Source organism: Bradyrhizobium canariense (assembly GCF_019402665.1).
Classification (GTDB): Bacteria; Pseudomonadota; Alphaproteobacteria; order Rhizobiales; family Xanthobacteraceae; genus Bradyrhizobium; species Bradyrhizobium canariense.
Window position 1 is genome coordinate 56,869 of the sequence record NZ_VSST01000001.1, and the last position, 53,757, is coordinate 110,625.

The following is a 53,757-nucleotide window of genomic DNA, read 5'->3' on the forward strand; positions in this document are numbered from 1 at the left end:
AGCATCGAACTGCCCGCCGCCGAGCGACAGGCCGATGCCGACGAAGAACAGCAACCCGAGCAGACAGCCGCCGAGGAGCTGGCCGCCCGCCGCGAACAGGATGACCTTTCCGGCCCGCACGATCTTCTTCAGGTCGATCTCCAGGCCAATCATGAACAGCATGAAGATCAGGCCGAGCTCGGAGATGACGCTGATCGATTCCTGCGACTTGACCCAGCCGGCGCCAAATGGACCAATGCAGAAGCCGGCGATAAGATAGGCCAGGATCAACGGTTGCCTGGAGAAGTGGGCAAGCAGGCCCAACATCCAGGCAAACAGGATACAGAGAGTGATGTCGCGAATGAGCTCGTGCATGCCAGATTGGTCCGTTTTGCCGCACCCTAGTGATCGAGTGCGGCGCGGCAAGCGAGCAATTCGTCACATGCGGATGGGGCTCGCCATTGCAATGCTGCTATGCCCCCTGGCCTGCTCCGTGCCCGCGTTCGCTCAATCCAAGGTCAATATCGAACAAAGCTTTGCCGATTCCCTCACCGCACTGCCGAAAGAAGAACTCGTCGTCTCCGGCGGGTTCTATGTGCCCGCCTATTCCAGCGTCGCAATGAGCCAGGGCAAGCTGCGCGTCGACTTCTCGGTGACCCTGAGCGTGCACAACGCCTCCGAGACGCAAGCACTGGTGGTCAAACGCATCGGCTATTTCGATACCTCAGGCAAGCAGGTCGAGAGCTATCTGAAGGCACCCGTCGCGTTGAAGCCCCTCGCCACCGTCTCGATCTTCATTCCGACCGACGACGTACGCGGCGGGACGGGAGCCAATTTCCTCGTCGATTGGGCCGCAACAAGCGAGATCGCCGAGCCTGCCGTCGAGGCCTTGATGGTTGGCGGCGTCGCCAATGCGCATTACGCTTTCATCAGCCAGGGCCGTCCGACCCGGACGGTCGGCAAGAAATAAGTAAGAAGCACGACTGACCTGCGCAAAGCCGGCAGCCTGACAAGAATAGAATGAGGAACGCTCCCATGACGTCCAGCTTCGATTTTGCGCCCCTGTTTCCCGCAGGGCTGCCGGCCCCCTCTGCGCGCTGGACGGGTCTCGCCAAATACAGTTTTGTCGGCGGCAACAACGACGCCGAGCAGCTGCCGCTCGATCATCTGATCGAGGCGGCCAACATGGCTCTGCAACGCGAAGGCCGCTCGCTCGCCACTTACGGGCTGGCACATGGTCCCCAGGGCTATCTGCCCTTGCGCGAATTCCTGGTGACGAAACTCAAGCGCGATGCCGGCATCAACTGCACGGTCGACGATCTCCTGATCGTCTCCGGCTCGCTGCAGGCGCTCGACCTCGTCAACGCCACGCTGCTGACGCGCGGCGATACCGTGATCTTCGAGCAGGATAGCTATCAGGGCTCGCTGACCCGTTTGGCGCGGCTCGGGGTCAATGTGGTTGGCATCCCCCTCGACAAGGACGGCATGCGCATGGACGTGCTGGCCACGATGCTTGCCGACCTCAAGGGCCGCGGCATCCGGCCGAAGTACATCTACACCATTCCGACCGTGCAGAACCCGACCGGCAGCATCATGCCGGAGGGCCGCCGCACGGAGCTGTTGCGGCTGTCGGCAGACTACGGCGTGCCCATCTTCGAAGACGATTGCTATGCCGATCTGGTCTGGTCAGGACAGCGGCCGCCGGCGATCCATGCGATGAGCCGGAACGGCGGCGTGATCCATATCGGCTCGTTCTCGAAGTCGATCGCGCCCGCGCTGCGCGTCGGCTTCATCGTCGCGCCCTGGGATGTGATGTCGCGGATGCTGGCGCTGAAGACGGACGCCGGCTCCGGCGCACTGGAGCAGATGGTGCTCGCCGCCTATTGCAAGCCGCATTTCTCGACCCACGTGCCGGCGCTGACGAAGGCACTGCGCACCAAGCTCGACACGCTGATGGAGGCCGTCAACGAGCAGTTCGGGACGGCCGCCGAATTCGAGGAGCCGAAGGGCGGCATCTTCCTTTGGGTGAAGCTGCCCGATCAGGTCGATACGCTGAAGCTGTATCAGGCCGCGCTTGCCGCCGGCGTATCGATCAATCCGGGGCCGGAATGGTCGACTGACAAAAACCACTCCAGATCGCGACTGCGGCTGTGCTTTGCGAGCCCCTCGCATCAGCAGATCCGCGAGGGCGTCGCCGTGCTGGCCGAGATCTGCCGCAAGGAGTTCGGCGTGCCGGCCCGCAGCGCCAATGTGGAGAAGCGGGCCTGAGCCTTCAGACGATCTGGGGCTGGCTGCCGTGGATCGCGGAGGCAAGCCGCAGCAGCAGCACGATCGAGACGTTGCCCTTGCCGGCCTCGATCTGGGCGATGTAGCGCTCGGAAATCCCGGAGCGGCGGGCCAGCTCCCGGCGCGACAGGACGCAGCGCATGCGTGAGGACTTCAAGCGGTCGCCCAGCTCGGCCAGAAACGCGGTCTCGGAATAAGGCGGCACGGCACAGCTCCCCGGCAGCACCTCGCCCGCGAAATCCCTGACTTGATTCAGCATCGGTCTATCCAATTTCGCCTTCGGGAACGCCATCCTACTCCGGAAGCGGCCGGCCTCATTGACGCGGATCAAATTCGCGCGCGAATGGCGGTCAGCGTGGACGATCGCGCGTGGGATGCTACACTTCGGAATTATTCGGAGGTGGGGCTTATCAGGACATGACGAGTTGTTTGAGCCGCTGGATTGCGGCAGCAGTGCTGTGGGTTGCGTTCACGCCCGCGGCCGGTGCCGAATCGCTTGCGACGACCGTCGAGCAATGGGGCCTGCTCGGCTCATGGGCGGTCGACTGCGCGGCCCGGCCCGACCGCGACAAGGGCGCGCTCTTGATTTACGAGATCCGGAAGGACGGAAGGGTGATGTACCGGCGCAATTTCGGCGAGGCCAAAGACGAAAACGAAGTGGTATCGGCGATGGTCAACGCCGACGGCCTGCTCGATGTGATGGTGTACTTCCCCTTGCTGCAGCAGACGCGCGAGTTTGGCCTGCTCCTTTCGAAGCAAGGCAGCTTGCGCGCGATCTACAATCGCAGCGAGCGCGGCGAGTACACGATCAGGGACGGCAAATACGTCGCGACCGGCGCGCCAACGCCTGCACAACAGCGCTGCGATTAACCCACCTGAACAGGCGTTCAGAATTCTCCTGCGATTCCTCCGGAACGTTCCCGCGAATGCGCCGTTTAGATTTGCATTCCATTGGAGGAGGACATCATGAAGAAGTTTGGTTATGTGCTTGCCGCTGTCGGCGCGCTCGCTGTTGCATTGCCGACGCTCGCCAGCGCGGAGACGGTGGTGATCAAGCGCGGAGGTCATCATCACGGCATGTATGGCGCCCGCGCCGAATACGGCATGCATCGCGATCACGGTTGGCATCGCGGCTGGCACAATCGCGACCGCGTCGTCGTGATCAAGCGTGGCCACCGTCACCATTGGGACTAATGCGCAACGCAATATGGAAATGGCCCCTCACGGGGCCATTTCTTTGCGTTCTTTCTTCCTTCTCCCCTTGTGGGAGAAGGTGGCGCGAAGCGCCGGATGAGGGGTATTCCTCGGCGAATTCAAATTGACAAATGTGCACGCGGAGAGAGACGGTGCGCTCAGCGACGACTCTCAGTCCCACGCCGGTGCGAAACCGGGATTGACGCAGCGTCTGTCCTTCGGCAGCGCGGCGATCTTGTTGCGGTCGGCATCGTCGAGCGTGATCTTCAGCGCGTCGAGATTGGCCTGCTGGCTCTCTCGCCGCGACGCCTTCGGTATCGCGGCGACACCGTCCTGGTCGAGCAGCCATTTCAGCGCGACCTGCGCAGCGGTTGCATTGTGCCTGGCGCCGATCTCGGCCAGCAACTCATCTGACGCGACGCGTCCCTGCGCCAGCGGGCAATAGGCGACCAGCGGGATCGACTTGGCGTTGAGATAGGCCAGCACCTTCGATTGATCGAGCATGGCGTGGTATTCGATCTGATTGCAGGCGATCGGTGCCTTGATGTCCTCGACCGCGATCTTCAGCAGCGCCGTCGTGAAGTTGGCGACGCCGATCGCCCGCGTCCGCCCCTCCTGCTTCAGCGTCATCAAGGTCTCGAACACCGCGCCCCAGTTCGCCGCCTTGGACGGCCAGTGCACGAGATAGAGATCGACATGGTCGAGCCGCAGCTTGTTCAGGCTGATGTCGAAGGCGCGGCGGATGGCGTCGGGGCTGAGGTTCTCGTGCCAGACCTTTGTCGTGACGTGCAGCTCGCCCCGCGGCAGCCGGGCCGCGGCGAGCGCCGCGCCGATCGATTCTTCGTTGCCGTACATCTCGGCGGTATCGATATGGCGATAGCCGATCGACAGCGCGCTCTCGACCGCCGCACGGCAGGCATCGCCCTGCATGCGGAAAGTCCCGAGGCCGAGCTTGGGCATGCTGATGCCCTGGGTCTTGAGATTATCCATGAAAAGGCTCCTGACATCGTTCAGCCCGCCGGAGACCAGCAGCGATGCTGCGTGAGCAGACTCTTCGGGGATGGAAAAGAGGTGGCGGGAACGGACAGCATAGCGCGGGAGGCGCACGGCGGCCAATCAAGATCGGGTTAGCGACCTAGGAATGCTGCGCCACCACGGCTGGACGCGCCTGCGGCTGCGGCACGATATCGACCGACCAGAGGTCCCGGTTCTCGATGTCCTTCAGCGTTACGGTCATGACGCCGGTCCGGCCATCGATGTCGACCTTGCCGAAGAACTGCAGTCCGAAACAGGGCGCGAGGTTTTCGCCCTGCGCCTCACTGCACCCGTTCTGGTACATCGCGACCGGACCAAAGGTATCGTCGAGTTTGCCCGGGCCCCAGGTGCCGGCATGCAAGGGTCCCGAGACGAACTCCCAGAACGGTTCGAACTCCTGGAATTGCGCCCTGTTCGGATCGTAGTAATGCGCGGCGGTGTAATGCATGTCGGCGGTGAGCCAGACGATGTTGCGAATTCCGGCGCGCTTGATGGACGCAAGAAGATCGGCGATCTCATGCTCGCGCCGGTCGGGCGGCCCACTCCCCAGCGCGACCGCATCGAGGCTGACCAGCCCGATCGGCAGGTCGGCCGCGATCACCTTCCAGGTCGCGCGCGAGGCCGCGAGCTCACGCTTCAGCCAGGCGAGCTGTTCGGCGCCCAGGATCCAGCCGCGGTGATCATCACCCTTGTTCCAGCTCTCGTCGCGATAGCTGCGCATGTCGATCATGAAGACGTCGAGCAGCGGACCATAGGCGATCTTGCGATAGACCCGCCCCTTTCGCGCGCCGATGTCGCGGATCGGCATGAAGTCGAAGAAGGCGCGGCGGGCACGCGCGACCAGGCGCGGGGTGCCGTCATCCTCATGGCCGGCGGCGTCATAGCTGCCGGTCGGCGACCAGTCGTTGGTGACTTCGTGATCGTCCCACTGCGCGAACATCGGCACCTGCGCGTGGAAGGCGCGGAAGTGCTCGTCGAGATGGTTGTATTTGTAATTGCCGCGGAACTGCGCCAGCGTGTGCGCGACCTGGGATTTCTCCTCGGTCATGACGTTGCGCCATATCTCGCCGTTCGGCAGCTTCTGCTCGGAGGGGATCGTGCAGTCGGCGTAGATGTGATCGCCGGAGTGGATGAAGAAGTCCGGGCGATTGTCGAGCATGGTGCGATAGCTGCGATAGCCGCCGCGCGATGTGTCGATGCCCCAGCCCTGCCCCGCGGTGTCGCCGGACCACAGGAACGAGATCGACCGGCCGGCAGCCGGCGCAGTGCGGAAGTGGCCGACGCGGCTTTCGCCGGCGATGCCGGTCGCGATGTCGTCGAAGCGCACACGATAGAAGATGTCCTGCCCGGGCGGCAGATCGTTCAGCAGCACTTTCGAGGTGAAGTCAGCATCGGGCGACGCATCGCGCGAAGCCGACGCAATGATCGTCTTGAAGCTCTCCACGGTCGAATAGTCCACCCGCATCCGCGCCGGCCGGTCGGCGCGCGCCCAGATCACCGCGGAGCCATCCGAGACGTCGCCGGACTGGATGCCGCCTGCGAGCTGCGGACGATCAGCGGCGCGGCTGAGATGTGGCGTTGCGAGCGCGGCAACGGTGAGGCTCGAGGTGGAACGGACCAGGAATTGCCGCCGGGTCCAGGCGCGCGAGGCGCGGAGCGCTACCATTCAGGAAACCTTCGTCGACTAGCGACGGAAGGTGCCTGCGTCGTTTGACCCCCGGCTTACGGTTTCTTGACCGCGGGCCTACGGTTTTACGACGTGCGGATGACGCTCGGAACTGACCTAATGCTTCCAGTTGCAGATGCCGCCGCTGCGGCACGGCCAGGTCTGGATGCGGGTGTCCATCGCCTGCGCGTCGAGCGGATTGCCGTGACGATGCGCGAGCTTGGTGCGCGCCGCGCCGCGCGGGTGCGCGGGCTTGGCGTGCGCAACCTTCGGCTCCGACACGCGCACGCGTTCGGCGGCGACCCTCTTCGGCACGTCGACCGGCTCGGCGCGCGCCTGCGCCTCGTTGCCGCCGCGCGCCTCCAGCGCGACCGGCGCGAACTGGGTTTCGGGCCCCAGCCGCTTCGGCGACAACACCGCCTTCGAAAGATCGAGGCCGAGATATTCGTCGGGCTTGTAGTCGTCAGCGCGCGCGACGCCGGCCCATGCGAGCACGAGGACAACGGCCATTGCAAAAGGAGCGCTCTTCATAATCACGGACGCCTCCTGAAATCGATTGTTAAGAGGTAATTTACCTCTATTTAGGAGGCGTCGCGCGCAATTCCAGCGGTCAACTGCCGCCGTGGTTAAGAAGTTTGGCGGTGTCAGGCGACCTTTCGCGGTGCACCCGTCTCTTCAAGAAACCCCATTAGACGGGTACGGATGATGGTTTCCGCCTCAGCCATGATCCTGTCGACGAGTTCCTTGCAAGTGGGGATGTCGTGGATGAGGCCTGCGACCATGCCGCAGCTCCACGCGCCCGCGTCCATCTGCCCGTCCAACATGATCCTGGGATAAACGCCCGCGACCTGGTCGTGGATGTCGTCGATCTTCAGCTTGTCGCCCTTCTCGCGTTCGATCTCGAGCAGGCGGTCGACATTGGCGTTCTTCAGCACGCGCTCGGTGTTGCGCAGGCTCCGCATGATCAGGCGGGTGTCGAGTTCGGTCGCGGCGACCAGCGCGTTCTTGACGTTCTGATGCACCGGCGCTTCCTTGGTGGCGATGAAGCGCGTGCCCATGTTCATGCCGGCCGCCCCCAGCGACAGCGCCGCGACGAGGCTGCGGCCGTCGGCCATGCCGCCGGACGCGACGAACGGAATCTTCAATTCCTCCGCCGCGCGCGGCAACAGGATCATGTTGGGAATGTCGTCCTCGCCGGGATGGCCGCCGCACTCAAAGCCGTCGACGCTGACGGCGTCGCATCCGATGCGCTCGGCCTTCAGCGAGTGGCGCACCGACGTGCATTTGTGGATGACCTTGATCCCGGCGGCCTTCAGCGCGGGCATGTAGGCTTCCGGGCTGCGGCCGGCGGTCTCCACGGACTTGATGCCGCCTTCGACGATGGCGGCAATGTATTCCGGATAAGGCGGCGCGGCGAAGGTCGGCAGGAAAGTGAGGTTCACGCCGAACGGCTTGTCGGTCATGTCGCGGCAACGCGCGATCTCTTTTGCCAGCAGCTCCGGCGTCTTCTGCGTGAGACCGGTGATGATGCCGAGCCCGCCGGCATTGGAGACGGCAGCCGCCAGCTCGGCAAAGCCGACGAAATGCATGCCGCCCTGAATGATGGGGTGCTCGATGCCGAACAGTTCGGTGATCGCGGTCTTCACTTAAATTACCTCCCGGGCTTTTGCTTGACGTTCGGACCAGTCTAGCCGGACTTTTGCGCCGCGGTCACCCTTCTCTCTCTCGCCATTTCTCGCCGAGCGGCTGTTGGCTCAATGCCCCCGCGCGGGGGCGCCCAGCTTGATCGGGCGCAGCACCGCGGCGGTCGGGATCATCAGCACCGCGATGACCGCGAGCGTCCAGAACACGTCGATATAAGCGAGCAAATCGACCTGCTGCTGCAAGGTGCGGCCGACCCAGGCGACCGCCTGCGCAGCCGCATCGCTCGCATTCGAGCCCTGAGCCTGGAAGAAGCGGGTCATCGTCTCGATAGCTTGCTGGTAGCCGAGGTCCGACGGCGCGGCGTGCTCGATCAGACGGCTCTGATGGAATTGCTGGCGCTGCGCCAGGATTGTCTGCGCCAGCGCAACGCCCATGGAGCCGCCGATATTGCGGGCGACGTTGATCAGCGCCGAGGCCTGGTTGGTCTTGTCCGGCGGCACGCCGTCATAGGACGCGGTCGTGACCGGCAGGAACAGGAAAGGCAGACCGAGCGCCAGGAAGATGCGCGACATCGCGGCGTAGCCGTAGGTGATGTCGCCGGTGAGGCCCGTGAGATGCCACATCGAGAACGCGACGATGGTGGCGCCGAGCATGATGAGGTATTTCGGCTGCACGCTGCTGACGAGACGGCCCACCACCGGCATCAGCACCAGGGTCGCGATTCCGCCCGGTGACAACGCAAGACCCGCCAGCATGGCGGTGTAGTTCAAATCGCTCTGGAGCAGTTGCGGCAAAAGCTGGGTCGTCGAGATCAGCACCGCGCCGGTCGCAAGCATGACCAGGAAGCAGGCGGCGAACTGGCGGCGGCCGAGCAGGCGGAGATCGACGATGGGATCCTCGCGCGTCAGCTCCCACGGGATCAGCGCAAGCAGTGACATGGCCGAAAGCACCGCGAAGAACACGATCATGTTCGAGCCGAACCAGTCGTTGCGCTGGCCTTCGTCGAGCACGTATTCGAGCGAGCCGAGCCCGATCGCGACCAGCAGGAAGCCGACATAGTCGACGCGCAGGCCCTTGCTCAGCAGCTTCTCCCTCTCCTCCTCCGCCCCCGAGGGCTCCTTGACTAGCGTGCCGACCAGGAACAGCGACAGCAATCCCATGGGGACGTTGATCAGGAACACCCAGTGCCAGGTGTAGGTGTCGGTGATCCAGCCGCCGAGCGTCGGACCGACCACGGGCGCGACCACGACGGCGACGCCATAGATTGCGAAAGCCTGGCCGCGCTTGTGCGGCGGGAAGGAGTCGGCGAGGATCGCCTGCTCGCTGGTCGCCATGCCGCCGCCGCCAAGGCCCTGAAGGATTCGAAACAGCACCAGCGCCTGCAAATTCCAGGCAAAGCCGCACAAGAGCGAGGAGATTGTGAAAACCGCAACGCAGATCATGTAGAAGCGCTTGCGGCCGATCACGGTCGACAGCCAGCCCGAGATCGACAGCACGATGGCGTTGGCGACGAGATAGCTGGTGATGACGTAGGTGCTCTCGTCGATGCCGACGGCAAGCCCACCGGCGATGTGGCGCAAGGCGACATTGGCAATGGTGGTGTCGAGCACCTCCATGAAGGTCGCGATCGAGACGACGAACGCAATGAGATAAGGATTATGACCGCCGGCCGCCGAGCGCTCCGGCGACCAGCCGCCCGCGGACGCGCCGCCTTGCGCCGTGTCGGTCATCGCACCCTGGTCCAGGGCACGACCGACATGCCGGGACCGACGGGCAAATCGGCCGGCCAGCTGTCGACCACGATCTTCACAGGCACGCGCTGCACCACCTTGACGTAATTTCCGGTGGCGTTCTCCGCGGGCAACAGGCTGAACGCAGTGCCGGAGCCCGGCTGCACCGACTCGACATGGCCGGTCAGCTTGCGCCCGGGATAGGCGTCGATGCGGATCTCGACCGGCTGGCCCGGCCGCATGTCGTTGAGCTGCGTCTCCTTGTAGTTGGCGACGATCCAGACCTCGTCAGGCACGAACATCATCAGGCTCTGTCCCGCTGTGACGAAAGTGCCCTTGGCGCCGCTGAGCTTGACGACGCGGCCGGACTGCGCCGCAACGACGCTGGTATATTGCAGGTTCAGCTTGGCCTGATCGACCTGCGCCTGCGACTGCTCGAGCTGCGCCCGGGCGCCCTCAAGCTGCGCTTGCAGCGTCTTGATGCCGACTTGCGCGGCCGTCACCGCGGTCTTCGCGCGCTCGGTGTTGGCCTGCTGCGCCTGAAGATCGGAGCGGGTCTGCTGCTGGCGCTGCACGGTGCCGGCGCCCTTCTCGACCAGATCCTGGGCGCGCGCGAATTCTTCCTGCGAGAACTGAAGCTGGGCCTGGGCCTGTTCGAGCTGCGCCTCCGCCTGCTTGATCTGCTCCTGCTGCGAAACGATCTGCGCCTGGACATTGGCGATGTTCGCCTTGGCGACCGCGACTTGCGCATTAGCCTGATCGATGGCGATCCGATAGTCGCGCTCGTCGATCTTGGCGAGAAGGTCCCCGGCGTTGACATGCTGGTTGTCCGTCACCGGGATGTCGGTCACGTAGCCGCCGACCTTGGAGGCCACGGAAAAGCTGCGCGCGGCGACGAAGGCATCGTCGGTGGATTCATAGTGGCGTATCTGGAGCCAATAGAGCAATCCGCCGATCAGAGCTGCGAGCAAGACGATGGCGCCAACGCTTGCCACCAGCCAATGCTCGCGAAGCCGATCTTGCAGCGACGGCGCCTTCGCCGGCTTCGAATCCTTGGCGTCGTGGGCCTGATCAGGAGATGTCTTCGGAGCTTCCTTCGCCCTCTGCGGCTGCTCCGCGGACGGTCCACGCTCCCGTGTCTGAGCATCCACGGTAAACACCTTTCTCGGGATTAAACTGGCGGCAGAGCCGCCAAAGCCGGCTCACGCGACGCGAGCCCAACTGCAACTCCTGATCATGGTTCCCCTTGTTGCGAGCACCATCGCGTTCGTGAACGCCCTGCCCAAAAGCGAGCGCGGCACACTGGATGCCGCGCTCGCCTCGATGACTCATGGGAACGGCACCGTGTCTCAGTGCGTCTTCGTCGCGTGCCATTTCTCGAGATCGGGCTTCACCTCGTCCGATCCCTGCTCCTTTTCCGGAGTGCCCTTCCAGGGCTTGTCCGTCTGCTTGTGCGAACCCCAGTCGCTCTGCTGCCGGGGATCGTCGTTAGGCCGTTCCTTGCTCATCGAGCTTCCTTTCGGTGGAAACGCTTACGCGAAGGGGACGCCATAATAGGAGTTGATGCCGCGAACCGCGGCGTCATCCCCCCAGTTCCAATCACTCCGCTCGCCATATTTCGGCGCGCCTTCCAGTTCCTTGGTGGTGATGCCCGTGACGTAACCGCCGAGCTCCGTGTCGTATTTCAGCGACTGCCAGGGCAGCGGATAATGGTCGTTGCCGAGGCCCAGAAATCCGCCGAAGCCGAGCACGGCGTAGGACACCTTGCCGCTGATCTTGTCGATCATCACGCGTTCGATCGAGCCGATTTTGTTGCGATCGGCGCCGTAGACCGATGTTCCCTCGACCTTGTCGCTGCCGATCAACCGACCCATCTCGTTTTGGTCCAGTTCACCCTGATTCAACATCTCAATTCTCCACTCAGCCAGTCTGGAGACAACCCAAAGAGGTGCGCGATCGTTCCGGCATGTTCCGTCAGACTTGAGGAACATCGCCGGAAACGGGCGGTTCTCTCAGCTTCAAATCCCGGAAACCAAATACCGGAAAACGAAGGGCGCCCTCGATGTCCCAGACCGTCTCAGACTTCATCGTTCAACGTCTGCATCAATGGGGCGTGCGCCACCTCTTTGGCTATCCCGGCGATGGCATCAACGGCGTATTCGGTGCGCTTCAGCGTGCTGAGGGCAAGATCGGCTTTGTCCAGGCGCGGCATGAGGAGATGGCCGCTTTCATGGCGAGCGCCTATGCGAAGTTCTCTGGCCAACTGGGGGTGTGTATCGCCACTTCGGGCCCCGGCGCCTCGCATCTGATCACCGGGCTCTACGATGCCCTGCTGGATCACCAGCCCGTGCTCGCGATCGTCGGTCAGCAGGCACGCAATGCGCTGGGCGGACACTATCAGCAGGAACTCGATCTCGTCTCGATGTTCAAGGATGTGGCTGGCGCCTACGTCATGCAGGCCTCCTCGCCGGCGCAAATCCGGCATCTGATCGATCGGTCGATCCGAATCGCGTTGGCCCGGCGCACGCCAACGGTGATCATCCTGCCCAACGATATCCAGGAGGAGCCGTACGAGGATCCGCCGCGCGCTCACGGCACCCTGCACTCTGGCGTCGGCTACAGCGCGCCAGGCATCAAGCCTCGTGACGCTGACCTCGACCGCGCCGCCGAGGTGCTCAACGCCGGCAAGAAGGTCGCGATGCTCATCGGCGCCGGCGCGCTCCACGCCACCGAAGAGGTGATCGCGGTCGCCGACCGCTTGTCCGCCGGCTGCGCCAAAGCGCTGCTCGGCAAGGCGGCGCTCCCCGACGATCTCCCCTGGGTCACCGGCTCGATCGGCCTGCTCGGCACCGAACCCAGCTACAACATGATGATGGAATGCGACACGCTGCTGATGGTCGGCTCGGGGTTCCCCTATGCCGAATTCCTGCCGAAGGAAGGCGCGGCGTGCGGCGTGCAGATCGACATCGACGCCAGCATGATGTCGATCCGCTTTCCCATGGAGGTCGGCCTGGTCGGCGACGCCGCCGAGACGCTGCGCGCCCTGCTGCCGCGACTGAAACCCAAGAGCGATGGCGCCTGGCGCCAGGGCATCGAAGACGACGTCGCGAAATGGTGGAAGACGCTGGATGATCGGGCCCATCAGCCCGCGGCACCGGTCAATCCGCAACTCGTCGCCTGGGAGCTGTCTCCGCGCCTGCCCGACCGCGCCATCGTCACCAGCGATTCCGGCTCCTGCGCCAACTGGTTCGCGCGCGACCTGAAGATGCGCCGCGGCATGACGACCTCGCTCTCAGGCGGCCTCGCCTCGATGGGTGCCGCGGTGCCCTATGCGCTCGCCGCGAAATACGCGCATTCCGACCGCCCGGTGATTGCCCTTGTCGGCGACGGCGCGATGCAAATGAACAACATGGCCGAACTGATCACCGCCGCGAAGTATTGGCGCGAGTGGAAGGATCCGCGCTTCATCGTCTGCGTCTTCAACAACGAAGACCTCAACCAGGTGACCTGGGAGCAGCGCGTCATCAACGGCGATCCGAAATTCGAGGCATCGCAGCGCATCCCGAACGTGTCCTATTCGCGCTTTGCCGAGCTGATCGGCCTCTCCGGCATCTATGTCGACAGCCCGCAGCTGCTGGGCTCGGCCTGGGACCAGGCGCTCGCGAGCGAGATGCCGGTGGTGCTGGAGGTCAAGACCGACCCCGAAGTGCCGCCGCTGCCGCCGCACATCACCTTGCAGCAGGCCAAGAACTTCTCTCTTGCGCTGATGAAGGGCGATCCCAACGAGAGCGGAGTGATCAAGGGCGCGGCGCGGCAGGTGTTGGAAAAAATCCTGCCTGGAAGTGAATGAGGTGAAGCATGAGCGATTTCCGCGATATCCAGCACGGCGTCAACGATCCCGTGGATGGCCTCGACGTGAAGCGGCAGATCAACGACAACCGGACGCCGCATGAACGGGCACAACGCCATGCAGACGTGCGTGCCGAGGCCACTGCCACGCCGACCGAGCCGTTCCTGCCCGAACGGCTTCGGCGCAAGCCGACGGATCCCATCAACCCACGGAGCGGGCGGAGACCGACGGATTAGCCGTTAGGAACTCCGGCCGCTGCAGCGTGTTGGTGGGCGCAATGCCGCGCGGCGAGAGGCTGCGCGCCCATTCGGAGGGATCGGACCATGAAACGAATGATTATCGCAGCTGCTTGCGTGCTGCTCGCAGGCCCCGCGCTCGCCCAGTCGCTGGGCGAGAAAACCGGCGTCAACTCGGCGCTCGGCGTCGCGCCTGCCACCGCCGACTTCGTCAAGGAAGTCGCCATCAGCGACATGTTCGAGATCGAATCGAGCAAACTTGCCGAGCAGAAGGGCAACGCACAGGAGAAGACCTTTGCGCAGCAGATGGTGACCGACCACACCAAGACCAGCAGCGAACTGAAGGGCCTCGTCACCGGCGGCAAGGTGCAGGCGACCCTTCCGACAGCGCTCGACAGCTCGCATCAGAGCAAGCTCGACAAGCTCAAGAGCGCGAATGGCAGGGACTTCAGCTCGGATTACAATTCGTACCAGGTCAGCGCCCACGAGGACGCGGTCTCGCTGTTCGAGCGTTACGCCAAGGGCGGCGACAATTCCGACCTGAAGGATTGGGCCGGCAAGACGCTGCCGGCGCTCAAGCACCATCTCGACATGGCCAAGGAGCTCGGCAAGGCGCCAAGCGTCGGCCAGACCAAGTAAACATCTTCCGAGGACGCCGGCTTGCGGGTCGGCGTCCTCTCGTTTTGCAACGATGCCTCTCTCCGCGCATTGAGATCGCGAGATCGCGGAGATCGTCATGACACATCACGACAAGGCTTCAGTATCCCGCCGGCACGTCGTCCAAGCGGCGAGCGCAACCATCGCTGCTGCTTCGCTGGCCTCTTCGACAGCGAAAGGAGACACGTCCATGGCCGAGCAGAAAATGGCCGAGCAGAACCTGGTCGATCCCGTCACCCGCTTTCCAAAGCCGCCGTTCAAGAAGCAATCGCAGCCCTGGCCTGGCCTCGCCGGCAAGATGGAGCCGCCCCCGGATCACGGCGAGACCAGCTACAAGGGCTCCGGCCGGCTCGCCGGCCGCAAAGCGCTGATCACCGGCGGCGATTCCGGTATGGGCCGCGCCGCTGCGATAGCCTATGCACGCGAAGGCGCCGACGTCGCCATCAACTATCTACCGGCGGAAGAACCGGATGCGCAGGACGTCATCGCGCTGATCAAGAAGGAAGGGCGTATCGGTCTCGCGATTCCCGGCGACCTTAAGGATGAGGCTTTCTGCAAGAAGCTGGTCGAGCAGGCCGTCCAAGATCTCGGCGGACTCGACATCGTCGTCTGCAACGCGGCGCGGCAGCAGACACGTGCGTCCATTCTCGACGTCTCCTCGGAAGACTTCGACGCGACCATGAAGACCAACATCTACGCGCCGTTCTGGATCATCAAGGCGGCGCTGCCGCATTTAAAGCCCGGCTCGTGCATCATTGGCACGACATCGGAGCAGGCTTACGATCCCTCGCCCGATCTCTATGACTACGCGCAAACGAAGGCGGCGACGATGAATTACGTGAAGTCGCTGGCGAAGCAGTTCGCCTCGAAGGGCATCCGGGTCAATGGCGTCGCACCGGGCCCGATCTGGACCCCCCTGCAGGTCTCCGGCGGCGCCACGATGGAGAAGCTCGAAAAATTCGGCGGCATGACGCCGCTCGGCCGTCCCGGCCAGCCCGCCGAACTGGCCTCCATTTACGTGCAGCTTGCCGCAGCCGACGCGAGCTATGCGACCGGCCAGGTGTATGGGTCCGCTGGTGGATCGGGACAGCCGTAAACGGCGCTTTGGCCCGGCCCCAGGCTGATGCCGCAAGGTAGGGTCCAGGAACCTTCTTTGTCTTCGGGCTTTACAAAACTGTCACAAAGGACATCACGCTTGCAGACCGATGGCATTGGTAGAGGTCAAACCCAGCCGGATCGATACCGCGATCGCGGATACGATCGCTGATCACACCAATTCAGGCGTCGAGCACACGGCGCAGACATTGACCTGGGCCGCTGACGAGCACGTGCTGCTCGCACTGGCCGCAATAGGGTGGCTCTATACTCATATTCGGCAGCCGCAACAGCGGCCCGTGGCAAACCACGTCCTGGCCGTGTCGCTCGCGACGGCCGCCCTGCCGCATATCCTGAAATCCGTGTTCGATCAGACCAGGCCAGACCGGCTGACCATACGCGGGCACGGGCATGGAGTACCCGTCTCAGGACGAGCGCGCGACGCGTTCCCGTCCGGTCACGCGGTCCATATGGGCGCTCTTGCCTCGGCGGCGGGCTTGCTGCCGAAGACGCCGCGCCGATTGCTGCGCACGGTTGCGATCGCGCTGTCACTGACACGGATCGCAGTGCTCGCGCACTGGGCAAGCGACGTGGTCGCAGGCTTTGCGCTTGGCGCGGCCGTAGAGAGACTCTTGCGGCCATGGACACTGACGCAATCGTTCCGCAAGCAAGTCAATCGGCGGGAAAAGCCGTGACCGAATATCTCGTGCGCTTCATCGCCGGTGGCATCATCGTCTCCGCCTTTGCGATCTTGGGCGATATGCTCAAACCCAAAAGCTTTGCGGGGTTACTCGGCGCGGCACCGTCGGTCGCACTGGCGACGCTCGGCATCGCCGTCGTCCAACACGGCCCGCAATATGCTGCGGCCGAAAGCTGGACGATGATCTATGGCGCGGTCGCGCTCGGCTGCTACAGCGTCGTCGTCTGCCATCTGCTGATCAGATACCGTGTGTCCGCGCTGCCCGCGACCGTCCTCGCTGTTATCGTGTGGCTTGCGGTCGCCTTCGGCCTGCTCGCCGGCTTCGGAGGTACGGCCTGATGCCGGTCAAGCTGTCGCTCTCCGCGCTCAAGCAGACACGCTGGTACGAATACGGCATTCGTTTCCTGCTCGGTGGCCTGGCGACCGTGCTCACGGGGGTTCTGGGAGCGCGCTTCGGTGTGTCCGTCGGCGGACTTTTCCTTGCGCTTCCCGCCATCTTCTGCGCGAGCGCCACGCTGGTCGAAAGCCATGAACGCCGCACCAAGGAGAAGGCCGGCCTCAGCGGCACGCGCCGCGGGCAAGAGGCCGCCGCGCTCGACGCGGCTGGCGCCGCCTGGGGAAGCATCGGTCTCCTGGCATTCGCCGCCGTCTTTCATTTCACCGTGGCCGCGAGCGCTCCGGGCGCTTTCGCTGCCGCGTTGATAGTCTGGACCATCGTTTCGGTCTTGGCCTGGTGGCTCAGGCGCAAGCTTCGCATCGTCTCCCGCAAATCGCACCGATCAGCCCATTCGCCATCGTCAAAGGGCTCTCCCCTTGCGAAGCGCTAGCCCGCTTTGGCATGCGTTGACGGCTGCAATCTCGGCGGTTGAAGGCCCGGACTGTTGGCCCAGCGCTCGACCTGCTCGATGACCTTCTGGTGGCTGGGGCGCACCGGCTTGGGTGCCGCGCTCTCGTCGACATGTTTGCGGGGCAATGTGACTTCGCTCGTCATGAGGTCTCTCCCATTTGCCGGGAGCATACACCTGCCAAAGGGCCCTTGCATCATATAACATATTGATTTTGTTGTATTTTTTGGCTAACTTGGCGCCATAGCCGCATCTTGTGGAACCGCGGTGGAATGAGTTCGTTGAGTAAACTGCTCAACTTGCTCATTTTGGGTGATTGATCATGAACGACCTTCGCGCCGAGCGGCTCCAGGTCATGCTGTCACCGGAAGAACTGGCCGCGGTCGACGACTTCCGGTTCAAACATCGCATGCCGACGCGAGCCGCGGCTGTGCGCGAGCTCCTCAAGCTCGGCCTGGCCACCGCCGCTGTCGATGCAGGGCCTAATGTCAAATCGAGCAGGTTCGGGGTTTTCGGGCGCGGCCCGGACGGCCATACGCAACCGCATCCGCAGCGCGACGCCGAGGATTAGTCCAGCCTGATGCTCAAGCAAACGGCCCCGGCACGGGGTGCCAGGGCCGTCCTTGGAGATTGCTTCCGGATCACCGGGGGCATGACAGCCGGAAGCAATCCCTCGACTCTTTGCGTGCGAATTCGTTCCTGATGGAATTAGCCGCTCGGGGCGTCGCCGGAATCATCCGGCGCCATGCCGGAGCCGGGCGTCTTGCTGTTGTCGTTCAGTTTGGGATCGCGCGTGGCCTCACGAGAGGGCGAGCCCTTTGGCTCCGACTTGTGCACGGTCTGCGCACGCTGCTTGTCCCGCGGCTGCTGTTCACCGCGTTGATCTCTGATGATGCCTTGGTCGGAATGGGCCATGATAGCTCTCGCCTCTTTGCTGTCTCGAAGCGCTTACGCGCCGGAGCGTCGAAGGTTCCGACCCGCGAGATCAGACTGCTAACTATGCGTCGAGTGCACCGGGGCCGATGCATTTTCGTGATGCACCTGCCGCACCGTCGTCACGGTGGCGAACGCGACCGACACGCCAAAGGCGAGGATGAGCGAAAGAAGAGCCAGACGTGGAGCCATTGCAAAAACCTCCTGGAATAGGAAATCAACGCGATCGACTGTTACGAATGACCCTGCTTGCTGTCCGTGAGCAGTCTCACACGCAGATCCACGAAAACGACAGCGTTACGCGTCCTGCTTTTGAAGCCTGCGGGCCGGAACGGGCGGCACCTCGCCGTCGAGCCAATCCTGCTCGTCGGCAAGTGCCGTCCACGCATTCGCCATGCGCAGAAAACGATTGTGTGCCGGCTGCCCTTCGGCCCTCTCGGCGAGCTGGAGGCAGTTGTCGGCGTTATTCCTGAAGATCTCGGACTGTTTCATCAGTATGAATTGGGGACGGAACCGTCGCGTCGCAACCGCCCTTACCGGATCGTAACATCTGCGGAACTTTCGACCGCCGTCCGCCTTGAATATCCCATGCGGATTCTTCTCGCGATCGTTTTGGCATTCGTCAGCACGGCAGCGCTTGCCGACAGCACCGGGGAGCGAAGGCCGGGCGGCCGCACGCCGACCGCAACCGAGACCATCAGTGATCTCTACACTTTCAGCCGCTTCCAGCAGGGTCTGCTGGAGAGCACCGACCTCAAGGGCAATGCCGAGGTCAAGAACCTCGCCGCCCTGCGTGCCGAAGAAGCGGCCAGGCGCGACAAGGCCCTGAAGCCAATTCAGGAAGCGATCGGCACCGAACCGCGCGTCACCAAGACGACGCCGGCGAGCGCGAGCCTGGTCGAGCCCGAAACTTCGGACGGACCGAGTTTTGTCAGAAGCTTCTATGCAGCACAGATTCCCGAGTATGAGTCGGTAATCGACCTGCTCGAACGCTATCTCAAGGCGCCCGACAATGCCGCGCTTGCAGCGTTCGCGCGCGAGCAACTCCCGATGTTGCGCTCGCAGGTCAAGGACGCCGAGCGCACGATGGCAGACAAGTAGACCGTTCACTTGTCGCTGGGATGACTTTGCTGGCTCTCCGGCCGCACGGTGCGGTTGCTCTCCGGCATCCTGTCGCGGCCGGCATCCCCATTGTCATCCTTCCCGCCCGAACTCGACGTGCCGCTACCGCTGGGATTAGACCGGGTTGACGTACCCGTGGTTGGTGTGTCCGCACGTGGGGTGGCGGAGCTTGCGGCGGGATCGCCGGTGACAGCCCCACGGCCGCTGGGGGCCCCGCCCTGCGCGAACGCCGATCCGGCCAACAACATCACGGTCCCGATGACGGCAAATCCTGCTTTCATGTGCGCTCTCCCTCCATCTGCGGGCTAACGGCACGCCCGGCGCTCCGTTCCGGAAGGCAGATAACCAAGTCGCTGAAAACAAACGGCCGGCCCGGAAATACTGGAACTGGATGGAACCATTCCGAGGGATCGCACTTAGGTTAATCGGGCTGAGCAAAGCAGGTTCCACTTCCTGGCGCCGTGACGTTGGCGCTTGATTTCGAATTTGGCTGACGCTCTATTTTGATAATCCGCGTCTTGCCTGGGAATCGGCTGACGCCTGCGGGGGAATCAGTATGAGCGACCTCGATCCCGGATCTGCATCACGTTCCGGTCGTCGCGTTCCAAAGCCAAAAACCAACGGCATGTCGGAGCCCGATTCCCGGGCAGAATTGCTGCTCGCCCTGCAGGCCATGCGCAACGGCGATTTCTCCGTGCGCATGAGCGGCGACTATCTCGGCATCGACGGCAAGCTCGCCGACACTTTCAATGACATCATCGCCGCCAATCAGCGCATGGCGCAGCAGCTCGAGCTGGTCGGCCAGGTCGTGGGCCGCGAGGGCAAGACGCGACAGCGCGTGAAGTTTGGGCTGGCCTCCGGCTCCTGGGCCGACATGGAAGGCTCGGTCAACACGCTGATCGACGATTTGCTGTGGCCGACGCGCGAGGTGACGCGCGCGGTCGCGGCCGTGGCGCAGGGCGACCTGCTCCAGACCGTCAAGCTCGACGTCGATGGGCGTCCCCTGCGCGGCGAATTCCTGCAGTCGGCGACTATCGTCAACACCATGATCAAGCAGCTCGGCGTGTTCACCTCCGAGGTGACGCGCGTGGCGCGCGAGGTCGGCACCGAGGGCAAGCTCGGCGGCCAGGCCCAGGTACCTGAGGTGACCGGCGTCTGGAAGGATCTGACCGAGAGCGTCAACTCGATGGCGAACAACCTGACGAACCAGGTTCGCAACATCGCCGAGGTGACGATCGCGGTTGCGAACGGCGACCTCTCGAAGAAGATCACGGTCGACGTCCGCGGCGAGATCCTTCAGCTCAAGGAAGCCATCAACACGATGGTGGACCAGCTCCGCTCCTTTGCCTCGGAAGTGACGCGCGTGGCGCGCGAGGTTGGCACCGACGGCAAGCTTGGCGGGCAGGCCATCGTGCCAGGCGTCGCCGGCACCTGGAAGGATCTCACCGATAGCGTCAACGCGATGTGCGGCAACCTCACCGCACAGGTGCGCAACATCGCCAACGTCACCACCGCCGTGGCGCGCGGCGACCTGTCGCGCAAGATCACGGTCGACGTGCGCGGCGAGATCCTGGAGCTGAAGGACACCATCAACACCATGGTGGACCAGCTCAACTCGTTCGCCTCGGAAGTGACGCGCGTGGCGCGTGAGGTCGGCACCGAAGGCAAGCTCGGCGGCCAGGCCCAGGTGCCGGGCGTTGCCGGTACATGGAAGGACCTCACCGACAACGTCAACTTCATGGCGTCGAATCTCACCGCGCAGGTCCGCAACATCGCCGATGTCGCCACCGCCATTGCGAGCGGCGACCTGTCGAAGAAGATCACGGTGAACGTCTCGGGCGAAATCCTTCAATTGAAGGAAACGCTCAACACCATGGTCGACCAGCTCAACGCCTTCGCCGGCGAAGTCACGCGCGTCGCGCGCGAGGTCGGCACCGAGGGCCGGCTCGGCGGCCAAGCCAACGTGCTCGGCGTCGCCGGCACCTGGAAGGACTTGACCGAGAGCGTCAACTCGATGGCCTCGAACCTCACCGCGCAGGTCCGTAACATCGCCGAGGTGACGACCGCGGTCGCGGGCGGCGATCTGTCGAAAAAGATCACGGTCGATGTCCGCGGCGAAATCCTGGAGCTGAAAGACACCATCAACACCATGGTGGACCAGCTCAATGCCTTCGCCGGTGAAGTCACGCGCGTGGCCCGCGAGGTCGGCACCGAAGGCAAGCTCGGCGGCCAGGCCCAGGTGCGCGGCGTCGCCGGTACCTGGAAGGATCTCACCGACAGCGTCAACTCGATGGCCTCGAACCTGACCGGCCAGGTCCGCAACATCGCCGAAGTCGCGACCGCGGTCGCCAAGGGCGATTTGTCGAAGAAGATCACCGTCAACGTGTCAGGCGAAATCCTTCAGCTGAAGGAAACGCTCAACACCATGGTGGACCAGCTCAACGCCTTCGCCGGCGAGGTCACGCGCGTCGCGCGCGAAGTTGGCACCGAAGGCAAACTCGGCGGTCAGGCCGAAGTGCCCGGCGTCGCCGGCACCTGGAAGGACCTCACCGACAGCGTCAACTCGATGGCGGGCAACCTCACCGCCCAGGTCCGCAACATCGCCGAAGTCGCGACTGCGATCGCCGGCGGCGACTTGTCGCGCAAGATCACCGTGGACGTGCGCGGCGAGATCCTTCAGCTCAAGGACACGCTGAACACGATGGTCGACCAGCTCAACCGCTTCGCCGGTGAAGTGACGCGCGTCGCGCGCGAGGTCGGCACCGAAGGCCGGCTCGGCGGTCAGGCCAACGTGCCCGGCGTCGCCGGCACCTGGAAAGACCTCACCGACAGCGTCAACTCGATGGCGGGCAACCTCACTGCCCAGGTCCGCAACATCGCCGAAGTCACCACTGCCGTGGCGCGCGGCGACCTCTCGCGCAAGATCACCGTCGACGTCCGTGGTGAGATTTTGGAGCTGAAGAACACCATCAACACCATGGTGGACCAGCTCAACGGCTTCGCCGGTGAAGTGACGCGCGTCGCGCGCGAGGTCGGCACCGAAGGCAAGCTCGGCGGCCAGGCCGAAGTCCCCGGCGTTGCCGGCACCTGGAAGGATCTCACCGACAACGTCAACTTCATGGCCTCGAACCTGACGGCGCAGGTCCGCAACATCGCCGAGGTCGCGACCGCGATCGCCGGCGGCGACCTGTCGAAGAAGATCACGGTGGACGTGCGCGGCGAAATTCTGCTGCTCAAGGACACCTTGAACACCATGGTCGAGCAGCTTCGCTCCTTCGCCGCGGAAGTGACGCGCGTCGCACGTGAGGTCGGCACCGAGGGGCGGCTCGGCGGCCAGGCCGTCGTGCCCGGCGTCGGCGGCACCTGGAAGGACCTCACCGACAACGTCAACCTGCTGGCCGCGAACCTCACCACCCAGGTCCGCAACATCGCCGAAGTCACCACCGCGGTGGCGCGCGGCGACCTGTCGCGCAAGATCACCGTCGACGTGAAGGGCGAAATCCTCGAGCTCAAAAACACCATCAACACCATGGTGGACCAGCTGAATGCGTTCGCCGGCGAAGTCACGCGCGTTGCGCGCGAGGTCGGCACCGAAGGCGAACTCGGCGGCCAGGCCCAGGTGCCCGGCGTCGCCGGCACCTGGAAGGATCTCACCGACACCGTCAACTTCATGGCGGCGAACCTGACCGAGCAGGTCCGCGGTATCGTCAAGGTGGTGACCGCGGTCGCCAACGGCGACCTCAAGCAGAACCTCACCGTGAAATCGAAAGGCGAGGTCGCCGCACTCGCCGACACCATCAACAACATGACCGAGACGCTCGCGACCTTCGCCGACCAGGTGACGTCGGTGGCGCGCGAGGTCGGTGTCGAGGGCCGGCTGGGCGGTCAGGCCGACGTGCCCGGCGCCGCCGGCACCTGGAAGGATCTCACCGGCAACGTCAATTTGCTGGCGGCCAACCTCACCTCGCAGGTGCGCGCGATCGCGGAAGTGGCGACCGCCGTGACCAAGGGCGACCTGACGCGGTCGATCCAGGTCGACGCCCGCGGCGAGGTCGCGGAGCTGAAAGACAACATCAACACGATGATCACCAACCTCCGTCTCACGACGGACGTGAACACCGAGCAGGACTGGCTGAAGACCAATCTGGCGAAATTCACCAACATGCTTCAGGGCCAGCGCGACCTCACCACCGTCGGTCGCCTGCTGTTGACCGAATTGTCGCCGCTGGTGAACGCGCATACCGGCGTGATCTATCAGGTCGAGAACGAAGACAATCCGCGGCTCCTGCTGCTTGCCTCCTATGCCGGCGACGGCGTCTATCCGTATCCGCGCGTGCTGCCATTCGGCGACGGCCTGATCGGCCAATGCGCGCTCGACCGGCGCCCGCGCGTAATTGCGGACATTCCGCCCGACGTGGTGCCGATCAATTCGGCGCTGCTTCGCGTCGCGCCGAAGAACCTCGTGGTGCTGCCGGTGCTGTTCGAAGGCCAGGTCAAGGCGGTCATCGAGCTCGCCTCGCTCACCTCCTTCACGACCTCGCAGATGACCTTCCTGGAGCAGCTCACGGACTCGATCGGCATCGTGCTCAACTCGATCGAGGCGACGATGCAGACCGAAGGCCTGCTCAAGCAGTCGCAGCAGCTCGCCGGCGAGCTCCAGACCCAGCAGCGCGAATTGCAGCAGACCAACGACCAGCTCGAACAGAAGGCGCAGCAACTCGCCGAGCGCAACGTCGAAGTGGAGCGCAAGAACCAGGAGATCGAGCAGGCCCGCCGCGCCCTGGAGGAAAAGGCGACCGAACTCGCGCTGACCTCGAAGTACAAGTCCGAATTCCTGGCCAATATGAGCCACGAGCTGCGCACGCCGCTGAACTCGATCCTGATCCTCGGCCAGCAGCTCACCGACAATCCGGACGGCAATCTCACCGGCAAGCAGGTCGAATTCGCCCGCACCATCCACGGCGCCGGCACCGACCTACTCAATCTCATCAGCGACATTCTCGATCTCTCCAAGATCGAGTCCGGTACGGTGACGGTCGACGCCGAGGAAATCCTGACCGCGAACCTGCTCGAGACGGTCGGGCGGCCGTTCCGTCACGAGGCGGAGAACCGCAATTTGTCGTTCAAGATCGACGTCGATCCGAATCTCGCGCGCAGCCTCGTCACCGATTCCAAGCGCCTGCAGCAGGTTTTGAAGAACCTGCTCTCCAACGCCTTCAAGTTCACCGCCGAAGGCGAGGTGCGCCTGAAGGTCGCCGCAGCGGTCGGAGGCTGGGGCACGGATCATCCCGTGCTGAATTCGGCGCCGGCCGTGATCGCATTCGAGGTGTCCGACACCGGCATCGGCATCCCCCTGGAGAAGCAGAAGCTGATCTTCGAGGCGTTCCAGCAAGCCGATGCCGGCACCAGCCGCAAATATGGCGGCACCGGGCTTGGCCTTGCGATCAGCCGGGAGCTCGCAAGCCTGCTCGGCGGCGAGATCCACCTGCGCAGCTTGCCGGGCAAAGGCTCGTGCTTCACGCTTTACCTGCCGCTGAAATATTCCGGCCCGACGCTCGCGCCCCGCGCGACGCCCCAACAAAGCCAGCCGCCGGCGCTGCAGCCCGCTACAGCCGAACCGCAGCGCGTCATCGAGCAGCTTCCCGACGACCGGCTCAACCTCGAACCCGGCGACAGTATCCTCCTGATCGTCGAGGACGACCCGCACTACGCACGCGTGCTGGTCGACCTCGCGCGCGACAAGGGATTCAAGGTGCTGGTCGCCGCACGCGGCGCGGAGGCGCTGGAGCTAGCAAAGCAGTACCAGCCGAGGGCCGTGTCGCTCGACGTATTCCTGCCGGATATGCTCGGCTGGACCGTGTTGAGCCAGCTCAAGCACAATCCGCTGACCCGCCACATCCCCGTGCAGATCATCACGCTCGACGAGGACCGCCAGCATGCGCTGGCGCGCGGCGCCTTCTCCTTCGTCAACAAACCGACGACGACCGAGGGCGTTTCGGCCGCGCTGACGCAGATCAAGGAATATGCGCGACCGCGGCGCAAGCGGCTGCTGATCGTCGAAGACAACGAGGCCGAGCAGCTCTCGATCCGTGAGCTCCTGCACCACGACGACATCGAGATCGTGACGACCGGCACCGGCGCCGACGCGCTCTCGATGCTGCGTGAGAACCCCTGTGATTGCGTCGTGCTTGACCTGCGCCTGCCCGACATGACCGGCTTCGAGGTGCTGGACCAGATCCGCAAGGACGAGGCGCTGTCGAACGTTCCGGTCGTCGTCTTCACCGGCCGCGAGCTGTCAGCCGAGGAAGATGCGGAGCTCCACACCATGGCGCGAAGCATCGTGGTCAAGGGCGTGGAATCGCCGGAGCGCCTGCTTGACGAGACCGCGCTGTTCCTGCATCGCGTGATCACGGAGTTGCCGGTCGAGAAGCAGCGCATGCTCGAGAAGCTGAACAGTTCCGACGAAGACCTGATCGGCAAGACAGCCCTGCTCGTCGACGACGACGCCCGCAACATCTTCGCGCTGTCGAGCGTGCTGGAGCGGCGCGGCATGAAGGTGCTGACGGCCACGACCGGCAACGAGGCGGTGATCTTGGTCGAATCCAACCCGGAGATCGCCATCGTGCTGATGGACATCATGATGCCGCAGATGGATGGCTATCAGACCATCGGCGTCATTCGTGAAAATCCGACCTTCGCCCGTCTTCCGATCATCGCGTTGACGGCCAAGGCCATGAAGGGCGACCGCGAGAAATGCCTCGAGGCCGGCGCGTCCGACTACCTCGCCAAACCCGTCAACACCGATCAATTGCTGCTTGCAATCCGCATGTGGCTGCACCGCTGAGTTGGATGCCCGTATGGACCACGAAAAGGTCAACATCCTCCTCGTCGACGACCAGCCGGCCAAGCTGCTCGCCTATGAGGTGATCCTGAAGGATCTCGGCCAGAACCTCGTGATCGCCTCGTCCGGTCGCGAGGCTCTCGAGGTGCTGCTCAAGACCGAGATCGCGGTGATCCTGGTCGACGTCTGCATGCCCGAGCTCGACGGCTTCGAGCTCGCCGCGATGATCCGTGAGCACCCGCGCTTCCAGAAGACCGCAATGATTTTCATCTCGGCCATTCAAGTCAGCGACATCGACCGCCTGCGCGGCTACGAGATGGGCGCCGTCGACTACGTCCCGGTGCCGGTCGTGCCGGAGGTGCTGCGCGCGAAGGTCAAGGTGTTTGCAGAGCTCTATCGCAAGACGCGCGAACTCGAACGGCTGAACCAGGATCTCGAGGACCGCGTGCGCGCACGCACCGCCGAGCTGGAGAATTCCACTGCAAAGCTGCGCGAGAGCGAAGAGCGGCGCAGCATGGCGATCGCCGCCGGCAAGATGGGTTCCTGGGACTGGGACTGGATCACCGGCGACTGGATGTGGGACGAGGGACAGTACCGCATCTTTGGTGTTGGCCCGGAGAGCTTCGAAGTGAACCCGGCCAACGTTCAGGCGCTGTTGCATCCGGATGACGTCGATCAGTTGCGCAAGGCGATCGCCGAATTCAACAAGGGCACACGCTCCTATGAAACGGAGTTCCGCATCGTGCGGCCCGACGGCGATGTGCGCTGGTGTGTCGGCACGGCCGCCGCCACGGTTGACGATAGTGGTCGGGTGATGCGCGTCAGCGGCGTGACGGTGGACATCACCGAACGCAAGCGCGCCGAGGAACGGCAGACTCTGCTGGCGCGGGAAGTCGATCATCGCGCCAAGAATGCGCTGGCGCTGGCACAATCGATCGTGCGCCTCACCCGCGCCGACGAGGTCAAAGCCTATGTCAGCGCCGTCGAGGGACGCATCAATGCACTGGCGCGCGTGCATACGATCCTGTCACTGTCGAGCTGGCAGGGTGCCGAACTCTCGAAGCTGATCGACGAGGAGCTTGCGCCCTATTCCCTCGGCGGCCAGATCAAATTGGCGGGGTCCGAAGTTCAGTTGCTGCCGGCGACCGCCCAGACGCTGGCGCTGGCGCTGCACGAGCTTTTCACCAACTCGGCGAAGTATGGCGCGCTCTCGACGCGGACGGGACGGCTCGCAATCGGCTGGCAGGTCGAGGACGAGCTGCTCACGCTCACCTGGGAGGAATCCGGCGGCCCGCTCGTCATGACGCCGAAATCCCGCGGCTTTGGTACGCGGAGCCTGCTTGCGAGCGTCGAGTCCCAGCTCGGCGGGCAGGCGCGATTCGATTGGCGCGCCGAGGGTCTGTTGTGCCGGCTCGAGGTGCCGCTGGTCCGCAAGACCGCCGCGACGACCACGCCCGGCAACTTCGAAGCCGCGAGCTCCGCCGAATTGCAGCGCGCGTCCGGTTAACCGGAGGCCGCACTCTTCCTGCGCTGCGTCGTTTGCGGTTCGCGCGCGACCCGCCCTTCGAGCCAGGCTTCCGTTTGGGCGAGATCGCGCAGCGCCTTGGCATAGCGGCGCGCCGCGCTTCGCTCCGCGCCGCGGGGCAGTTTGCGCGCTTTGCGGAGGATGTCCGCAGCGGCGTTGCGATAAGCCAGAGAGCGATAGAGAAAGACCACCTTACCCATATCGAATGTTCCCGTGTTGCAGGGTCATTCTCGCCCACCCGGCATGAACGTCGGATGAAGCGGGCGATAACGATTCCTTCATGCGGATGGAACCGGCGCGTGTCGCAGGCGTTGCTTGCGAGATTGGGATAGAGTTCCATGCGCGCGAAGAAGTCGTCGGACCTGATCTCTCCCAGCGGGCTCGTCAAGCTGATGACGCACGCGATGATGGGCGCAGCCTTGGGACTCGCTTTCAGCCTCTTGCTCGTGCTGTCCAATCCCGGCGTCGCCAATTTGCTGAGTCACGGCGGAAGGCAGGCCGTTGTCGTTTTCGCCCTCACATTGGTGACGACGTTCGCGATCGGCGCAACACTGACCGGGGTCGTATTCATCCTCGAAGAGGACAAGCAATCTTGAAGGATGCGTGCTTTACCGGAACTTCTTTGTTCGGAACTCCTGCGACCAATGGCAGTTGGCTGCCTGCGTCAATTCAACTCAGGGAGTTCCCGCATATGAAGACCACCAAGCTCGCTCTTGCCGTGATGTTGGCAACCGGCCTCGCCGCCGCACCGTTCGCCGTGCAGGCCAAGTCGCACAAGGCAAAACACGGATCCTCGATGTCATCGTCGCAGACCACCACGGGCGCCAACACCAAGTCTTCCAAGGGTGCTGATCCCTCCGGTCAGGGCGGCTCCGGCCCCGGCTCCGACCAGGGCGGCACCATGACGAACAACAAGGGCGGCATGAGCAACACCAAGTAGGTGTTCCCCGAAATCATGAAGGCCCCGCGATCGCGGGGCCTTTTGCTTTGGTGTTCAAACGAACTTTTTCTCGGGCCGCTTCGTCGACATGCGGTATCGACGAGCCCCGCACGCGCGTTACGCCAAGGCTCAGCTACGATGGCCGCCCAGGATGTCAGGGTGGACGCCCGCAGGATCTGATTTCACCAGATGATCGAGCCGTGCCCGCTTGCGGGCGATCAAGAGCTGGGCCGCGGCGTCGTCGAGCCCCTCGCGTTGCAGCTGCCGGATCGCAGAGCCCAGTTCGAGAATCTCGGCGCGCAGCTTTAGAATCCGGTACACATCCGGGTCTTCCTCCACCGTGCGCTCCCAAAGCTCTCAGCGGCGCGCGACCACGCGCAGAGGACTACCTGCTGCCTTCGCGGAACGAAGGCGCATCCTATCGCGGACATTCGGCAGGACATCGCCGCCACCTGCAGCCTTCCATTCGCCGATCAGCAGATTGATTTTCCGGCGCAGATCCATCTGCGCCAGGGCCTTCTCTGTGCAGTCCCGATCGCGCTCGACGAGCTCGCGTACGGACACCTCGATATCGGCCATTTCCAGCCTCAAGGCGCTGATTTTACGTCGAATTTCATTAATTCTATTGTCCATGACTTGTTAGAACAAAATAAGAACATATAGTCAAGTCACGATTTCAGAAGGGAGAAGCGATATGCAGGTTCAGGGCAAATACGACGCCAAAGCTTTCCTCACCGAGCAGATGACGCGGGCGCAGGGCCTCCGGCTGAAACGGCTGAGCGAAGAGGCGTATCAACCCGCGCAATATGCGCGGGATCTGTCCTCCAGCGAGGCAGCGCGGCGCATTCAGGTGCTGGAAGCGGAGATCGAGCTGGCGGATTCGTTCTAGGCTAGGTCGCGTATCCGGGACGTTGCTTGCGCTTTCGGAACTATGCCTGTCTCGGATTGTTTTCCCAGGCCAAGGGAGAACATGCATGGCACGCAAGGCAAAGAAGCGCCGCTACTCGCGCAGCTCCGGCAGCGATGTCGAAGGCGAGATGAAGCGCTACAAGAAGGGGACCGCGAAAAGCGGACCTGGCGGTCGAGGCGGACGCGTGAAGAGCCGCAAGCAGGCGATCGCGATCGGCCTGTCGAAAGCGCGCAAGAAGGGCAAGAAGGTCCCGAAGAAAGCAGCGAAACGGAAGTCGTCCAAGAAGACGTCAAAGAAGACATCTCGGAAAACATCCAAGAAGACTTCGAAGAAGAGTTCGAAGAAAACGTCGAAGCGCAAATCTTCCAAACGGTCGCGCTGACCTCCGTCAGATCATGCTGCCCGGCATGAAGCAGCGGATCGACACACCGAACGCGGTCTTCACCGGCCACACCATGGTGCGGCCGGCCCGGTTCGGCTCGGTGATCACGGCTTCGTCCGGTACCTCGACCCATTCGCCGTCGAGCCGCACGCGATAATGTCCATTGTGCGAGTCCCAATCGGGATCGGCGACGGCAAACCCGTCCGCATCCGAGCAGCACGGACCGAGATGGCTGCGCAGGCCGTCGAACCACGGCTTGAGAGGTGAGTCCGCGTAGCGGCCGTCGTCACGCCCGAGAGCGTTTCCGCCCCACAGCACGAACGGCGCCACGAGCAGCGCAGCCGTCAGCGAGAGCTTCAATCGATCCATGTCGGCACCGATCAAATACGAATTGCCGGCCGGCTCAGCGGCGGCAAGTTCGAAGTTCCACGCTTGCAATCGTCGGCGGCTTCATTGCCGCCGAGTCCATACGAGATCCGTAATTGTGATGAACGAACACGGCTTTTTCGGACGAACCGGGTCATCCTCCCTGCCGTTAACGAGAATGTTATCGGCGGGCATCCGAAATCCTGACGGCGAACAGGAAAGGCGGCCCGTAGGCCGCCTTTTTGGAGTTGCGCCGATCGACGTTCGACTTATGCGAGCGGCACCGCCACGAACCGGGTCGCCTGCGCGCTTCTGACTTGCAGCAGCACGCTGCGCTTGCCGGACGATTTCGCCTGCGCCAGCTCCGAACGGACATCGCCGATATTGGCGACGGCCTTGCCGCCCACATTGAGGATGACGTCGCCGGTCTGGATGCCGCGTTGCGCGGCCGGCCCTTGCGGATCGACTTCGGTGACGACGACGCCCTTTTGGCCGGCGCCCTGGACGTCCCCGGCCGGAGCCAGGCTGAGGCCGAGACGCGGCGGCATGCCGGCATCTGGCTGCGACTTGCCCTCGTCGGCTCTAGCCTGTCGCTCGTTCGGCAACTCGCCGAGCGCCAGTGTCACCGTCTTGTTGTCGCCCTTGTGGACGACATCGAGCTTCACGGACGTGCCTGGCGCCAGGGTGGCGATGGTGCGGGCGAGATCGCGGGAATCCTTGATCGCGGTGCCATTGACGGCGGTGATGACGTCGCCCGCCTCGATGCCCGCCTTCGCTGCCGGGCTGCCGTCCTGCGGATTGTCGACGATCGCGCCGCGCGCCTCCTTGAGGCCGAGGCTGTCGGCGATATCCGACGTCACCGGCTGCACCTGCACGCCGAGCCAGCCGCGTGTGACCGCGCCCTTGTCCTTCAACTGTGCGACGACGAGCTTTGCGGTCGAGGCCGGAATGTCGAAGCCGATGCCGACCGAGCCGCCGGAGGGCGAGAAGATCGCAGTGTTCACGCCGATCACGTTGCCATTCATGTCGAAGGCCGGGCCGCCGGAGTTACCCTTGTTGATCGGCGCGTCGATCTGGATGAAGTCATCATAGGGACCGTTGCCGATGTCGCGGCCGCTGGCCGAGACGATGCCGGCGGTCACGGTGCCACCGAGGCCGAAGGGATTGCCGACCGCGACCACCCAGTCGCCGATACGCGGCTTCTGGTCGGAGAATTTGACGAACGGAAAATCCTTCTTTCCCTCGACTTTGATCAGCGCGAGGTCCGTCTTCGGATCGGTGCCGACCACCTTCGCGCTGTAGATCGCGCCGTCGTCCATCGTCACTTGCACCGACTCGGCGTGATCGACGACGTGGTTGTTGGTCACGGCGTAGCCGTCCGCGGAGATGAAGAAGCCGGAGCCCTCACCCGTGATCATCTGGCGGTGCTGGCGCGGCATGCCTTCCATACCACCCGGGCCGCGGAAGCCGAATTGCCGTGAGAACTGGTCGAACGGCGATGCTTCGTCCGAATCCATCCGGTTCTGTTGCAGCATCGCGCTCTTGTCGTTGTCCTGGTCGATCCTGACCCGGACCGAGATGACGGCGGGTTTGACCTTGCTGACGAGGTCGCCGAAGCCCGGCGGTGTCGCGGCGCTCTCCGCGGCCTGGGCGGGCGCAATGAAGGAGTTCGCGCTGAACGGCGAAGAGCCGGGGGCAGTCGCCAGCACGGCCAGGCCAAGCGCGGCCACGGTGCCGAGCAGCGCGAGCCGGCGCGGTCTCAGGATCTTGCGGGACGCGGTGGTGTCGGAATTGACGTGATCGTTCATGTCGATATGTCCATGTTGGGTAAGTCGCCTTGGACCCAACATGGTGGTCGCCACCTTACAGCGTCCCGTCCACGCGATTAAATCTTGGCAAAGTAGCCGGGGCCGGCGACACGGCCAAAAGTCGAGACTGCACGTTTGATGCAGCTCAACGCGGGCCCTGCGCACCGTGAAAGACTGCAGCTACCGGATGATGTCCATCGGAGGCGGTCATGTACAAAGACATTCTCGTCCACATCCCTACCGAGCGGCCGATGCGCCCGGTGATCGATGGCTCGATCTCACTCGCAGCGGGCCTCAACGCCCATCTCGACGCAGTCGCGGTTGGTTATGTGGCAACCAGTGCGGCCTACGTCATGGAGGGCGGCGCTGCGGTGGCGGCGGTGTTCGAGATGGAGCGCGAAAGCGCAGTGGAGCGGGCCGAGGCGGCGCTCGCGGTGTTCAAGAGCGAAGCGATGAACGCCGGCATTTCCTACACATGCCACCCACTCGGGGCGATGCCGGGGGATGCGGTCGGGTTGCTTGGCGAGATGGCGCGGCTGCACGATCTCAGCATCGTGCTCCAGCCGGATCCGGCGCAAGGCTCACTCGACAACGATGTGCCCCGCGAGATCCTGTTCCAGGCGGGCGGCCCGGTGCTTTTCCTGCCCTACACCTTCCATGGAGCGTTCAAGGCGAAACGGATCGGCATCTGCTGGGATGGCAGCCGCCTCGCCGCGCGCGCCATGCGCGACGCCGCACCATTCCTGGCTCGCGCCGAGGAGATCGTGATCATTGCGATCAACGAAACAGATATGGTTCCCGACGAAGTCTCGACGCGCAATCTGGCAAGGCATCTCGGCCGGCGCGGACTGTCGACCCGCACCGTCAACCTGTCGGCGGCGCGCTCCGACATTCAGCCGACCATGCTGTCGCTGGCAGCCGATGAGAACCTCGATCTTCTGGTCATGGGCGGCTACGGCCATTCGCGACTGCAGGAGCGGTTCCTCGGCGGCGTCACCCGCGCCATGCTGGAAGCCATGACCGTTCCGACGCTGATGTCGCATTAATCGAGGGACGACCAGGTCGGGCCGGTCACAAGACCTGTCGTTCGGGCCGACAACCGCGTCCTTGAGCGGTGCCGGCACCGGCAAGTTCAGGTCATCTTCGAACGAGTTGGACCGTCACGCCGCAGCGGGTCTCTCCCACGCCGTGGCCTCGACGCCGTCCTCGTCGTGTTGCGCATTGCACGCGTCGAAATGCGCCTTGAGTTCGACTTCGGCGAGATATTCGAAATGTTCGGCCTGGCCGAGCAGTTCCCAGCTCTGGAGCGGCCGGTAGGCGGCCTGCTGACGACAGAGGGACGCTAGCGCGCGGTAGCGACGTACGTTATCCATGAGACCCTCCCTCGCATTCATAGAGCTTATTGCCCTTATTTGCGTCAGGGCGATGGCGGTTGTGCAAAAGATTTGCTGCGCCCGCCGCGCGCTTGACCCGCTTCTAGGCAAACGCGTGTTGCGCCGAAAGTTCCAATCAGCGCGGACTCAATATGTCTGGTGGAAAGTGGCAGGCCCTGGCACAGCCCATTCGGGTACCGGCTCGCTCCGCCTGTATCCCATAGCCTACCGGATGAGCGCGGGCTCACCGGTCCGGATCGTCTGCGCCGCACTATGTTGCAGCTCCGGAACCCTGCCGGCTTCCGCAGCAGCGCGGATGGCGGCGATGTTGCCGGCATAGTCTGCGCTGCTCTTGCCGCGAAACACGGCGGAGCCCGCCACAAGCGTATCGGCGCCCGTCGCAGCCACGGCCGCTGCATTGTCGCGCGTGATGCCGCCGTCAACCTCGAGCCGGATGGGCCGGTCGCCGATCATGCTTCGAATACGCCCGATCTTCTCGAGCTGGGACTCCAGGAAGGACTGGCCGCCAAAACCCGGATTGACCGTCATCACCAGGACGAGATCGAGACGATCGAGCACATATTCGATCGCGCTTTCGGGAGTGGCGGGACACAGGCTGACACCGGCTTTCTTACCGAGCGCGCGGATGGCCTGGAGCGAGCGATCGAGGTGCGGACCGGCTTCGGCATGCACCGTGATGAGATCCGCGCCGGCCTTCGCGAACGCCTCGAGATAGGGATCGGCCGGCGCGATCATGAGATGCACGTCGAATATTTTCTTCGTCAGCGGCCGGATCGCCTTGATGACGTCCGCGCCATAACTGATGTTCGGAACGAAATGCCCATCCATGACGTCGCAATGAATCCAGTCGGCACCCGCAGCGTCGATCGCCGCGATCTCCTCGCCGAGGCGGGCGAAATCCGCAGCCAGGATCGACGGCGCGATGAGGATTTCTCTGGTCATGGCTTCGCACTCCCCTGCGCGTCCGCAACGCCGCTAAACACGCGGCTCGCCAGGACGTCCATGGCATCGATCGTTTGGAGGTCGGCGATCTCGAGCATGCGATCGAGATCGGATACCAGGCGATCGGCCTGCCGCAGGCGGATGCGGTCGACGGCGTTGCGGATCGAGCGCGCATTGGAGAAGAACGGTTGGGTCCGACGCAGCGCGATGTATTTCTCGAACGCCTCACGCGCCGCCGCCGAGAGGCGATAGCCGCGCTCTTTCAGCATCAATTCGGCAATGACCAGAAGCTCGGCTTCCGCATAGTCCGGAAAGTCGACGTGATGGGCGATGCGCGAGCGGAAGCCGGGATTGGAGGCGAAGAAGCTGGTCATTCGCTCGCCATAGCCGGCAAGGATGACGACGAGGTCCTCACGCTGGTTCTCCATCACCTGGAGCAGAATCTCGATCGCCTCCTGGCCGTAGTCGCGCTCGTTGTCGGGACGGTGCAGATAATAGGCTTCGTCGATGAACAGCACGCCGCCCATCGCCTTCTTCAGGATCTCCTTGGTCTTCGGCGCGGTGTGGCCGATATACTGGCCGACGAGATCGTCGCGCGTCACCGAGATCACCTGCCCGCGCCGCACGAAGCCGAGGCCGTGCAGGATCTTTGCCATGCGCAACGCGACGGTCGTCTTGCCGGTGCCGGGATTGCCGGTGAACGACATGTGCAGCGTCGGCGGCGACGAAGCCAGTCCCGCACGCTGCCGGATACGTTCGATCAGCAAGAGCGACGCGATCTGGCGCACGCGGTTCTTCACCGGCTTCAATCCGATCAGCTCCTGCTCGAGCTGCTGCAACGTGCCGGTGATTCCAGCCTCTTCGGCCTCCTTGCGGAGATCGAAACTGGTCTCGCCGGGCTCAGTGGTCATTGCGTGGGGAACATCCAGCATCGGCACCTCGAAGAAAAGGGCTTCGCCGCGGGGGAGCGGCGAAGCAGTGATCCGCCAAGGAAACGGAGCAGGGAGTGCTCCGCGCGGAGGAGAATGAGTTAGGTTGGCGCGTGCGCGGGCTGCCGACGCACGGTGGTGTAGCGGATCGCGCGTCCACCCACCTCCTGCCGCACCAGCTCGAACTCGGCCTCCTGCGGCGGGCGGTTGACGATGAACGAGATCCGCACCGACTCCCAGCCATGGCTGGAGTCGAAGCCGCTGAGGCGGATGTAGCGGTCGCCATACACTCTGCGGCATTCGGCGAGCTCCATCATCACGCCGGCGGCGTCCTGGAGATCGAACATTGGCAGGCCCCACATCTCCCAATAGGTGTTGCGGGGATGCGGATCGTCGGTGAACTCGATGTTCACCGCCCAACCGTTGGTCAGGCAATACTGCACCTGCTTGGTGATCTGGTCGTCGGTCAGATCTGGAAGGAACGAGAAGCAGCCTTGGGTCAGCTTCATGTCAAGTCTCCTCAAACGGTTTCGAGCGCGGTCGGCACGAAGTCCGGCGTGTCGGTGGATTCATAGTTGAAGGTCACGTCCTTCCAGACCTCGAGCGCAGCTTTCAGCGGCGTGCAGGTCTCGGCCGCCCTGGCCAGGATCTCCGGACCTTCGTGGACGTAGTCGCGCCCCTCGTTGCGGGCGAGGATCATCGCCTCCAGCGCCACGCGGTTGGCGATCGCGCCGGCCGCGATGCCCATGGGATGGCCGATGGTGCCGCCGCCGAACTGCAGCACGACGTCCTCGCCGAGCAGGTCGAGCAGCTGGTGCATCTGGCCGGCATGGATGCCGCCGGAGGCGACCGGCATCATCTTGTTCAGGCTCGCCCAGGACTGGTCGAAGAACAGGCCGTGTTCGAGTTTGGTCGGGTTGAAGTCCTCGCGGCAAACATCATAATAGCCGCGCGTGGTGTTCGGATCACCTTCGAGCTTGCCGACCACCGTGCCGGCATGGATGTGGTCGACGCCGGCAAGCCGCATCCACTTGGCGATGACACGGAACGACACACCGTGGCTCTTCTGCCGCGTGTAGGTCGAGTGACCGGCGCGATGCAGATGCAGGATCATGTCGTTGCGACGCGCCCATTTCGCCATCGACTGGATCGCGGTGTAGCCGATCACGAGGTCGATCATGACGATGCACGACCCGAGCTCCTTCGCGAACTCGGCGCGCTCGTACATGTCCTCCATCGTTCCCGCGGTGATGTTCAGGTAGGTGCCCTTCGCCTCGCCGGAGGCCGCCTGCGCGCGGTTCACCGCCTCCATGCAATAGAGGAAGCGGTCGCGCCAGTGCATGAACGGCTGCGAGTTGATGTTCTCGTCATCCTTGGTGAAGTCGAGCCCGCCCTTCAGCGCCTCGTAGACCACGCGGCCGTAATTGCGGCCCGAAAGCCCGAGCTTGGGCTTGACGGTGGCGCCGAGCAGCGGCCTGCCGAACTTGTCGAGCCGCTCGCGCTCGACCACGATGCCGGTTGCCGGTCCCTGGAACGTCTTCACATAAGCGACGGGAAAGCGCATGTCTTCCAGACGCAGCGCTTTCAACGGCTTGAAGCCGAATACGTTGCCGATGATCGAGGCCGAGAGGTTGGCGATCGAGCCCGGCTCGAACAGGTCGAGGTCATAGGCGATGTAGGCGAAATACGAGCCCGGCGTGCCCGGCACCGGATCGACGCGATAGCATTTTGCGCGATACTTCTCCGCGGCGGTCAGGCGATCGGTCCACACCACCGTCCAGGTCGCCGTCGAGGATTCGCCGGCGACAGCGGCCGACGCCTCGATCGGATCGACGCCCTCTTGCGGCGTGACGCGGAACAGCGCGATGACATCGGTGTCCTTTGGCACATAGTCAGGCTCCCAATAGCCCATGCGCTTGTATTCCATCACCCCCGATCGATATCTTTCCTTGCCGCGGACGGTTCCTGCGTGTGCGTTCATGGCTCTCTCCTGCTCTTCTCTCTCTGAATGATTAGGCTGCGACAGGCTCGCGGGCGTCGACGCTCGGATCGAGTTCTCCGGCGCGGTAGCGCCGCGCCATCTCGCTCAAGGGAACGACCTTGATCCGGCTGGCGTGTCCTGCGGTCCCGAACTGCTCGAAGCGCTCGCGGCAGAGCTCGCGCATCGCATCCATCGCGGGCTTGAGGAATTTGCGTGGATCGAACTCCGAGCGCGTTTGCGCCGCAACTTTGCGGAACACCGCGGTCATCGCCAGTCGGCAGTCGGTATCGATATTGACCTTGCGCACGCCGCTCTTGATGCCGCGGACGATCTCCTCGACCGGCACGCCCCAGGTCTGCGGCATCTCGCCCCCGAACTGGTTGAACATGTCCTGGAGCGGCTGCGGCACCGAGGAAGAGCCGTGCATCACGAGATGCGTGTTCGGCAGCCGGCGATGAATCTCCTCGACCACCCGCATGGCCAGAATGTCGCCGTCCGGCTTGCGGCTGAACTTGTAGGCGCCGTGCGAGGTGCCCATCGCGATCGCGAGCGCATCGACCTTGGTGGCGCGGACGAAGTCGACCGCCTGGTCGGGATCCGTCAGCAACTGATCATGGCTGACCGTGCCTTCGACGCCGTGGCCATCCTCCTGCTCGCCGCCGCCATGCTCGAGCGAGCCGAGCACGCCGAGTTCGCCTTCAACGGAAGCGCCGACCCAATGCGCGAGATCGACGACGCGGCTGGTGATCGCAACATTGTAGGCGTAATCGGCCGCGGTCTTGGCGTCGGCCTTGAGCGAGCCGTCCATCATCACCGAGGTGAAGCCATGCGCGATGGCGGAGGCGCAGGTCGCCTCGTCATTACCGTGGTCCTGGTGCATGCAGAGCGGGATGTCCGGATAGGTCCGCTCCAGCGCGTCGATCATGTGCGAGAGCATGAGGTCGCCGGCATAGCTGCGCGCGCCGCGCGAAGCCTGGATGATGACGGGCGCATCGACCTCGGCCGCCGCCTGCATGATCGCGATACCCTGCTCCATGTTATTGATGTTGAACGCCGGCACCGCGTAACCGTGACTGGCGGCGTGGTCGAGCAGTTGGCGAAGGGTGATACGGGCCACGACAATTCCTCCTGTTATTGCTTGCCTGTGCGGGCCATCGCCCGCCGGGCGGCTTCCGCAACGCTTTGTGGCGTGATGCCGAATTCGCGGTAGAGCACCGGGGCCGGCGCTGAAGCACCGAAGCCGCGCATGCCGACGAATTCGCCCTCGGTGCCGATCCAGCGATGCCAATCGCCGGCGACTGCCGCCTCGATGCCCACCCGGGGCACAGTGCCGAGCACGGCAGCGCGGTAGTCCTCCGGCTGCTCCTCGAACAACGCGAAGCAGGGTGCGGAGACCACGGCCGCGCGGATATGCTCGGTGGCAAGCAGGCGAGCCGCTTCCAGCGCAGTCGAGACTTCCGAACCTGTTGCAATGAGCGTCACGTCTCGGCCGCCGTCCGGCGAAACAATCAGATAGGCGCCGCGTGCGACGCGGTTTCTGCCGCGGACATCGCTGCGGAAGGTCGGCAGGGCCTGACGGGACAGGCACAGCACGGAGGGACGATTTTCAGCTTGGAGCGCGCAGTCCCAGGCTTCCAGCGTCTCAACCGCGTCGGCCGGCCGGAACACAAGCAGGTTCGGAATGACGCGAAGCGCTGCGAGATGCTCGACTGGTTGATGCGTGGGGCCGTCCTCACCGAGACCAATGGAGTCATGGGTCATCACATGAATGACGCGGATCCGCATCAACGCCGCAAGGCGGATCGCCGGCCGGCTGTAATCAGAGAAGGCGAGGAAGGTGCCGCCATAGGGAATGAAGCCGCCGTGCAGCGCGAGGCCGTTCATCGCGGCCGCCATGCCGTGCTCGCGGATGCCATAATGGATGTAATCGCCGGCGAACGCGTCGCGCTTGACCGGGGTCTGCGCCTTGGCATGCGTCAGGTTCGAATGCGTGAGGTCCGCCGAGCCGCCGACAAATCCGGGAATCGTCCCTGCGATGCCGTCGAGCACCTGTTGCGACGCCTGCCGCGTCGCAAGCTTCGGACGCTCGGTGGCAAAGCGTTCGCGCAATTTCGCCGAGGCTTGGGCATAGGCGTTCGGCAGGGCAACCGTCTTGCCCTCGACAAACAGATCGCGCTGCTCGGGCGTCGCGCATTCATAGCGATCGAGCCAGGCGAGACGCGCGACCTGCCCGCGCTGCCCGATCATCCGCCATGCTTTCAGGATCGGGATTGGCACCACGAAGGGCTGATAGTCCCAGCCGAGCGCTCGCCGCGCCGCTGCCGCCTGCTCGGTGCCGAGCGGCGCGCCATGCGCCTTCTCGGTGCCCTGACGATCCGGCGCGCCATAGCCGATGATGGTGCGGCAGGCGATCAATGACGGTCTTGTGCTCTCACGCTCCTCGGCGATCGCCTGCGCAACTGCTTCGGGATCGTGCCCGTCGACACGGCGAACCGACCAGCCGGAGGCAGCGAAGCGCGCGAGCTGGTCGTCGGAGGTCGCGAGCGAGGTCGGGCCGTCGATCGAGATGCCATTGTCGTCGAACAGCACGATCAGGCGGCCCAGCCCGAGATGGCCGGCGAGCGAGATCGCTTCCTGGCTGATGCCTTCCATCAGGCAGCCGTCGCCGGCGATCACATACGTAAAGTGGTCGACGAGGCCATCGCCATGCCGCGCATTGGCCATGCGCTCGGCGAGGGCCATGCCCACCGCGGTCGCAATCCCCTGCCCCAGCGGACCGGTCGTCGTCTCGACGCCCGGCGTGTGGCCATATTCCGGATGCCCCGGCGTCTTCGAGCCCCATTGCCGAAAGGCCTTGATGTCATCGAGGCTGAGGTCGCCGCCGGTGAGATGGAGCAATGCATAGAGCAGCATCGAGCCATGGCCCGCCGACAGCACGAAGCGGTCGCGGTCCGGCCAATTGGGGTGAGCCGAGTCGAATTTCAGGAAGCGCGAGAACAGCACGGTCGCGACATCGGCCATGCCCATGGGCAGGCCGGGATGGCCGGACTGCGAGGTCTCGATGGCATCGACCGCGAGAAAGCGGACGGCATTGGCGAGATCGCTGTGCGCAACCGCCGTGAGGTCGGCGTCAGCGTGGACGGAGATGTTCATCGGATACTCTCCTTGTTCACTTCAGGTTTCGCTTGCGCTCGATCAGCTGCATGATCAGCGGCGTCAGGATGAGCTGCATGGCGAGATCGAGCTTCGCGCCGGGGCAGACGATCGAATTGGCGCGGGACATCCAGCTTTGCGGCAGCATCGAGAGCAGATAGGGGAAGTCGATGCCGCGCGGGTTCTTGAAGCGGATCACGACCATCGATTCGTCCGGCGTCGGGATCCAGCGCGCGATGAATGGATTGGAGGTGTCCACCGTGGGCACGCGCTGGAAGTTGATGTCGGTTTCGGAAAATTGCGGGCAGATGTAGTGGATGTAGTCGGGCATCCGCCGCAGAACGGTGTCGGTGACGGCCTCGGTCGAATAGCCTCGCGCACTGCGGTCGCGATGCAGCTTCTGGATCCATTCGAGATTGATGACGGGCACGACGCCGATCTTGAGGTCGGCATAGCGCGCGACGTTGACCTTGTCGGTGACGACCGCGCCATGCAGGCCTTCGTAGAACAGCAGATCGGAGCTCTCCGGCAGTCGTTTCCATTCGGTGAAGGTGCCGGGTGCGGCACCATGCAGCGCGGATTCCTCGGCATCGTGGACGTAGTGCCGCGTCATCGCTGTGCCGCTCTCGCCATAGTCGCGGAACGCCCGCTCCAGCTCCTCGAACAGGTTGGTCTCGGGGCTGAAATGGCTGAAATGCCTGTTGCCGCGATCGGCCTCCTTCGCCATCTGCGTGCGCATTTCCGCGCGATCGTAGCGATGGAAGGCGTCGCCTTCGATGTAGGCGGCGTTGACCTTCTCGCGGAAGAATATCTGCTCAAAGGTCTTCTTGACCGACGTGGTGCCGGCGCCGGAAGAGCCGGTGATGGAGATGATCGGATACTTCCTGGACATAGGATGCCTCGCTCACAGCCGGAAGAAGCCGCGCCGCGCGAACAGCGGTGCGGAGACGCTGGCGACCAGCAAGGGATCGCAATGCAGCTCCTCGACGCGCTGCACCTCGTTGCTCGAGCCCATGATCAGCGGCACGCGCTGGTGCAGGCTCTGCGCCGAGAGTTCGAGGATGCGCTCGCGCCCGGTCGAAGCCGAGCCGCCGGCCTGCTCGATGATGTAAGCCATCGGGTGCGCCTCGTAGACGAGGCGCAGGCGGCCGTCGCCATAACCGGGCCGTGCATCGGAGGGATAGAGGAACACGCCACCGCGGGTGAGGATGCGATAGGCCTCGGCAACCAGCGAGCCGACCCAGCGCATGTTGAAATTGTGATTGGCCTGCCCTTCCACACCGGCGAGGCATTCGTCGACGAAGGCGCGCACCGGCTGTTCCCAATGCCGGCGGTTCGAGGCGTTGATCGCGAACTCCTCGCACGTCTCGGAGATCTGCACGGCGCTGCGGGCGAGACGGAAGCAACCGGACCTGCGGTCAAGCGTGAAGATGTCGACACCCTCGCCAAGCGTCAGCACCAGCGAGGTCTGCGGACCATAGGTGACGAACCCCGCCGCGAGCTGCGCCGAGCCGCGCTGATGGAAGGCGAGCGTGAGATCATCGGGCGCGGGCAGGATCGAGAAGATCGTGCCCACGGTCATGTTGATGTCGATGTTGGAGGAGCCGTCGAGCGGATCGATCGCGACGCAGATCTTCGCCGCGCGGTCGCCGATCTGAGGTTCGCGCATCTCCTCTGATGCCAGTGCCGCGATCGGCAGCTTGCCGAGGCAGCGGCGCAGGATCGCGTCGGCCTGCACGTCGAGATCGCGCTGGACGTCACCGTCGCTATTACGGCCGGTGGTCAGGCCCGATGCGTCCGCAAGGTCTCCCGTCGCGATGAGATCGGCGATCTCGATCGCGGCTGCCGCGATGGCGTCGACCGCGGCCGCCACGGCCAGCGCATGCGGCGCCGTCTCGGAATACCGCTGAAGGTGGTCGTCCAGCCTGAGTTGCCCGGTCATCTGCGTCCATCCCCTTGCTGGTGCCGTATCCAGTTCCCTCCCCGCTGGAGGTCCGGTGCGGTCAGTGCCAACAACGATGAGATTGACAGGGGCGGCTTAATAAGGAAAATTTCTATTCATAATGAGTGCCAAAGAATTATCTTATAATGCCTCAGCACAGCTCCGGCATCTGACGATCCGGCAGCTTCGCTCGCTCGCGGCGCTCGCGGCCAAGGGCAGCGTCACGGCCGCATCGACCCAACTCGGCCTGACGCAGCCGGCCGTGACCCAGCAACTGCGCCAGCTTCAGGATCTCGCCGGACTGCCGCTGCTGCAGCGGACCGGCGACGGCATGCTGCTGACGGAGGCGGGCAAGGAGGTGCTTACCCTCGCCGAGCGGGTCGAAGCCGCAATCGCCGACTGCCAGGGCGCGCTCGACCTGCTTGCGGGGCGAACCGGCGGCACGGTGCATCTCGGCGCTGTCTCGACTGCAAAATATTTCGTGCCGCACGCGATCGCGGCATTCTCGAAGCGGTATCCGAAGATCGAGCTCAAGCTCACGGTCGGCAATCGCGAGGAGATCCGCGAGGCCATGCACGGCTACGATCTCGATTTCGCGGTGATGGGTCGGCCACCGGCCGATGTCAGCGTCGACGTCCGTCAGCTCGGGCGCAATCCGCACATCATCGTCGCGCGCAAGGGGCACTGGCTGGAGAAGGATTCCGGCCTCAACCTCACCGACCTCGTGCACGAGACCTTTCTCACCCGCGAGCCCGGCTCGGGCACGCGGACACTGATGGAAGGCATGTTCCAGAGGTCGGATCTCGAGCCGATCATCGGCATGGAGATGAGCAGCAACGAGACCATAAAGCAGGCTGTCATCGCCGGGCTCGGCATCGCCTTCATCTCGGCCCACACCGTGGCGCACGAGCTCACCGAGGGCCGGCTGATCGTGCTCGACGTCGCGGGCCTGCCGATCGTGCGGCAATGGTACGTGATCCGCCGCAGCGACAAGGTGCTGTTGCCACCGGCGCAGGCGATGTTCGATTTCTTGGGATCGGAGGGGTCGAACTATCTGCCCGAATTGCCCGAACTCGGCGCGCGATAGCCCGTCGAATTTCAGCCCATCAGCTTCATCGCGACCGTGGCCGCGAGAATGACGATGATCTGGAGCAGGCGCTCGGTCGTGAAGATGCGGTTAAAGGTGGTCATCGCTTGCCCCGGCCGAATTGGGATGTCTCGGTCGGGACGTTGCTAGCACAGGCGGGCGTCGAGAGAACTCCGTAATCGCCCCGTGGTCTCCGTAAGCGACCCGACGACCGGCCCCTCGGCGGGCCTGCCCAAGGCCGCGCCGATGGTTAACGATCAGGCCGCACGCGTCGCGGCGTAGTCCATCCGCGCGGCAAAATAGGCTTCCAACTCCAGCAGCGCCCGCGCTTCCCAATCCTTCGCCTGCTCGAGCAGCGACCAGCTCTGGCCCGGACGGAATGCAGCGGTCTGGCGATAGAGCGACGCGATACCGCGGTAGCGGCGCACGTTCTCCAAGATGGCGTGACCGGTGATTTGGCCGTTCATGTCCGAAAACTCCCTCGTCATTCCCGGGGGAGAAATTGCGGCCAAATCTTTTTCGAAAAGTTAGCGCCGCACAGCAAGCGTGCGAATGGTTTCCGGACTGTTGCCTGCGCGCAACGTGCGCGACCGCGCAAGGCCGATCTATTGCGAATTCGTTGCCGCGCTCTCGCTCCGCGGCTTCAACCCGCCGCGGCTGATGATCGCCATCGTCGCACGGCAGAGATCGGCAAGGCCGATCACCAGCACGGCGAGCAGGCAGAACAGCTTGATGGAATCGGCATGCGCGCTGGTCAGCGAATTGAACTCGAAGAAGGGCGGCATGAACGCCCACCACACCAGCGGAATTGTAACCACCGCGGCGAACGCCGCCGCCGGTGCGCCCGCGACAATGCCGAGCACGAACAGGCTGGGTAGGAACGCCGCGAAATAAAGTTTTGCGCCGAGCGCAACACAGACGCCCTGGAGCGCAGCCGACATCGCGACAACGACGAATCCAAGCAGAAACGCCTGCCACGACCATGGTCGTACCCGCGGTACGCCAACCAGCCCCGCACGCCTCATCAGCCTCCCCCTGCCGCCCGTTAACCAGGCTCGCTTGCGACCAAAGTACTACAGCGGCAGGGAAACTGCGAGGTGGAAATTGCCGGCCGGACGGCCTTGGTAAACGGGCCGAATCGCGCAATCTGGACCACCGCGGCCGCTACTCGGTGGCCGCATAGATCAGCCCTGCGACGGGCAACGCGAGGCCAATGGCCGATGCGAGCGTCCAGCCGCCTTGCGCAAACGCCCAGGCGCCGACCGCCGAGCCCGCCGCGCCCGCCGTGAAGAACGTCGCCATGTAGAGGCCGTTGAGGCGGCTGCGGTGCTCATGCCCCAGCGCGAAGATCGCGCGGAAGCCGAGCACGACGTTGCCCTGCACGCCGATGTCGATCGCGATCGCGGCCACGACCAGGCAGGCGAGGTTCAGCACCGATCCGGCCGCGCCGACATGCGTGATCAGGAAGCCCACGGCCGCGAGCAGCAGCGCGACCAGTGTTGCCATGCGGCTGTGGCCGCGATCGGCAAGCCGCCCCGCGATCGGCGCCGCGAACACGCCGGCGACACCGGCGAGCGCGAACAGCGCGATGCCGCTCTGGGTGAAGCCGAACTCGCTCGCGAGCAGCAGCGGCGTCACGGTCCAGAACAGGCTGAAGGCGCCGAACAGGCTGGCCTGGTACAGCGCGCGGCGGCGCAGCAGCGGCGTGGTCCGCGCCAGATGCGGCATCGACAGCAGCAACTCGCCGTAATGCATCCGCGCGACCGGCTTACGCTTCGGCAGCGTCATCCAGAGCACGGCTGCGAGCACGATCATCAGCGCGGCCGAAGAGAAGAACACCGCGTGCCACGACAGCATCGCCGTGACGAAACTCGACACCGGCCGCGCCAGCATGATGCCGAGCATCAGGCCGGTCGAGACGTTGCCGACGACGCGGCCGCGAATGGCTGCCGGCGCCAGATGCGCCGCATAGGGAATGATGATCTGCACCGCGACCGAGCCGAGCCCGATGAACAGCGCGGCGATCAGGAAAGGCAGCGCGTGGGACGCGAACCCCGCGGCGAGCAGGGCTGCCGCGCCGAGCGTGATGACGGAGCAGATCAGGGTACGGTTCTCGACGAGGTCGCCGAGCGGCACGATGAAGAGAAGCCCCACGCCGTAGCCGATCTGCGTCATGGTGACGATCAGCCCCGCCGCTTCATGCGACAGGCCGAGCGCGGCGCTGATCGGGGCGATCAGCGGCTGGGCGTAATAGATGTTGGCGGCGACCATGCCACAGGCCGCGGCAAGCACGAAGGTCAGGAGCTGCGGCACCGCATCCGGATCCTGCGCGGTCTCGATCGTGGCATTCATCGTCATTCACACAGTCTCCTAACTATAGGAAACACTTGTTCCCTAATATGACAAAAAATTCAGGCGAGCAGCTTCATCGCGACAGCGACCAGGCGCTTGCCGTCGAGCGACAAGCGCGCCTTGCCGACGACGCGCAGACCCTGCGTGATGCAGATCATCAGCCGGGCGGTGTCGTCGGCGGCCACATGGCGGGGTATAGAGCCGTCGGCCTGCCCCTCGCGAATGAGGCCGGCGATGAAGCCTTCGTTGGTCTCGAGCCGCGCGCTGACGAGGGCGGCGACCACCGGATCGACCGCGGACAATTCGACGGCGCTGCCGACCACGAGGCAGCCGCGCCGCCCCTCGCTGCCCTGGGAATGCGCTACATACGACAGCAGCATGTTGCGCAGCCGCTCGCGGCCATTGGCGCCTTTCGCCGCCGCGCTACGCGTCTGCTCCTGGCGCAGCGCCACGTAGCGCTCGAAGGCGGCGAGAAACACCGCATGCTTGTCGCGAAACGCCTTGTAGACGCTGCCGGTCGCCAGCCGCATCGCCGTGGTGAGATCGCCGATCGAGGTGGCATGGTAGCCGCGCTCGGAAAACACGCGGACGGCCCTGTCGAGCGCGGTGTCCATGTCGAACTCCCGGGGACGGCCGGGCGGACGGGCAATCGGCTGGGATTTGCGGGCGGTCTTTTGCATTACGGGATAATAGGGAATGATTGTTTCCGAATAAAGACACTTGGTTGTGATGAGATCACGGATCAAACTGATGGCTCAGGCGTCGTCCTGGCGAAGGCCAGGACCCATTATCCAGGGAGGGGTTTGGCGGACATTCGTTCGGTGGGATTGATACCGCGTCAAATCGCTTGACCTCGCGGTATGGGTCCTGGCCTTCGCCAGGACGACATTTGAGATTGTTGCGCCTGACTGCCGCGACATGGCCAATTCCGAGCGAAGCACGGGATAGCATCGCCTCTAAGCGGCGGCGGACTGACAGGGGGCGACACAGGAAGTCCCGTAGCCCGGATGGAGCGCAAGCGTAATCCGGGAAGGTGCGAACGCCGCGCGAGCGGCCCCGGGTATCGCTACGCTCACCCGGGCTACAGGAGATCACCCCGTCGTTCGCACCGGCGTTCCATCCGCCATCATGGTCACGCCCTTCCGTTCGACAATCATCCCGTACGCCTGCGGCTGACGGTGAACGTCGAAATTGAAGGTGGTGCGCTTGTAGGAGTTGCAGAGATCGAGATCGCAGCGGGCGAGCGCGATCTCGTCGCTCTTGGTCGTGCATCGCGCGATGATCTCGCCGGAGGGCGCGATGACGCAGCTTCCGCCGATGTGGTCGACGCCTTCCTCGACACCCGCTTTGGCCACGCCGACCACGAAGGTGCCGTTCTGGTAGGCGCCGGCCTGCATCACCAGATGATTGTGAAACAGCGAAAGATCGTCATGCTCGGGTGCGGGCGGATTGTGCACCGGCGTGTTGTAGCCGATCATCACCATCTCGACGCCCTGCAGGCCCATCACCCGATAGGTCTCGCTCCAGCGGCGGTCATTGCAGATCGCCATCCCCATCACGCCGCCAAAGGCCTCGGTCACGCCAAAACCATCGCCGGGCTCGAAATAGCGTTTTTCCAGATGCTGGAATTCGCGCCAGGGCTCGTGCTCGGCATGCCCGGGCAAATGGACCTTGCGATATCTGGCGACGATGGCGCCGCTCTTCTCGACCAGGATCGAGGTGTTGTAGCGCCTGACCATGCCCGCCTCGACCGTCAGCTCGGCATAGCCAAGGTAAAACCCGATGCCGATCTCGCGCGCGAGATCGAACAGACCTCTCGTCTCCGGCCCCGGCATCTCCCGCTCGAAGAAGCTGTCGATCTCGGCCTGGTCCTCGAAATACCAGCGCGGAAAGAACGTGGTCAGCGCGAGTTCGGGATAGACGATCAGGTCGCAACCGTTGGCGTGCGCCTGGCGCATCAAGGCCATCAGGCGCGCCACGACCGCGGTTCTGGTCTCGGTCCGCGCCACAGGGCCAAGCTGGCCGGCCGCAACAGTTACAAATCTCGCCACGAATCTTTCCCTCGTCCGCTTCCCGGGTCAGGTCGCGGCAGAGCCTATCGCGCGATGCGCCGCGCGCACAGCCTCGCTGTCCGGCACGGTGCCCAACCGAGAGGCAGCCCGACCGTTCCGCGGGAAGCGCCGAGGATGAATTGGGATTGATCGCATCCACGTCGCGCGCAAACACCCTCATAGGGCGCCACTCACCATTCTGCGGCGACGGGCTCGTTGAAGAACTGACTGCGCGCCACCATGCGCGACGGCTGGCGGCGCCGATGCCGCTCCGCGACGCGCTTGTTCGGAGAGGCCGCCTTGGCCTGCCTGGGCTCCGCGGCGGGCTGCGCCGCCATGGCAAATGCCTGGCGCGTACCGTCCGGCGCGACTGGCGCCGCCGCGTCTGACGTTGACGCCACAGTTTTGGTCAACGGAATCTGTCGCACGTTGGTGTCGAAGACGATCTTCTCCGGCCAGGTCTGTGCAGAATGAATTCGGGCGATCGAGAGGTCCGGTCCGGTTTCGGCGGCGGCGCTTACGGGGCCGGCGAGGTAGTAGTCAGCGAGGTACAGGAGGGCGAGCAGAGCGCCGCCGGTGAAGACGAAATAGCGGATGAGCGGCATGGGTCCCTCGATCGCCTCGTTGTCGAGGCCCCTGCAGCAACGGGAAAAAGTGGCAATCGTTCCGGTGCGCCGTCGAGCAATCGCGCGAGACGCTCAGCCGCCCACTGGCATTCCGCTTGCTGCACGGCAGTCAAATCCCTCAGACCCGCAGTGGGTCTGTCTCATCGTGAGGCGATCATGCACCCGACGTCCCGTTTCGAAGCGACCATGCCGACACAGCTTCACGCATTGATCTCCGACCTGCGCTGGCGCCTGCGAATGATCGACGCCGACATTCTGGAGGAAGAGCGGAAGGCTGGAATCTGCGATCCCCAGAACGTCGCCTACCCCATGCTCGCGCACAACCTGCGGGCTCGGCGCGAGAATATCCGGGTGAGCGTCGCCATTCTCGAAAGCCGGCTTGAAAAGCAATCGACCGAGTGGCCGCGCGCGGCCTGATGCGGCGACGGGCCGAGCTCCAGACGCACGCTAACACGAAGGAACTCCCGTTGCCGATCTGCAACGGTTCCCGTCCGTCTGAAGCCGGACAAAAGAAACTCCCATTGCGGCCACGAACCCCTCTCACAACGCCGTGAGACGAGCAGGGGAACGACGATGCGTGCGCAACGAGTCTGGGTGGTGAACGGGGCTGCCAGCGTCGAGCAGTTGCAGACCAGATTGGACGATCTGAACAAGCGGCTCGGTCAACTCGAGACCCAGCACCCCGAGAGCTGGAAAGTCGAAGAGCTCAGATCGAGCGCCCTCAGCCTGTCGCGCGAAATCGACGATATCCGCTGCGCCGAGGCGACGGCCGCACTGAGCGAGCTGCTGCGGAAATAGCCGCGGTTCGCGATTCGCCCGTCGCGCAAGGAACCAACGCCGCCTCCCCGCCATTGCCATGCCGAGCATGGAGCAAGATCATGACCAGGCACCTGACGCGGGCCGATCTCGTGCGCGGCGTGGCCGGCGCGGTATCCACGCTGGTCCTGTGCGCGACGATGGCCTTCACCATCGCGCGCCACTTCGCGCTGTAGAGCATTTGGCGCTGTGAGGTATTTGCGATGACGTCCGACCCCGAGGAATCGGTCAGGCTGCAAGGCTACGGCGAGATGACGTTGCGCACAGCCGTCGCGACGCTGATGGCGCTCGCACCAGGCGAACGATCCGACGCAGCGATCTTCCGCGTCCGCGATGGCGTGCGGCTCGCATCGAGCGAGGTCGCAGAGCTAGCGTCGGAATGGGGCATCACGCCAACGCCGGAGATCAGGTCTCCGAACCTCGTCCCGGAGCAACATTGGACACACGTCGTTCGCGGCATGGTGCGCGAGGCGCCGCTGCCGGCGCTGATGGTGGCGTTCATGATCGGCGTGCTGGTGGCGCGGCGGTAGTCCTCTGACCTAGCTTACAACGCCGAGTCATTGATATCGGCAAATGCCGAGCCATGCCGCTCACACAAGCCGCCCTGCCCGGCCAAATGGGCCGTGGACCCGCCCCGAAAATCGTTGCAAGAAGGCGCTCCCGGGCGCCGGCGGCCGGTCCGCCAAGCCATTGGGAACGAGCCTTAGGAAAACGTCGACTTTTGGAAGAATGGTCGGAGTGGCAGGATTCGAACCTGCGACCCCTGCGTCCCGAACGCAGTGCTCTACCGGGCTGAGCCACACTCCGACAAGAGGCCGGCTTATAGCGTCGGGTTTGGCGCACCGCAAGCGGCCGAGCTGAGGAATCTTATCCCTGTGAAAACGGGTCTTGAAACGCTGATTTTACCGGCCGGCGAGGCTGGCGCGGAGGCTGCCGCCCGGACATTGGCCGCCGGCGGGCTGGTCGCGTTCCCGACCGAAACGGTCTACGGGCTCGGGGCGGATGCCGGAAATGCCGGCGCGATCGCCCATCTTTACGCCGCCAAGGGGCGGCCGGCCTTCAATCCGCTGATCGCGCATGTCGCCGACCTCGCGGCCGCGCGCAGGATCGGGCGATTCGACGCCTGCGCCTCGCGCCTTGCGGAGGCGTTCTGGCCGGGGCCGCTGACGCTGGTGGTGCCGAAGACGGAAAACTGCCCGGTGGCCGAGCTTGCCACTGCGGGCCTCGACACGGTCGCGATCCGCATTCCGGCCCATCCGGTGGCGCAGGCGATCCTGCGCGCCTTTGGCGGGGCTGTGGTGGCGCCGTCTGCCAATCTCTCCGGCCACGTCTCGCCGACGCTGGCAGCTCATGTCGAGGGCGACCTTGCGGGCCGGATCGACCTGATCGTCGACGGCGGGCCGGTTACGGTCGGCGTCGAATCGACCATCGTCGGCTGCTTTGCCGAGCCGATGCTGCTGCGGCCCGGCGGCCTGTCACGCGAGCGGATCGAGGCCGTGCTCGGCGCACCGCTGGCGCGACTGCCGGCGGAGGCCGACAGCGACGACAGCCAGCCGCTGGCGCCGGGCATGCTGGCCTCGCATTACGCGCCGCGCGCCCATGTGCGGCTCAATGCGCAGGACGTCGCGCCGGGCGAAGCGCTGCTGGCGTTCGGCCCCGCGCGCCTGCCTGGCCTGGAGGCCGCTGCCGCGGTCATGAATTTGTCGCCCAGCGGTGATCTCGATGAAGCCGCCGCCAATCTGTTCGGCTATCTTCGCGCCCTCGATGAGAGGCGCCCGCGGGCGATCGCGGTGATGACGATCCCCGAGGAGGATCTAGGCGAAGCGATCAACGACCGGCTGCGCCGGGCGGCCGTGGCGAGATAAGAGCGAAGCAAGAGACAAGACAATGAACATTAATCATTCCGCCACCCCTCCGCTTGCGCCCGAGCTGATCGAACAATTCCGCAAGATCGTCGGCGAGAGGCACGCCATCACCGATGCGGCCGACATCGAGGCCTATGTCACCGAGGAGCGCAATCTGTTCCACGGCCGCTCGCCGCTGGTGCTGCGCCCAGGCTCGACCGCGGAGGTCGCCGCGATCTGCAAGCTCGCTTCGGAGCACAAGATCGCGCTGGTGCCGCAGGGCGGCAACACCGGGCTCGTCGGCGGCCAGACCCCGCACAATGGCGAGGTGGTGGTGTCGCTGCGGCGGCTCGACAAGATCCGCGAGATCGACACCGCCTCCAACACCATGACCTGCGAGGCCGGCGTGGTGCTGCAGATCGCGCAGCAGAAGGCCGCGGACGTGGACCGGCTGTTTCCGCTTTCGCTGGGCGCGGAAGGGAGCTGCACCATCGGCGGCAATCTCTCGACCAATGCCGGCGGCACGGCCGCGCTCGCCTATGGCGTCGCGCGCGAGATGGCGCTGGGGCTCGAGGTGGTGCTGGCGGACGGGCGCGTGCTCGGCGTGCTCTCGAAGCTGAAGAAGGACAACACCGGCTACAATCTGCACAACCTCTTCATTGGCGCCGAAGGCACGCTCGGCATCATCACCGCGGCGACGCTAAAACTGTTTCCGAAGCCGCGGTCGATCGAGACCGCCTTCGTCGGGCTGAAGTCGCCGGACGCCGCGCTGAAACTGCTGGCGATCGCGCAAAGCGAGGCCGCCAATGCGCTGACGAGTTTCGAGCTGCTGTCGGAGATGGCAGTCGATTTCTCGATCCGCCACGGCATCGACGTGCGCGATCCGCTGGCGCAAAAGCATGCCTGGTACGTTCTGATGGAATTGTCGTCCCCCGGCGATGACGCCCGCACGCCGCTGGAAACGATCCTCGGCCGCGCCATGGAGGACGAGATCGTCGACGACGCGGTGATCGCGGCCAACCTCACCCAGCGCGCCGGCTTCTGGAAGCTGCGCGACGAGATGTCGTCGGCGCAGAAGCCGGAGGGCGGCTCGATCAAGCACGATATCTCGGTGCCGGTGGCCACCGTGCCCGCCTTCATCGCCGAGGCCAATGAAGCCGTGGTGAAGCTGATCCCCGGCGCGCGGCCGGTGCCGTTCGGCCATCTCGGCGACGGCAATCTGCACTACAATGTCAGCCAGCCCATCGGCGCCAACACCGCGGACTATCTGGCGCGCTGGCACCAGATGAACGCGGTCGTGTTCGCCATCGTGCTGCGCATGGGCGGCTCGATCTCGGCGGAGCACGGTATCGGCGTGCTCAAGCGCGACGAGCTTCCCGATGTGAAGGACAAGACTGCAATCGAGCTGATGCGGTCCATCAAGGCGATGCTCGATCCGCTTGGAATCATGAACCCGGGAAAAGTGCTGTGAGTGCGCTCACGATCGATGCGATCACCGAGGCCGATGTCGAGCCCGTGGTCACGCTGTGGCAGCGCTGCGGCCTGACGCGGCCGTGGAACGATCCGCATGCGGACATCGCGCTGGCGCGGCGGCGCGACAATTCCACCATCCTGCTCGGCCGCGACGGCGGCGCCATCGTCGCCACCGTGATGGTCGGCCATGACGGCCATCGCGGCTGGGTCTATTACGTCGCGGTCGATCCGGATAGCCAGAAACGTGGTTACGGCCGCGTCATCATGGCGGCGGCCGAGGACTGGCTGCGCGCGGCCGGCATCGCAAAGCTCCAGCTCCTGGTCCGGCGCGGCAATGAGCAGGCCAATGCGTTCTACCAGTCGCTGGGTTTCGAGGAATCGACCTCGGTGATGTTTCAGAAGTGGCTCGACGGCCGCACCACAACGCCAAGCAATTGAGATCGAGCCATGACGATTTCCGACCGCGTCCGCATCAAGGACGTCCGCGTGCTCTCGGACGGCTGGACCACGCTGAAGAACACCACGTTCGAGTACCGGCGCGCCAATGGCGAATGGCAGACCCAGCACCGCGAGACCTATGAGCGCGACAACGCCGCCGCCGTGCTGCCGTATAATCTGGCACGCCGTACGGTGATCCTGGTGAAGCAATTCCGCCTGCCGGCCTTCATCCGCGGTTACGACGATCTCCTGATCGAAGCCGCCGCCGGCGTGCTGGACGATGCCTCGCCCGAGGTACGCATCCGCGCCGAAGCGGAGGAAGAAACCGGCTATCGCCTGCACCACGTCCACAAGGTGTTCGAAGCGTTCATGAGTCCCGGCGCCATCACCGAGAAGCTGCATTTCTTTGTCGCCGAGTACGAGCCGGAGATGCGGGTCAGCGATGGTGGCGGCCTTGAACACGAAGGCGAGGACATCGAGGTGCTGGAGCTTGGCATCGACGAGGCGCTGGCGATGATCGCGGACGGGCGCATCATCGACGCCAAGGCGATCATGCTGCTGCAGCATGTGGCGCTGCATGTGTTTCGGTAGGTTGTCTTCCTTCCTTCTCCCCTTGCGGGAGAAGGTGGCGCGAAGCGCCGGATGAGGGGTTTCTCTCCGCGCGCGAATCTCATGCAGTTGAGCACGCGGACGGAGACCCCTCACCCGTCTCGCCGCTTCGCGGCGAGCCACCCTCTCCCGCAAGGGGAGAGGGGAAAAAGCGGGACTCGCTGTATCAGCGCTGCAATTCTGACCTGCATCGCACTGCCCCCCGTTGAGCTCTCCCCCGACTATCTCTAGTCTGTCGCCAACAAGAACCAGGAGACGCGCCCATGTCCGCTTCGCGCGACGACGAATTTGGCTTTGCGCCCGACTATGACGCCCCCGTCCCCTATATGCAGCGCACGCGGGACTATTACGCCGCGATTGGCTACACCACGGCGTA

General features: G+C 64.3%; 64 protein-coding genes and 1 tRNA gene (2 of these 65 cut by a window edge). 29 read left to right on the forward strand and 36 right to left on the reverse strand.

Going from position 1 to position 53,757, the window contains the following annotated elements:
• Positions 1-354 carry the 5' end (the start) of a cation:proton antiporter domain-containing protein gene (locus FXB41_RS00270; protein WP_219678601.1) on the reverse strand. The gene continues 1,374 nt to the left of window position 1, outside the view, so only the first 354 of its 1,728 coding nucleotides appear in the window; it begins with the start codon at positions 352-354; the stop codon falls past the left edge of the window.
• A gap of 67 nt (positions 355-421) precedes the next feature.
• Here FXB41_RS00270 and FXB41_RS00275 point away from each other — a divergent pair, with 67 nt between their 5' ends.
• Positions 422-949 carry a DUF3124 domain-containing protein gene (locus FXB41_RS00275; protein WP_219678602.1) on the forward strand — a complete coding sequence of 176 codons (528 nt, stop codon included), beginning with the start codon at positions 422-424 and terminating at the stop codon, positions 947-949.
• Between the two features lie 65 nt (positions 950-1,014).
• Positions 1,015-2,247 (forward strand): aminotransferase-like domain-containing protein, encoded by a 1,233-nt coding sequence (locus FXB41_RS00280; RefSeq protein ID WP_007594728.1) that lies wholly within the window; start codon positions 1,015-1,017, stop codon positions 2,245-2,247.
• Between the two features lie 4 nt (positions 2,248-2,251).
• On the opposite strand, the gene FXB41_RS00285 is transcribed toward FXB41_RS00280, so the two are convergent.
• Positions 2,252-2,524: a helix-turn-helix domain-containing protein gene (locus FXB41_RS00285; protein ID WP_219678604.1), complete on the reverse strand. Its 273-nt coding sequence runs from the start codon at positions 2,522-2,524 to the stop codon at positions 2,252-2,254.
• Between the two features lie 158 nt (positions 2,525-2,682).
• On the opposite strand from FXB41_RS00285, the gene FXB41_RS00290 reads away from it, so the two are divergent.
• Both FXB41_RS00290 and FXB41_RS00295 read left to right on the forward strand, forming a co-directional pair.
• Complete coding sequence (locus FXB41_RS00290) at positions 2,683-3,135, forward strand: hypothetical protein (protein WP_219678606.1); 453 nt, start codon at positions 2,683-2,685, stop codon at positions 3,133-3,135.
• A 96-nt stretch (positions 3,136-3,231) separates the two neighbouring features.
• Positions 3,232-3,459, forward strand: coding sequence for a hypothetical protein (locus tag FXB41_RS00295; RefSeq protein ID WP_007594737.1), 228 nt, complete (start codon positions 3,232-3,234; stop codon positions 3,457-3,459).
• Between the two features lie 171 nt (positions 3,460-3,630).
• On the opposite strand, the gene FXB41_RS00300 is transcribed toward FXB41_RS00295, so the two are convergent.
• The 8 genes from FXB41_RS00300 to FXB41_RS00335 form a co-directional block, all read right to left on the reverse strand.
• Positions 3,631-4,449 (reverse strand): aldo/keto reductase, encoded by an 819-nt coding sequence (locus FXB41_RS00300; RefSeq protein ID WP_219678608.1) that lies wholly within the window; start codon positions 4,447-4,449, stop codon positions 3,631-3,633.
• Positions 4,450-4,594: 145 nt separating this feature from the next.
• Positions 4,595-6,160 carry an alkaline phosphatase D family protein gene (locus tag FXB41_RS00305; protein ID WP_219678610.1) on the reverse strand — a complete coding sequence of 522 codons (1,566 nt, stop codon included), beginning with the start codon at positions 6,158-6,160 and terminating at the stop codon, positions 4,595-4,597.
• 117 nt (positions 6,161-6,277) lie between these two features.
• Complete coding sequence (locus FXB41_RS00310) at positions 6,278-6,670, reverse strand: hypothetical protein (RefSeq protein WP_246648483.1); 393 nt, start codon at positions 6,668-6,670, stop codon at positions 6,278-6,280.
• Between the two features lie 134 nt (positions 6,671-6,804).
• Entirely contained in the window at positions 6,805-7,806 is a 1,002-nt protein-coding gene (locus FXB41_RS00315; protein ID WP_027568692.1) for an NAD(P)H-dependent flavin oxidoreductase, read from the reverse strand.
• Between the two features lie 108 nt (positions 7,807-7,914).
• Positions 7,915-9,534: a DHA2 family efflux MFS transporter permease subunit gene (locus FXB41_RS00320; RefSeq protein WP_219678613.1), complete on the reverse strand. Its 1,620-nt coding sequence runs from the start codon at positions 9,532-9,534 to the stop codon at positions 7,915-7,917.
• Positions 9,531-10,685, reverse strand: a complete 1,155-nt coding sequence (locus tag FXB41_RS00325; RefSeq protein ID WP_219678615.1) for an HlyD family secretion protein — start codon at positions 10,683-10,685, stop codon at positions 9,531-9,533. The genes FXB41_RS00320 and FXB41_RS00325 overlap by 4 nt, the downstream gene beginning before the upstream one ends.
• Positions 10,686-10,883: 198 nt before the next feature.
• The gene (locus FXB41_RS00330; RefSeq protein WP_007594751.1) at positions 10,884-11,042 is read right to left on the reverse strand and encodes a hypothetical protein; all 159 of its coding nucleotides are present in this window, start codon (positions 11,040-11,042) and stop codon (positions 10,884-10,886) included.
• Positions 11,043-11,066: 24 nt separating this feature from the next.
• Positions 11,067-11,441: a PRC-barrel domain-containing protein gene (locus FXB41_RS00335; protein WP_007594753.1), complete on the reverse strand. Its 375-nt coding sequence runs from the start codon at positions 11,439-11,441 to the stop codon at positions 11,067-11,069.
• A 155-nt stretch (positions 11,442-11,596) separates the two neighbouring features.
• On the opposite strand from FXB41_RS00335, the gene FXB41_RS00340 reads away from it, so the two are divergent.
• From FXB41_RS00340 to FXB41_RS00370, 7 genes are all read left to right on the forward strand, one after another.
• Positions 11,597-13,384, forward strand: coding sequence for a thiamine pyrophosphate-requiring protein (locus FXB41_RS00340; protein ID WP_219678617.1), 1,788 nt, complete (start codon positions 11,597-11,599; stop codon positions 13,382-13,384).
• A gap of 8 nt (positions 13,385-13,392) precedes the next feature.
• Positions 13,393-13,620 carry a hypothetical protein gene (locus FXB41_RS00345; RefSeq protein WP_007594757.1) on the forward strand — a complete coding sequence of 76 codons (228 nt, stop codon included), beginning with the start codon at positions 13,393-13,395 and terminating at the stop codon, positions 13,618-13,620.
• A gap of 87 nt (positions 13,621-13,707) precedes the next feature.
• Complete coding sequence (locus tag FXB41_RS00350) at positions 13,708-14,259, forward strand: DUF4142 domain-containing protein (RefSeq protein ID WP_007594761.1); 552 nt, start codon at positions 13,708-13,710, stop codon at positions 14,257-14,259.
• A gap of 223 nt (positions 14,260-14,482) precedes the next feature.
• Positions 14,483-15,373, forward strand: coding sequence for an SDR family oxidoreductase (locus tag FXB41_RS00355; protein ID WP_219678688.1), 891 nt, complete (start codon positions 14,483-14,485; stop codon positions 15,371-15,373).
• 109 nt (positions 15,374-15,482) lie between these two features.
• Positions 15,483-16,067 (forward strand): phosphatase PAP2 family protein, encoded by a 585-nt coding sequence (locus FXB41_RS00360; protein WP_007594765.1) that lies wholly within the window; start codon positions 15,483-15,485, stop codon positions 16,065-16,067.
• Entirely contained in the window at positions 16,064-16,411 is a 348-nt protein-coding gene (locus FXB41_RS00365; RefSeq protein WP_007594767.1) for a DUF3147 family protein, read from the forward strand. The genes FXB41_RS00360 and FXB41_RS00365 overlap by 4 nt, the downstream gene beginning before the upstream one ends.
• Positions 16,411-16,899: a DUF3147 family protein gene (locus tag FXB41_RS00370; protein WP_219678618.1), complete on the forward strand. Its 489-nt coding sequence runs from the start codon at positions 16,411-16,413 to the stop codon at positions 16,897-16,899. Before FXB41_RS00365 ends, FXB41_RS00370 begins: the two co-directional genes overlap by 1 nt.
• Here FXB41_RS00370 and FXB41_RS00375 read toward each other — a convergent pair.
• Positions 16,896-17,063, reverse strand: a complete 168-nt coding sequence (locus tag FXB41_RS00375) for a hypothetical protein (RefSeq protein WP_007594771.1) — start codon at positions 17,061-17,063, stop codon at positions 16,896-16,898. The genes FXB41_RS00370 and FXB41_RS00375 overlap by 4 nt on opposite strands.
• Before the next feature lie 176 nt (positions 17,064-17,239).
• Between FXB41_RS00375 and FXB41_RS00380 the strand changes: the two genes are divergently transcribed.
• A complete protein-coding gene (locus FXB41_RS00380; RefSeq protein WP_007594773.1) occupies positions 17,240-17,488 on the forward strand; it encodes a hypothetical protein in 249 nt (82 codons plus the stop codon).
• Positions 17,489-17,625: 137 nt separating this feature from the next.
• On the opposite strand, the gene FXB41_RS00385 is transcribed toward FXB41_RS00380, so the two are convergent.
• From FXB41_RS00385 to FXB41_RS40440, 3 genes are all read right to left on the reverse strand, one after another.
• Positions 17,626-17,832 carry a hypothetical protein gene (locus FXB41_RS00385; protein ID WP_007594775.1) on the reverse strand — a complete coding sequence of 69 codons (207 nt, stop codon included), beginning with the start codon at positions 17,830-17,832 and terminating at the stop codon, positions 17,626-17,628.
• 78 nt (positions 17,833-17,910) lie between these two features.
• A complete protein-coding gene (locus FXB41_RS41405; protein WP_007594777.1) occupies positions 17,911-18,042 on the reverse strand; it encodes a hypothetical protein in 132 nt (43 codons plus the stop codon).
• Between the two features lie 105 nt (positions 18,043-18,147).
• The gene (locus FXB41_RS40440) at positions 18,148-18,342 is read right to left on the reverse strand and encodes a hypothetical protein (protein WP_007594779.1); all 195 of its coding nucleotides are present in this window, start codon (positions 18,340-18,342) and stop codon (positions 18,148-18,150) included.
• 96 nt (positions 18,343-18,438) lie between these two features.
• Between FXB41_RS40440 and FXB41_RS00390 the strand changes: the two genes are divergently transcribed.
• The gene (locus FXB41_RS00390) at positions 18,439-18,951 is read left to right on the forward strand and encodes a DUF4142 domain-containing protein (RefSeq protein WP_007594781.1); all 513 of its coding nucleotides are present in this window, start codon (positions 18,439-18,441) and stop codon (positions 18,949-18,951) included.
• Positions 18,952-18,956: 5 nt separating this feature from the next.
• On the opposite strand, the gene FXB41_RS00395 is transcribed toward FXB41_RS00390, so the two are convergent.
• Positions 18,957-19,253 carry a hypothetical protein gene (locus FXB41_RS00395; protein WP_007594783.1) on the reverse strand — a complete coding sequence of 99 codons (297 nt, stop codon included), beginning with the start codon at positions 19,251-19,253 and terminating at the stop codon, positions 18,957-18,959.
• A 275-nt stretch (positions 19,254-19,528) separates the two neighbouring features.
• On the opposite strand from FXB41_RS00395, the gene FXB41_RS00400 reads away from it, so the two are divergent.
• Positions 19,529-25,816 (forward strand): HAMP domain-containing protein, encoded by a 6,288-nt coding sequence (locus FXB41_RS00400; RefSeq protein ID WP_219678620.1) that lies wholly within the window; start codon positions 19,529-19,531, stop codon positions 25,814-25,816.
• Between the two features lie 13 nt (positions 25,817-25,829).
• A complete protein-coding gene (locus tag FXB41_RS00405; protein ID WP_219678622.1) occupies positions 25,830-27,320 on the forward strand; it encodes an HWE histidine kinase domain-containing protein in 1,491 nt (496 codons plus the stop codon).
• Here FXB41_RS00405 and FXB41_RS00410 read toward each other — a convergent pair.
• Entirely contained in the window at positions 27,317-27,538 is a 222-nt protein-coding gene (locus FXB41_RS00410) for a hypothetical protein (RefSeq protein ID WP_007594788.1), read from the reverse strand. The two genes, FXB41_RS00405 and FXB41_RS00410, sit on opposite strands and share 4 nt — an antisense overlap.
• Before the next feature lie 138 nt (positions 27,539-27,676).
• Between FXB41_RS00410 and FXB41_RS00415 the strand changes: the two genes are divergently transcribed.
• Together FXB41_RS00415 and FXB41_RS00420 are read left to right on the forward strand one after the other, a co-directional pair.
• On the forward strand, positions 27,677-27,934 hold the full coding sequence (locus FXB41_RS00415) for a hypothetical protein (protein WP_007594789.1): 258 nt from the start codon (positions 27,677-27,679) through the stop codon (positions 27,932-27,934).
• 95 nt (positions 27,935-28,029) lie between these two features.
• Positions 28,030-28,278, forward strand: coding sequence for a hypothetical protein (locus tag FXB41_RS00420; RefSeq protein WP_007594791.1), 249 nt, complete (start codon positions 28,030-28,032; stop codon positions 28,276-28,278).
• 129 nt (positions 28,279-28,407) lie between these two features.
• Here FXB41_RS00420 and FXB41_RS00425 read toward each other — a convergent pair whose 3' ends face one another.
• Together FXB41_RS00425 and FXB41_RS00430 are read right to left on the reverse strand one after the other, a co-directional pair.
• Positions 28,408-28,617 carry a hypothetical protein gene (locus FXB41_RS00425; protein WP_219678625.1) on the reverse strand — a complete coding sequence of 70 codons (210 nt, stop codon included), beginning with the start codon at positions 28,615-28,617 and terminating at the stop codon, positions 28,408-28,410.
• An 18-nt stretch (positions 28,618-28,635) separates the two neighbouring features.
• On the reverse strand, positions 28,636-28,857 hold the full coding sequence (locus FXB41_RS00430; RefSeq protein ID WP_007594795.1) for a hypothetical protein: 222 nt from the start codon (positions 28,855-28,857) through the stop codon (positions 28,636-28,638).
• Between the two features lie 115 nt (positions 28,858-28,972).
• Here FXB41_RS00430 and FXB41_RS00435 point away from each other — a divergent pair, with 115 nt between their 5' ends.
• Together FXB41_RS00435 and FXB41_RS00440 are read left to right on the forward strand one after the other, a co-directional pair.
• Positions 28,973-29,167 (forward strand): DUF3072 domain-containing protein, encoded by a 195-nt coding sequence (locus FXB41_RS00435; RefSeq protein WP_211397231.1) that lies wholly within the window; start codon positions 28,973-28,975, stop codon positions 29,165-29,167.
• Between the two features lie 85 nt (positions 29,168-29,252).
• Positions 29,253-29,570, forward strand: a complete 318-nt coding sequence (locus FXB41_RS00440; RefSeq protein ID WP_219678627.1) for a DUF6496 domain-containing protein — start codon at positions 29,253-29,255, stop codon at positions 29,568-29,570.
• 6 nt (positions 29,571-29,576) lie between these two features.
• On the opposite strand, the gene FXB41_RS00445 is transcribed toward FXB41_RS00440, so the two are convergent.
• The gene (locus tag FXB41_RS00445; protein ID WP_007594801.1) at positions 29,577-29,939 is read right to left on the reverse strand and encodes a hypothetical protein; all 363 of its coding nucleotides are present in this window, start codon (positions 29,937-29,939) and stop codon (positions 29,577-29,579) included.
• Between the two features lie 266 nt (positions 29,940-30,205).
• Positions 30,206-31,744, reverse strand: a complete 1,539-nt coding sequence (locus FXB41_RS00450) for a Do family serine endopeptidase (protein WP_219678629.1) — start codon at positions 31,742-31,744, stop codon at positions 30,206-30,208.
• A 209-nt stretch (positions 31,745-31,953) separates the two neighbouring features.
• Here FXB41_RS00450 and FXB41_RS00455 point away from each other — a divergent pair, with 209 nt between their 5' ends.
• Complete coding sequence (locus tag FXB41_RS00455) at positions 31,954-32,790, forward strand: universal stress protein (RefSeq protein WP_007594814.1); 837 nt, start codon at positions 31,954-31,956, stop codon at positions 32,788-32,790.
• A gap of 114 nt (positions 32,791-32,904) precedes the next feature.
• Here FXB41_RS00455 and FXB41_RS00460 read toward each other — a convergent pair whose 3' ends face one another.
• The 9 genes from FXB41_RS00460 to FXB41_RS00500 all read right to left on the reverse strand — a co-directional run bounded on the left by FXB41_RS00460 (position 32,905) and on the right by FXB41_RS00500 (position 42,085).
• On the reverse strand, positions 32,905-33,117 hold the full coding sequence (locus FXB41_RS00460; RefSeq protein WP_007594821.1) for a hypothetical protein: 213 nt from the start codon (positions 33,115-33,117) through the stop codon (positions 32,905-32,907).
• 225 nt (positions 33,118-33,342) lie between these two features.
• Positions 33,343-34,080 carry a ribulose-phosphate 3-epimerase gene (rpe, locus tag FXB41_RS00465; protein WP_219678631.1) on the reverse strand — a complete coding sequence of 246 codons (738 nt, stop codon included), beginning with the start codon at positions 34,078-34,080 and terminating at the stop codon, positions 33,343-33,345.
• Positions 34,077-35,012: a CbbX protein gene (gene cbbX, locus FXB41_RS00470; protein WP_219678632.1), complete on the reverse strand. Its 936-nt coding sequence runs from the start codon at positions 35,010-35,012 to the stop codon at positions 34,077-34,079. The genes rpe and cbbX overlap by 4 nt, the downstream gene beginning before the upstream one ends.
• A 98-nt stretch (positions 35,013-35,110) precedes the next feature.
• Positions 35,111-35,518 (reverse strand): ribulose bisphosphate carboxylase small subunit, encoded by a 408-nt coding sequence (locus tag FXB41_RS00475; RefSeq protein ID WP_007594833.1) that lies wholly within the window; start codon positions 35,516-35,518, stop codon positions 35,111-35,113.
• 11 nt (positions 35,519-35,529) lie between these two features.
• Complete coding sequence (locus FXB41_RS00480) at positions 35,530-36,990, reverse strand: form I ribulose bisphosphate carboxylase large subunit (protein ID WP_007594836.1); 1,461 nt, start codon at positions 36,988-36,990, stop codon at positions 35,530-35,532.
• A gap of 31 nt (positions 36,991-37,021) precedes the next feature.
• The gene (gene fba / locus FXB41_RS00485; RefSeq protein ID WP_007594838.1) at positions 37,022-38,107 is read right to left on the reverse strand and encodes a class II fructose-bisphosphate aldolase; all 1,086 of its coding nucleotides are present in this window, start codon (positions 38,105-38,107) and stop codon (positions 37,022-37,024) included.
• 14 nt (positions 38,108-38,121) lie between these two features.
• Positions 38,122-40,143, reverse strand: a complete 2,022-nt coding sequence (gene tkt, locus FXB41_RS00490; protein ID WP_007594840.1) for a transketolase — start codon at positions 40,141-40,143, stop codon at positions 38,122-38,124.
• A gap of 16 nt (positions 40,144-40,159) precedes the next feature.
• On the reverse strand, positions 40,160-41,035 hold the full coding sequence (locus FXB41_RS00495; RefSeq protein WP_007594842.1) for a phosphoribulokinase: 876 nt from the start codon (positions 41,033-41,035) through the stop codon (positions 40,160-40,162).
• 12 nt (positions 41,036-41,047) lie between these two features.
• Positions 41,048-42,085, reverse strand: a complete 1,038-nt coding sequence (locus tag FXB41_RS00500; RefSeq protein ID WP_219678635.1) for a class 1 fructose-bisphosphatase — start codon at positions 42,083-42,085, stop codon at positions 41,048-41,050.
• 121 nt (positions 42,086-42,206) lie between these two features.
• On the opposite strand from FXB41_RS00500, the gene FXB41_RS00505 reads away from it, so the two are divergent.
• The gene (locus tag FXB41_RS00505) at positions 42,207-43,172 is read left to right on the forward strand and encodes a LysR family transcriptional regulator (RefSeq protein WP_219678637.1); all 966 of its coding nucleotides are present in this window, start codon (positions 42,207-42,209) and stop codon (positions 43,170-43,172) included.
• Between the two features lie 257 nt (positions 43,173-43,429).
• On the opposite strand, the gene FXB41_RS00510 is transcribed toward FXB41_RS00505, so the two are convergent.
• From FXB41_RS00510 to FXB41_RS00535, 6 genes are all read right to left on the reverse strand, one after another.
• A complete protein-coding gene (locus tag FXB41_RS00510; protein ID WP_007594851.1) occupies positions 43,430-43,639 on the reverse strand; it encodes a hypothetical protein in 210 nt (69 codons plus the stop codon).
• A 138-nt stretch (positions 43,640-43,777) separates the two neighbouring features.
• Positions 43,778-44,197 carry a DUF4118 domain-containing protein gene (locus FXB41_RS00515; RefSeq protein WP_219678640.1) on the reverse strand — a complete coding sequence of 140 codons (420 nt, stop codon included), beginning with the start codon at positions 44,195-44,197 and terminating at the stop codon, positions 43,778-43,780.
• Between the two features lie 139 nt (positions 44,198-44,336).
• Positions 44,337-45,530, reverse strand: coding sequence for an MFS transporter (locus tag FXB41_RS00520; RefSeq protein WP_219678641.1), 1,194 nt, complete (start codon positions 45,528-45,530; stop codon positions 44,337-44,339).
• Between the two features lie 53 nt (positions 45,531-45,583).
• Positions 45,584-46,138 (reverse strand): TetR/AcrR family transcriptional regulator, encoded by a 555-nt coding sequence (locus tag FXB41_RS00525; RefSeq protein ID WP_246648485.1) that lies wholly within the window; start codon positions 46,136-46,138, stop codon positions 45,584-45,586.
• A 477-nt stretch (positions 46,139-46,615) separates the two neighbouring features.
• On the reverse strand, positions 46,616-47,575 hold the full coding sequence (locus FXB41_RS00530; protein WP_219678645.1) for an N-carbamoyl-D-amino-acid hydrolase: 960 nt from the start codon (positions 47,573-47,575) through the stop codon (positions 46,616-46,618).
• Between the two features lie 191 nt (positions 47,576-47,766).
• The gene (locus tag FXB41_RS00535; RefSeq protein ID WP_219678647.1) at positions 47,767-48,180 is read right to left on the reverse strand and encodes a hypothetical protein; all 414 of its coding nucleotides are present in this window, start codon (positions 48,178-48,180) and stop codon (positions 47,767-47,769) included.
• Positions 48,181-48,438: 258 nt separating this feature from the next.
• Here FXB41_RS00535 and FXB41_RS00540 point away from each other — a divergent pair, with 258 nt between their 5' ends.
• The 3 genes from FXB41_RS00540 to FXB41_RS00550 all read left to right on the forward strand — a co-directional run bounded on the left by FXB41_RS00540 (position 48,439) and on the right by FXB41_RS00550 (position 49,547).
• Positions 48,439-48,618: a hypothetical protein gene (locus tag FXB41_RS00540; RefSeq protein ID WP_371261319.1), complete on the forward strand. Its 180-nt coding sequence runs from the start codon at positions 48,439-48,441 to the stop codon at positions 48,616-48,618.
• A 156-nt stretch (positions 48,619-48,774) separates the two neighbouring features.
• Entirely contained in the window at positions 48,775-48,999 is a 225-nt protein-coding gene (locus tag FXB41_RS00545) for a hypothetical protein (RefSeq protein ID WP_007594875.1), read from the forward strand.
• Between the two features lie 221 nt (positions 49,000-49,220).
• Entirely contained in the window at positions 49,221-49,547 is a 327-nt protein-coding gene (locus FXB41_RS00550) for a hypothetical protein (RefSeq protein WP_219678648.1), read from the forward strand.
• A gap of 200 nt (positions 49,548-49,747) precedes the next feature.
• Here the strand turns inward: FXB41_RS00550 and FXB41_RS00555 are convergent.
• Positions 49,748-49,824: transfer RNA gene (locus tag FXB41_RS00555), tRNA-Pro, on the reverse strand.
• A 68-nt stretch (positions 49,825-49,892) separates the two neighbouring features.
• On the opposite strand from FXB41_RS00555, the gene FXB41_RS00560 reads away from it, so the two are divergent.
• The 5 genes from FXB41_RS00560 to FXB41_RS00580 form a co-directional block, all read left to right on the forward strand.
• On the forward strand, positions 49,893-50,882 hold the full coding sequence (locus tag FXB41_RS00560; protein ID WP_219678649.1) for an L-threonylcarbamoyladenylate synthase: 990 nt from the start codon (positions 49,893-49,895) through the stop codon (positions 50,880-50,882).
• Between the two features lie 22 nt (positions 50,883-50,904).
• A complete protein-coding gene (locus FXB41_RS00565) occupies positions 50,905-52,332 on the forward strand; it encodes an FAD-binding oxidoreductase (RefSeq protein ID WP_007594880.1) in 1,428 nt (475 codons plus the stop codon).
• Positions 52,329-52,772 (forward strand): GNAT family acetyltransferase, encoded by a 444-nt coding sequence (locus FXB41_RS00570; protein WP_007594881.1) that lies wholly within the window; start codon positions 52,329-52,331, stop codon positions 52,770-52,772. Before FXB41_RS00565 ends, FXB41_RS00570 begins: the two co-directional genes overlap by 4 nt.
• A 9-nt stretch (positions 52,773-52,781) precedes the next feature.
• Positions 52,782-53,363: an NUDIX hydrolase gene (locus FXB41_RS00575; RefSeq protein ID WP_007594883.1), complete on the forward strand. Its 582-nt coding sequence runs from the start codon at positions 52,782-52,784 to the stop codon at positions 53,361-53,363.
• Between the two features lie 281 nt (positions 53,364-53,644).
• Positions 53,645-53,757, forward strand: the start of a protein-coding gene (locus FXB41_RS00580; protein WP_007594885.1) for a hypothetical protein. The gene runs 817 nt beyond the window's last position; only the first 113 of its 930 coding nucleotides appear in the window; its start codon is at positions 53,645-53,647; its stop codon lies beyond the right edge, outside the window.

Coding starts and splice junctions, on each gene's coding strand:
- FXB41_RS00275 (WP_219678602.1), top strand. CDS start 422: ATGCGGATGGGGCTCGCCATTGCAATGCTGCTATGCCCCCTGGCCTGC.
- FXB41_RS00280 (WP_007594728.1), top strand. CDS start 1,015: ATGACGTCCAGCTTCGATTTTGCGCCCCTGTTTCCCGCAGGGCTGCCG.
- FXB41_RS00285 (WP_219678604.1), bottom strand. CDS start 2,524: ATGCTGAATCAAGTCAGGGATTTCGCGGGCGAGGTGCTGCCGGGGAGC.
- FXB41_RS00290 (WP_219678606.1), top strand. CDS start 2,683: ATGACGAGTTGTTTGAGCCGCTGGATTGCGGCAGCAGTGCTGTGGGTT.
- FXB41_RS00295 (WP_007594737.1), top strand. CDS start 3,232: ATGAAGAAGTTTGGTTATGTGCTTGCCGCTGTCGGCGCGCTCGCTGTT.
- FXB41_RS00300 (WP_219678608.1), bottom strand. CDS start 4,449: ATGGATAATCTCAAGACCCAGGGCATCAGCATGCCCAAGCTCGGCCTC.
- FXB41_RS00305 (WP_219678610.1), bottom strand. CDS start 6,160: ATGGTAGCGCTCCGCGCCTCGCGCGCCTGGACCCGGCGGCAATTCCTG.
- FXB41_RS00310 (WP_246648483.1), bottom strand. CDS start 6,670: ATGGCCGTTGTCCTCGTGCTCGCATGGGCCGGCGTCGCGCGCGCTGAC.
- FXB41_RS00320 (WP_219678613.1), bottom strand. CDS start 9,534: ATGACCGACACGGCGCAAGGCGGCGCGTCCGCGGGCGGCTGGTCGCCG.
- FXB41_RS00330 (WP_007594751.1), bottom strand. CDS start 11,042: ATGAGCAAGGAACGGCCTAACGACGATCCCCGGCAGCAGAGCGACTGG.
- FXB41_RS00335 (WP_007594753.1), bottom strand. CDS start 11,441: ATGTTGAATCAGGGTGAACTGGACCAAAACGAGATGGGTCGGTTGATC.
- FXB41_RS00340 (WP_219678617.1), top strand. CDS start 11,597: ATGTCCCAGACCGTCTCAGACTTCATCGTTCAACGTCTGCATCAATGG.
- FXB41_RS00345 (WP_007594757.1), top strand. CDS start 13,393: ATGAGCGATTTCCGCGATATCCAGCACGGCGTCAACGATCCCGTGGAT.
- FXB41_RS00350 (WP_007594761.1), top strand. CDS start 13,708: ATGAAACGAATGATTATCGCAGCTGCTTGCGTGCTGCTCGCAGGCCCC.
- FXB41_RS00355 (WP_219678688.1), top strand. CDS start 14,483: ATGGCCGAGCAGAACCTGGTCGATCCCGTCACCCGCTTTCCAAAGCCG.
- FXB41_RS00360 (WP_007594765.1), top strand. CDS start 15,483: ATGGCATTGGTAGAGGTCAAACCCAGCCGGATCGATACCGCGATCGCG.
- FXB41_RS00370 (WP_219678618.1), top strand. CDS start 16,411: ATGCCGGTCAAGCTGTCGCTCTCCGCGCTCAAGCAGACACGCTGGTAC.
- FXB41_RS00375 (WP_007594771.1), bottom strand. CDS start 17,063: ATGACGAGCGAAGTCACATTGCCCCGCAAACATGTCGACGAGAGCGCG.
- FXB41_RS00380 (WP_007594773.1), top strand. CDS start 17,240: ATGAACGACCTTCGCGCCGAGCGGCTCCAGGTCATGCTGTCACCGGAA.
- FXB41_RS00385 (WP_007594775.1), bottom strand. CDS start 17,832: ATGGCCCATTCCGACCAAGGCATCATCAGAGATCAACGCGGTGAACAG.
- FXB41_RS41405 (WP_007594777.1), bottom strand. CDS start 18,042: ATGGCTCCACGTCTGGCTCTTCTTTCGCTCATCCTCGCCTTTGGCGTG.
- FXB41_RS40440 (WP_007594779.1), bottom strand. CDS start 18,342: ATGAAACAGTCCGAGATCTTCAGGAATAACGCCGACAACTGCCTCCAG.
- FXB41_RS00390 (WP_007594781.1), top strand. CDS start 18,439: ATGCGGATTCTTCTCGCGATCGTTTTGGCATTCGTCAGCACGGCAGCG.
- FXB41_RS00395 (WP_007594783.1), bottom strand. CDS start 19,253: ATGAAAGCAGGATTTGCCGTCATCGGGACCGTGATGTTGTTGGCCGGA.
- FXB41_RS00400 (WP_219678620.1), top strand. CDS start 19,529: ATGAGCGACCTCGATCCCGGATCTGCATCACGTTCCGGTCGTCGCGTT.
- FXB41_RS00405 (WP_219678622.1), top strand. CDS start 25,830: ATGGACCACGAAAAGGTCAACATCCTCCTCGTCGACGACCAGCCGGCC.
- FXB41_RS00410 (WP_007594788.1), bottom strand. CDS start 27,538: ATGGGTAAGGTGGTCTTTCTCTATCGCTCTCTGGCTTATCGCAACGCC.
- FXB41_RS00415 (WP_007594789.1), top strand. CDS start 27,677: ATGCGCGCGAAGAAGTCGTCGGACCTGATCTCTCCCAGCGGGCTCGTC.
- FXB41_RS00420 (WP_007594791.1), top strand. CDS start 28,030: ATGAAGACCACCAAGCTCGCTCTTGCCGTGATGTTGGCAACCGGCCTC.
- FXB41_RS00430 (WP_007594795.1), bottom strand. CDS start 28,857: ATGGCCGATATCGAGGTGTCCGTACGCGAGCTCGTCGAGCGCGATCGG.
- FXB41_RS00435 (WP_211397231.1), top strand. CDS start 28,973: ATGCAGGTTCAGGGCAAATACGACGCCAAAGCTTTCCTCACCGAGCAG.
- FXB41_RS00440 (WP_219678627.1), top strand. CDS start 29,253: ATGGCACGCAAGGCAAAGAAGCGCCGCTACTCGCGCAGCTCCGGCAGC.
- FXB41_RS00445 (WP_007594801.1), bottom strand. CDS start 29,939: ATGGATCGATTGAAGCTCTCGCTGACGGCTGCGCTGCTCGTGGCGCCG.
- FXB41_RS00450 (WP_219678629.1), bottom strand. CDS start 31,744: ATGAACGATCACGTCAATTCCGACACCACCGCGTCCCGCAAGATCCTG.
- FXB41_RS00455 (WP_007594814.1), top strand. CDS start 31,954: ATGTACAAAGACATTCTCGTCCACATCCCTACCGAGCGGCCGATGCGC.
- FXB41_RS00460 (WP_007594821.1), bottom strand. CDS start 33,117: ATGGATAACGTACGTCGCTACCGCGCGCTAGCGTCCCTCTGTCGTCAG.
- rpe (WP_219678631.1), bottom strand. CDS start 34,080: ATGACCAGAGAAATCCTCATCGCGCCGTCGATCCTGGCTGCGGATTTC.
- cbbX (WP_219678632.1), bottom strand. CDS start 35,012: ATGCTGGATGTTCCCCACGCAATGACCACTGAGCCCGGCGAGACCAGT.
- FXB41_RS00475 (WP_007594833.1), bottom strand. CDS start 35,518: ATGAAGCTGACCCAAGGCTGCTTCTCGTTCCTTCCAGATCTGACCGAC.
- FXB41_RS00480 (WP_007594836.1), bottom strand. CDS start 36,990: ATGAACGCACACGCAGGAACCGTCCGCGGCAAGGAAAGATATCGATCG.
- tkt (WP_007594840.1), bottom strand. CDS start 40,143: ATGAACATCTCCGTCCACGCTGACGCCGACCTCACGGCGGTTGCGCAC.
- FXB41_RS00495 (WP_007594842.1), bottom strand. CDS start 41,035: ATGTCCAGGAAGTATCCGATCATCTCCATCACCGGCTCTTCCGGCGCC.
- FXB41_RS00500 (WP_219678635.1), bottom strand. CDS start 42,085: ATGACCGGGCAACTCAGGCTGGACGACCACCTTCAGCGGTATTCCGAG.
- FXB41_RS00505 (WP_219678637.1), top strand. CDS start 42,207: ATGAGTGCCAAAGAATTATCTTATAATGCCTCAGCACAGCTCCGGCAT.
- FXB41_RS00510 (WP_007594851.1), bottom strand. CDS start 43,639: ATGAACGGCCAAATCACCGGTCACGCCATCTTGGAGAACGTGCGCCGC.
- FXB41_RS00515 (WP_219678640.1), bottom strand. CDS start 44,197: ATGAGGCGTGCGGGGCTGGTTGGCGTACCGCGGGTACGACCATGGTCG.
- FXB41_RS00520 (WP_219678641.1), bottom strand. CDS start 45,530: ATGACGATGAATGCCACGATCGAGACCGCGCAGGATCCGGATGCGGTG.
- FXB41_RS00525 (WP_246648485.1), bottom strand. CDS start 46,138: ATGGACACCGCGCTCGACAGGGCCGTCCGCGTGTTTTCCGAGCGCGGC.
- FXB41_RS00535 (WP_219678647.1), bottom strand. CDS start 48,180: ATGCCGCTCATCCGCTATTTCGTCTTCACCGGCGGCGCTCTGCTCGCC.
- FXB41_RS00540 (WP_371261319.1), top strand. CDS start 48,439: ATGATCGACGCCGACATTCTGGAGGAAGAGCGGAAGGCTGGAATCTGC.
- FXB41_RS00545 (WP_007594875.1), top strand. CDS start 48,775: ATGCGTGCGCAACGAGTCTGGGTGGTGAACGGGGCTGCCAGCGTCGAG.
- FXB41_RS00550 (WP_219678648.1), top strand. CDS start 49,221: ATGACGTCCGACCCCGAGGAATCGGTCAGGCTGCAAGGCTACGGCGAG.
- FXB41_RS00565 (WP_007594880.1), top strand. CDS start 50,905: ATGAACATTAATCATTCCGCCACCCCTCCGCTTGCGCCCGAGCTGATC.
- FXB41_RS00575 (WP_007594883.1), top strand. CDS start 52,782: ATGACGATTTCCGACCGCGTCCGCATCAAGGACGTCCGCGTGCTCTCG.